Source organism: Zoogloea sp. (assembly GCF_044344315.1).
Taxonomy (GTDB): domain Bacteria; phylum Pseudomonadota; class Gammaproteobacteria; order Burkholderiales; family Rhodocyclaceae; genus Zoogloea.
This window is the reverse complement of record NZ_JBIJDC010000018.1, coordinates 1-57,189: the sequence shown is the minus strand read 5'-3', so window position 1 is coordinate 57,189 and position 57,189 is coordinate 1. Positions and strand designations below refer to the sequence as shown.

Genomic DNA, 57,189 nt, shown 5'->3' with positions numbered 1-57,189 from the left:
ATCTGTGGATCGGCCCGTTCCAGTACCGTACAGGCCAGGCACAGGAGCACGTAGCGGCGTCGGTCGTAGCCCGGGAGGCCACGGGTCGGATCGGACAGATCGGCGGGGCGCTTGAACAGGCGCGCTCCCTCACGATCCACGTGCAAGGGCCAGCCGGTTTCTCGCGCGAACCATTCGCGCAGGCGGTCGGCCTGGCGTCGCACGGCGGGAAAGTCGGCATGGTCCGGTGACATCAGCGGGCGCATCAGCAGGCCCCGTAGCGCGCGGCGGAATTCGTCCTGCTGCTGCGCCTTCTGCAAATCGCTGACATGCCGGGTTGTGCGTGCGCTGCTCATGCTTGCTCGTGTGCCGGCCGGATGGTCAGCAAGTGGTCGCGCCCGGAGAAGACGCCGGCCGGTGTGCGGATCCGGGCATGGCTGCCGGCGGCCAGTGGTTCCAGGCGGATGTGCAGCAGGCCATCGCCAGTCTGACGTTCGACCGTCTGCCCGGGGTCGGCTTGCTCGGCGAGCGCCTCGCCCAGCAGGCCCAGGAACAGGCCGAAGGCGTGTGTATCGAGCTCGTCGAGTTCGGACAGGCGGATCGGACGGCCGGTTGCCAGCCGCCGGCGTGCGGCTTCGACCTGCCGGGATTCTTCTGCGAGTTGCTGCGCCATCAGCCCACGCTCCCGGCTGCGATCACGCATGGGCGCCAGCGGGCCACGGGGTGCCGCTTCTCCGTACTCGCGCAGGCGCGGGTTGATCGTGAGGGGGGGCGCTTCCAGCCAGGAAGTGCTGGCCGGTATCTCGTCATCCGGTGCCTCGAGTGAGAAGTGCCGTGCCGGCTGCAGTGCGAAGGCTGCGCGCGCCAGGCGATGCGCGTCGTCGTCGCTGGCGCAGGCGGCAAACCATCGGGCCAGAACGCGGAAATCCGCCGAGCGGTCACTGCGCCCGCTGCGTCGTTCGTTCACCGCGGCGATGGCGCTCAGCAGTTGCGGTATCGCTGCCCGCGCCCGTGCGCGCAGCAGCTCGGCCTGAGGGGGCTCGTTGCCGGTGCTCAGGAACCAGCCACGCAGGCCTTTCCAGCGCTCACGCCACACATCCCAGCGTCGCCGGGTCTCGTCCGCCTGCTCGCTGGCGTCCCCGGGGGCGGCATCGCGGGCTTCGCGCTCGGCGACCTGGCGCAGGACGTCATCGATGGACAAGGACAAGCCATGCAAAATATTGGCGATGGCATCGGCACGGCGGATCAGATCACCCATGAAGCGCTCCAGGTATTCGATCAGCCGCCGCTTGTAGGCGACGATCGCGGTCGCATCGGCCTGCTGCAGTTCCAGGCTGCGTGCCACTCCGGCCATGAAGGCTTGCGCGTTCCCGGTCAGATCCTCGAACACGCGCACCAGGTCGCGCAGGATCTCGTGGGCCTTGGCAGCGTCCACGCCTGAGTCGGTCTCTTCTGCTTCATCAATCAGGCGCCGCAAGGCCTGGAGGCGGCTATCGATGTCCTCGAGTGCCACGGTCTGAAGTTCGGCACGGTGGCGCAGGCTTTGTGCGAACACCGTCAGGCCCGCTTCCACGGCTTCGCCACCGCGGGAGAGGCGGTAGAGGAAACGGGCGCGATAGTAGTCGTTGAGTGTGGACACTCGGGTCATGTCCGGCTGCGACTCGAGATTGCCCCAGGCCGCCAGCTGGACCAGCGCTGCAGCGACTTCCTCCTGGGCGGGCGGCACATTGCCGCGCCAATCCGCCTCGGCCAGCACCTCGTCGGGCCTCAACTGCAGACGGTATTGACGCTTGGCTGCGGCGAACACCTCCATGATGGTGCGGTAAAGCGCAGCCTTGTCGGCGGTAACGTGGCGGAACAGGTCAGCCGAAGCATCCGCCCATGGCAGATTGTGTGTCACCCCATTCATCTCCAACGCCAGCCCCTGTCCATGCTGTCCAGATTATCGCGTCCGTATAGTAGCTTTGAATGCTGCCTTGTGGATTCTCACGCCACGGCTTGACGGCGCCCTTCCCCGGGCTTTCTCCGCTGTTCCCGGTCCCTTCCTTCGGCGACAATTGAACCCTTCCAAGGAGGAATGCGCCATGGGCTGGGAACCGGATCGATACCTGCAGTTTTCCGATGAACGTCTGCGTCCGGCGGTGGATCTGCTCGGGCGGGTTCCCCTGCTCCGGCCGGGGCGCATTGTTGACCTGGGCTGTGGTGCGGGCAACGTGACGCGGCTGCTGGCGGAGCGCTGGCCGGGGGCCGACATCACCGGCCTGGACAGCTCCCCGGCCATGCTGGACCGGGCACGCAGTGTATTGCCCGGCGTCCACTTCGATCAGGCTGGCGTCGAGCACTGGGAGCCCGAGGAGCCCCTCGACCTGCTCTTCTCCAACGCGGCCCTGCACTGGGTGGGTGACCATGAAAGCCTGTTCCCCCGCCTGGTGGATGCGCTGTTTCCGGGCGGGGTGCTGGCCGTGCAGATGCCTGGCAATTTCGATGCACCGTCCCATCGGCTCATCCGGGAACTGGCGGCATCGCCGGAGTGGGTGGGGCGAGTGGGATCGGCGCGGATGGGGGCGGTGCTTGGCATGGCTGATTACCATCGTCTGCTGGCCCCCCTGTGTACCCGTCTGAGCCTGTGGGAGACGACCTATTGGCAGAGCATGAGCGGGCCGTCGCCGGTGCTCGACTGGCTGCGCGGTACTACCCTGCTTCCCTACCTGGCGTCTCTCGATGAGTCCGGGCAGGCGGCCTTCCTGAGCCAGCTTGATGCCCGCCTGGCGGCGGCCTATCCGCCAGGCCCCCACGGAACCACCCTGTTTCCCTTCCGGCGCATTTTCATCGTCGCGCAGCGATGACGCCAACAGCTCTGTTTGCCGAGGCGGCGTCGCTCATCGCCAACGCGGATGGTTTGATCGTCGCTGCGGGTGCTGGCATGGGCGTCGATTCGGGCCTGCCGGATTTTCGGGGTAACACAGGCTTTTGGCGGGCCTACCCGGCCCTGGCCGAAGCACGCATTGCCTTCGAGGATATCGCCTGCCCGGACGCCTTTCGCCGTCATCCCCGGCTGGCCTGGGGCTTCTATGGTCATCGCCTGAATCTGTACCGGCGTACCCGCCCTCACCCGGGGTTTGCGATCCTGCAAGATATCGGCGCCCGCCTGGCCCGGGGGAGCTTCGTGTTTACCTCGAATGTGGACGGGCAGTTCCAGCGTTCGGGTTTCTCTGAGGATGTGATCTGCGAGGTGCATGGCTCACTGCATCATCTTCAGTGCATGGAGGCCTGTGGGCAGCCCATCCTCTCCGCAGAGGCCTACGTTCCGGAGGTGGATGAGCGGGCCTGTCTGCTTACCAGCCCCCTGCCCCGCTGTACTCGCTGCGATGCCTTGCTCCGGCCCAATGTGCTGATGTTCGGCGACGGGGAGTGGCTAAGTCAGCGCACCGGGGCCCAACGTCGACGGCTTGAGCAGTGGCTGGCGACGGTGCATCGCCCGGTGGTCATCGAGATCGGCGCCGGCAACCATGTGCCCACCGTGCGCTGGTTCAGCGAGACGCTGGGCGAACCCCTTGTGCGTATCAATCCGACGGAGCCGGAGATTCCCGGGCGGGGTGTCAGTCTGCCTATGGGTGGGCTGGAGGCCTTGCGGGGAATTCGCGCAGCGCTGGATAGTCTGGGCTTTCCGGATTGAGCAAGGGGCGAGTTTGAGGTGTTTCACGTGAAACAATGCTGATGGATTCGACGTTCTTGCTGTTGGGCGCATTCTTTGCCGGCATGGTGGACGCAGTGGTTGGTGGCGGGGGGCTGATCCAGATTCCCTTGTTGTTCTCTGCCTTTCCCCAGGCCAGCCCCGCGACCCTTTTTGGCACCAACAAGCTCGCGAGTGTCTTTGGTACAGCCAGTGCCGCGCTTCAGTATGGCCGCCGGCTGTCCATTCCCTGGCAGGCGGCGGGCCCGGCCGCGGTCGCCGCCGCGCTCGGTTCGTGGTTGGGGGCCCGTGCGGTGGTGCTTTTTCCTCCGGCTGCCTTGCGCCCCCTGATTCTGGTGCTGTTGATCGTTGTCGCCCTGTACACCTTCTTGCGCAAGGACTTCGGCATTCATCACCAGCGACTGGCGAGCGCACGGCGAGAGTGCGGGCTGGCGATTCTGATCGGAGCGGGCATAGGTTTCTACGACGGGTTCTTCGGTCCCGGTACCGGCAGCTTCCTGAGCTTCCTGTTCATCCGGGTGCTGGGTATGGACTTTCTGCATGCCTCGGTATCGGCCAAGATCATCAACGTCAGCACCAACCTTGCGGCCATCACCGTGTTTGTCTCCCATGGCGCGGTATTCTGGCAGGTGGCGCTGGTGATGGCCTGCTGCAATTTCCTTGGCTCGCGCGTGGGTACGGGGCTGGCCCTGCGTCACGGTGCGGTGTTCATCCGCAAGGCCTTTCTTGTCGTCGTGCTGCTGTTGATCCTGCGCTTTGCCGCAGATACCTTTCTTTGACCGGAACGGAGTGTTTCACGTGAAACATGCCGATTTGCTTCGTCTGCCCCTGGGCCCCGATGCTGCCTTGGTGCTTCGCCAGCGTCGCCCTTCTCAAGGGGTTTCGAGCCGCTTTCAGTCGATTTCGGTGGAGGATACGTACGCCTTCGGCGCCCTATACAGCCTGGATGGTGATGCCATGGCCGCCGAGGTGGACGAGTTCATGATCCACGAAAGCCTGGTGCACATCCCCGCTCTCAGCCATCCAGACCCCCGCCGGGCCCTGGTGCTTGGAGGGGGTGATGGGGCCTCGGCGCGGGAGTTACTCAAGCATCCGGGGCTGGATCGGATCGTCGTGGCCGAACTTGATCCGGACGTGGTGGCCATGGTTTGCAAGCACCTGCCAGAGCTTCCCCAGGGCGCGTTCGACGCTGATCGGGTCAGCCTGCGCCTTGGTGATGCCGCCCACACGCTCGCTTCCGCCCATCAGCAGGGGGAGCGCTTCGACCTGATCCTCTTCGATCTGACCGAAGCCGACGACCCCGCCTGTGTCCATCTGCACCAGCCGGATTTCCTCCAACTCTGCGCAGCCAGCCTCTCTCCCCGTGGGATAATCCACGTCCAGCTCGGCTCCCCCTTTTACCAGCCGGGAAAGGTGGCAAGCCTGTATCGCCGATTGGGTGCCGTTTTTCCCGTGTTGAGGGTGAGCCTGATCCATGTTCCGCTTTACGGCGGCCCCTGGCTTCTGGCTGCTTGCACCGGGGCCGACCTGGCCGAGCCCGACGAGGCCGCCCTTGCCGGGCGCCTGGCCGCCAGGGGTATTCACGGCCTGCGCTATTACAATCCGGCGCTCCATCTTGCCAGCCGGGCCCTGCCCAATTACATCCGCGACCTGCTCGCCTGAGATCCATGCCCAGCCGCCCCCCCCGCCCCGCTCCCCCCGCTTCTGCGCCCACCCTGGCCGAAGACAGTCTTGCTTACACCTTTGTCACTACCGCCCGCCTTATCGCCGAGGTGGTGGCCGGCGGCACCCTTACCGAGGCCCTCTCGGCCCTGTGGAGTGCCCGGCCGGCGACGCCGCCCGGTGTCCGCGGTGCCATTCTCGATCTCGCCTATGGCAGCCTGCGTGACTACGGCCGGCAGGATTTCATCCTCGGCAAGCTGCTCCAGAAGCCCCTGCCCGAGCCGGTTCAGTCCCTGCTGAGAGTGGCCCTGCACCGCCTCGACAGCCGCGCCGACACCGCCCATACCATCGTGGACCAGGCCGTCACCGCGGCAGCGACGCTGCTGGGTGGCAAGTTCAAGGGGGTGGTGAATGGTGTGCTGCGCAATGCCCTGCGCCAGTCTGCCGATCTGAACCGGGCCGCCGACGCCGACATGGTGGCCGAGTTCCGTCACCCGCCCTGGTGGATCCGGCGCCTGCGCAGTCAGTATCCGGATCACTGGCGCGCCATTCTGGCCGCCGGCAACACCCATCCGCCCATGGCCCTGCGCATCAACCGCCGCCGGGCCAGTGCGCGTGAAGTGCTGGCAGCCTTTGCCGCCGCCGAGCTGCCCGTGCGTGAACTCAACAACGGTGCCCTGTTGCTCGACCGCCCGGTGCCAGTGGCACGGGTGCCGGGCTTTGCTGAAGGCCTGGTCAGCGTCCAGGATGCCGGCGCCCAGTACGCCGCCCGCTACCTTGATCTGGTCGATGGCCAGCGGGTGCTCGATGCCTGCGCCGCACCCGGTGGCAAGACCTCCCACATCCTCGAAACCGCCGATGTGGCACTCACCGCTCTCGATACCGACGCGTTCCGGGCCCGTCGGGTCAGTGAGAATCTGGAGCGCCTTGGCCTGACCGCCGAGGTGAAGACCGCCGACTGCCGAGTCCTGTCCCGCTGGTGGGACGGCCGGCCCTTTGATCGCATCCTCGCCGATGTGCCCTGCTCTGCGTCCGGGGTGGTGCGCCGCAACCCGGACATCAAGTGGCTGCGCCGCTCGGATGATGTGGCCCGCTTTGCTGCCCAGCAGGCAGAGATCCTTGATGCCCTGTGGCAGGTCCTCGCCCCGGGTGGCAAAATGCTTTATGTCACATGCTCGGTGTTTGCCGAAGAGAACCGGGAGCAGATCGCTGCCTTTGCGACCCGCCATTCCGATTGCTGCCGCCTGCCGATTGCAGGCCAGCCCGATTGCCAGTATCTGCCTAGCACCGAACATGACGGATTCTTCTACGCCCTGCTCGAGAAAGCTGCCTGAGCGCCGTCGCTTCCTGCGGGGGGCGACTGCCTTCATCGTGGCGGGTAGCCTGGCCATCGGGGCCGCGCCGTCGCAGGCGGCAGAGGCCGAGATCCGGGCTGCCTCCATCGATGCCAGCGAAGAGCTTTACGTGCTCAACGCCGACATTGCCGCCGAGCTCACGCCCCTGCTGACCGATGTGGTGAGTCGGGGGGTGGCCCTGTTCTTCGTGACCGAGTTCGAATTGAGCTCACCGCGCTGGTATTGGCTCGACGAGCAGATCGTCAACAAGACGGTGACCTACCGCCTGTCCTACCAGTCCCTGACCCGCCAGTACCGCCTCACCACGGGCACCCTGCACCAGAACTTCAGCACCGTCGAAGAGGCCATGCGCACCATGTTGCGCATCCGTAACTGGACTGTGGCCGACCGCAGTGCCCTGCGCGTCGGGCGCAGCTACAACGCCGCCCTGCGCTTCCGCCTGGATGTGGCGGAGCTGCCCAAGCCCCTGCAGGTGAGCGCCTTCGGCCGAAAGGACTGGAACCTCGGCACCGACTGGTATCGCTGGACTTTCATCGCCGCCCGCGAAGCCAAATGAGACCGACCGCCCTCGTTGTCGTTGCGGCCATCGCCGGCATCCTGCTCTTCCTGTTGGCCACAGCCAGTGCCAACACCCCCCTCTTCGCCCGCAACTACACTCTGCTGCTGATCCTCAACGGCGTCATCGCCGTGGGCCTGGCCAGCCTGGTGTTCGTGCAACTGCGCGGCCTGTGGCGGGAGTACCGGGCGCGTCGCTTCGGGTCCCGCCTGAAGCTGCGCCTGATGGCCATCTTTGCCGCGATGGCAGTGGTGCCCGGGGTGCTGGTGTATGCGGTGTCCCTCCAGTTTGCCGTCAAGAGCATCGACTCCTGGTTCAACGTGCGGGTCGATGCGGCGCTCGAGAGCGGCCTGCAGCTTGGCCGCAGCTCCCTCGATATGCTGCTCGGCCAGCTGGCCGACAAGGCCGAGCGCATGGTCGAAGAGCTGGAGCTGGCCCCCCAGGTGCGCTCCACCCTGCTCAACAACCTGCGCGAACGGGTCAATGTGGAGTCGGCCACGGTCTTCTCCTCCAGCGGCAAGATCGTCGCCACCTCCGATACCGAGATCGACAGCCTGGTGCCGGAGCGGCCCAGCGTGGCCCAGTTGCGCCAGGCCCGCCAGACCCAGGGCTACCGGGCGGTGGAGGGCCAGGCGCCGGACGGACTGATCCTGCGGGTCATCGTACCCATCCCCTCACGCCGTCTGGCCGAGCCCCAGCTGCTGCAGCTCACCCAGTCGGTGCCCAGCGCCTTTGCCGCCCATGCGGAGAGCGTCGAGACCGTGCACCGGGACTACCAGGAGCTGTCCCTGGCCCGCAACGGCCTCAAGCGCATCTACACCCTCACTCTCACTCTCACCCTGCTGCTGGCCTTGTTTGCCGCCGTGGCCGTGGCCTTTGTGCTCACCCGCCGCCTGGCTGCGCCGCTCTTCATCCTCGCCGAGGGCACCCAGGCCGTGGCCGCGGGCGATTTCAGCCCCCGTCAGGCCCTGCCCGCCCGGGACGAGCTGGGCGTGCTGACCCAGTCCTTCAACCAGATGACCCGCCAGCTCGAGGATGCCCGCGCCCAGGCCGAGAACAACCGGGCCGCCGTCGAGCGCAATCGGGCCTACCTGGAGGGGGTGCTGGCCAATCTCTCCGCCGGGGTGCTGGCCTTCTCGCCGGATGGCCACCTGCGTGCCGCCAACCACGGCGCCATGACCATTCTCAACGACCCGCTGGACGGCTACGAGCGGGTGCGCCTGGAGGAGTGGACGGCCCACGGAGATTTTCGCGATGCCCTGCTGGAAGGCTTGCGTGGCCCCGAGCCCAACTGGAACCGGCAGATCGAGTTTCCCAACCCGGACGGCAGCACCCAGACCCTGCTCCTCCACGGCACGCGCTTGCCTGATGACACGGGTGGCGGCTGGGTGGTGGTCTTTGATGACATCACCCACCTCATCGCCGCCCAGCGCACAGCTGCCTGGGCTGAGGTGGCCCGGCGCCTGGCCCATGAGATCAAGAACCCTCTCACGCCCATCCAGCTTTCCGCCGAGCGTCTGCAGTTCAAACTCGCCGACCGTCTCGATACCGAGGGCCGGGAGATGCTCAAGCGCTCCACCACCACCATCGTCAACCAGGTGGAGGCCATGAAGAATCTGGTCAATGCCTTCCGTGACTATGCCCGCCTGCCAACGCCGGTGATGGCGCCGGTGGATCTCAACGCCCTGGTGCGCGAGGTGCTGGTGTTGTACGAGGGCTCGCGGGTGATGATCCAGGCCGAGCTTGCCGCCGACCTGCCCCAGGTGATGGGTGATGCTACCCAGATCCGTCAGGTCATCCACAACCTGCTGCAGAATGCTGAAGACGCCCTCAGCGACGAGGATGCCCCCGAGATACGGCTGTTGACCCGATCCGATGCCCGGCGGGTAGACTTGATCCTGCGCGACAACGGTCAGGGTTTCCCGCCGGAGATCCTGTCCCGGGCTTTCGAGCCCTATGTCACCACCAAGGCGCGCGGCACCGGCCTCGGTCTGGCCATCGTCAAGAAGATCATTGACGAACATGAAGGCGAGATCCGTCTCGCCAATCGCGAAGCGGGTGGAGCGGAGATCCGTATCCGCCTGTGCACCGCCCCTCACTCAGAGTCCAGTATCCATGGCCAAGATTCTCATCGTTGACGACGAAGTCGGCATCCGCGAACTCCTCTCCGAGATCCTGCGCGACGAGGGCCACGACATCATCCTCGCCGAGAACGCCGGCGCGGCCCGGGCGGCGCGCAATGCAGCGCGGCCGGACCTCGTGCTGCTCGACATCTGGATGCCCGACACCGACGGTGTCAGCCTGCTCAAGGAGTGGTCAGCCAATGGTCAGCTGACCATGCCCGTGGTGATGATGTCCGGCCACGGCACCATCGACACGGCGGTCGAGGCCACGCGCATTGGGGCCATGGAGTTTCTCGAGAAGCCCATTGCCCTGCAGAAGCTGCTGGCGGCGGTGAAGCGCGGGCTGTCGCGCATCAAGCCGACCCACTCCCCCAGCCCTCTGGGCCTGGCCGCGTTCTCCCGCTCGGCGCCCCTGCGTGACCTGCGCAAGCGGCTCGAGCAGATGGCTGACAAATCGCGCATCATCCTGCTGCGGGTCGGGCCGGGCAGCCTGGCCGAGCTGTGCGCGCGCAGCCTGCAGCGCGTCGGTACGCCCTGGCTGGACCTGTCCCTGTCCTCCCTGCCCATCGAACTGAATGTGCTTGAAGGTGCCCGCAACGGTGTGCTCTACGTCCCCGAGCTGATCTACCTGTCGCGGCCCCAGCAGAAGAACCTGGTGTTTGCCATGGACCGCCTGGAGCGGCACGGGCAGACCCTGGTGGTGGCCACCGAGCACCGCCCCGAAGAGCTCGTCGAGCACGGCTGGGAGGAGCGCGCCCTGGCCCGCCTGTTTGAGGTCTCCCTGGCGCCGCCGGCCCTGGGCGAGATCCGCGACGAGATCCCCGAGATCGCCAGCCAGATCCTGCTGCACTTCGTCGAAGCCGGGGAGGTACCCGCCCGACGTCTCTCCTCCGCCGCCCTCAACGCCCTGCGCAACCAGGCCTGGCCGGGGGGCTACGGCGAGCTCAAGGCCGCCATCAAGTCACTGGCCCTGGGCACCCTGGAAGAAGAGATCGGCATGGACGAGGTGGCCCACCTGCTGGTCAAGACGCCCCCCGCGGCCCTCGGTCTGCCTCTCGATCTGCCCCTCCGCGAAGCCCGGGAGATATTCGAGCGCCTGTACTTCGAGCACCATCTGCAGATCGATGGGGGCAACATGACCCGCCTGGCCGAAAAGACCGGCCTGGAGCGCACTCACCTGTACCGCAAACTCAAGCAGCTCGGCATCAGCGTCGGCCGCCGGCACGAGGAGAGCGGCTCCTGAGCGTGGCTCCGGAGTCGCCTGGAGACAGCCTGCGGCACTCGCCGGGGCAAGGAAGGAAAACATGAAGATCATCATCCTCGGTGCCGGTCAGGTGGGCACCTCGGTGGCCGAGAGCCTCGTTTCCGAAGCCAATGACATCACCGTGGTGGACAACGATGTGGAGCATCTCAACACCCTCCAGGAGCGGCTCGACCTGCGCGTGGTGACCGGCAACGCGGCGGCTCCGTCGGTGCTGGACGCTGCTGGCGCCCAGGACGCCGACCTGCTGATCGCCGTCACCCAGTCTGATCAGACCAACCTGTGTGCCTGCCGGGTAGCCAAGACGCTGTTCAACATTCCGACGCGCATTGCCCGCCTGCGCTCGGCCGACTATGCCGAACATCCGGAGCTGCTCGACGATAACAATTTTGCTGTCGATCACTCCATCTGTCCCGAGCAGATCGTCACCGACTACATCCGCAAGCTGATCGAGTTTCCCGAGGCGCTCCAGGTGCTGGAGTTTGCCGAAGGCATGGTCACCATGATCGCCGTGAAGGCCTTCGAGGGTGGGCTGCTGGTGGGCAAGCCCCTGAAGACCATTCCGCTGCGCCTGCCCAACATCGACGCCCGGGTGGCGGCCATTTTCCGGCGCGACCAGTCCATCATCCCGTCCGGGGACACCGTCATCGAAAGCGGTGACGAGGTCTTCATCATTGCGGCCACTTCGCACATCCGCAAGGTCATGACCGAGCTGCGGCGCATGGACAAGCCGATCAAGCGGGTCATCATCGCCGGCGGGGGCAACATCGGCTTTCGCCTTGCCCGCGCCATCGAGAAGAATTTCAACGTCAAGCTCATCGAGCGTGACCGGCGTCGTGCCGAGATGCTCGCTGGCCAGCTGTCCCGGGCCCTCGTGTTGCGTGGCGACGGCACCGACGAAGCGCTGCTCGACTCGGAGAGCATCGAGGAGACCGACATGTTCCTCGCCCTCACCAATGACGAGGAAGACAACATCATGTCGGCCTCCCTGGCCAAGCAGATGGGGGCCCGTCGCACCCTGGCCCTGATCAACCGCAAGTCCTATGTGGATCTGGTCCAGGGGGGGCGCATCGACATCGCCATCTCGCCGGCCCAGACCTCCATCGGCCAACTGCTGGCCCGGGTGCGCCGGGGTGACGTGGCTGCCGTGCACAGCCTGCGGCGCGGGGCTGCCGAGGCCCTTGAGGTCATCGCCCACGGCGATGCCAAGCACTGCAAGGTGATCGGCCGCCGCATCGAGGAGATCGACCTGCCCGAAGGCGCCACCATTGCCGCCATCGTGCGCAACACCGGGCAGAGCCGTACCGAGTACAAGGAGCTGGTGGCCTACGAGGTGCCGATCCACGAAGTCATCATGGCCCACCACGACACGGTGATCCGCGCCGAGGACCACGTGATCGTCTTCTGCACCAGCAAGAAGCTGGTCAGCCAGGTGGAGAAGCTCTTCCAGGTGGGCTGGGGGTTCTTCTGATGGACGCCCTGCTCCCCGTCGCCAACGTCCTGGGCCGCCTGCTGTCGATCTTCAGCCTGGCGTACCTGATGCCCATCGCCGCAGCAATTTTCTATAACGACGGCACCGCCGCCGATTTCGTTGCCGCCATGGTCATCTCCCTGGGCAGCGGCCTCATGCTCTATGGGGTGACCCGCTCCCACTACCGGGAGCTCAAGCCCCGTGACGGCTTCCTGCTGGTATCCACCGTGTGGGCGCTGATGGCGGCGATTGCCACCATCCCCCTGCTCCTGGTGTACGACACCATGAGCTTCACCGATGCCTTCTTCGAGACCATGTCCGGCCTCACCACCACGGGCTCGACGATCATGACCGATCTGGATCATGCTCCGCCCGCCATCAACCTGTGGCGCCACGAACTCAACTGGCTCGGCGGTATGGGTATCATCGTTCTCGCGGTGGCCGTGCTACCCCTGCTGGGTGTGGGTGGCATGCAACTCTACAAGGCCGAGACGCCCGGCCCCATGAAAGATTCCAAGCTTACTGCGCGCATCGCCGATACGGCAAAGGCTCTGTGGCTGGTGTACTTTCTCATCACCGTGGCTTGCATACTGCTGCTCAACCAAGCCGGTCTCTCGTGGCTCGATGCCATTTGTCATGCCTTTGCCGCCTTGGGGCTAGGTGGATTTTCTACCCGGGATGCCAGTGTCGGTGCCTTCGATAACCCAATGGTCGAGTTCGTGCTGATTGTCTTCATGGTCATCGCGGCAATGAACTTCGCCACCCACTTTGTCGCCATGCGGGAACGCGATCTGCGCACTTACTGGCGGGATGTGGAAGCGCGTGGAGTCGTTGGCTTGATCGTTGCCTCGTGCTTTGGCGTGGCCCTGTATGTGTGGCTGGAAGGCACCTATGAGGACTATCCCACTGCATTGCGCCACGTCAGTTTCAACCTCGTTTCCATGGCCACCGACTGCGGTTTTGCCAGTCAGGATTTCGACAAGTGGCCGGTTTTTGCGCCCCTGTGGATGCTCTTCCTGTCTTGCATCACCGCCAGTTCCGGCTCCACAGGGGGGGGCATCAAGATGATCCGCACCCTCATCCTGGCCAAGCAGGCCAACCGCGAACTCACCCGCCTCATCCATCCCGCGGTCGTCAATCCGGTCAAGGTCGGCGGCAGCGCCATTCCCAATAATGTGGTGATCGCCGTTCTCGGCTTCATCTTCCTGTACTTCATGAGTGTGGTCATGCTGACCTTCGTGATGATCCTGTCGGGGCTGGACTTCATGACCTCACTTGGCGCTGTGGTGGCCAGCATCAACAACGCGGGACCCGGCCTCAACAAGGTTGGTCCGGCCACCAACTATGCTGTCCTGACCGATTTCCAGACCTGGGTATGTACCTTCACCATGCTCCTCGGGCGTCTGGAGGTACTGTCCCTGGCGGTGGTGTTCACCCCCCAGTTCTGGCGCAAGTAGGCGCTTCTTGATCTGCTCCATCCACGCCCCGGCGGCAAATGGCGGATAATCCCGCCTTTGCCGCCCCGCGCGGTCCTGTCTGCCGAGGATTCCAAGTGAGCCGTCCGAAGAACGATACCTTCCTGCGCGCCCTGTTGCGTCAGCCCACCGACTACACCCCGCTGTGGCTGATGCGCCAGGCCGGGCGCTACCTGCCCGAGTACCGGGAGACGCGCAAGCGCGCCGGCAGCTTCCTCGACCTGTGCAAGAACCCCGGCCTGGCCTGTGAGGTCACCCTGCAGCCCCTGGCCCGCTACAAGCTCGATGCCGCCATCCTGTTCTCCGACATCCTCACCGTGCCGGACGCCATGGGCCTGGGCCTGTATTTCGCCGAGGGCGAAGGCCCCAAGTTCGAGCGCCCGCTCAAGGAAGAGTGGGAGATCCGCAACCTGGCCGTGCCCGATCCCAACATCGAGCTGGGCTACGTGATGGATGCGGTCGCCGAGATCCGCCGCGCCCTGGACAACTCCGTGCCCCTGATCGGCTTCTCCGGCAGCCCCTGGACCCTCGCCTGCTACATGGTCGAAGGCGGCGGCTCTGACGACTATCGCAAGGTCAAGTCCCTGCTCTACAGCCGTCCGGACCTGATGCACCACATTCTCGCGGTGACTGCCCGTTCCGTCATTGCCTACCTCAACGCCCAGATCGAGGCTGGTGCCCAGGCCGTGATGATTTTCGATTCCTGGGGCGGCGTGCTGGCCCATGAGGCTTACAAGGAATTCTCGCTGGCCTACATCCGCCAGATCGTCGCCGGCCTGACCCGCGAGAAGGACGGCGAGAAGATTCCGTGCATCGTGTTCACCAAGGGCGGTGGCTTGTGGCTGGCCGATATCGCCGACAGCGGTGCCGACGCCGTGGGCCTCGACTGGACGGTGGACATTGGCGCTGCCCGGCGCCAGGTGGGCGACAAGGTTGCCCTGCAGGGCAACCTGGACCCGTCGGTGCTGTTCGGTACCCCGGAAGCCGTTGCCGCCGAAGCCAGGAAGGTGTTGGACGCCTACGGCCCCCACGCCGGCCACGTCTTCAACCTGGGCCATGGTATCTCCCAGTTCACCCCGCCGGACAATGTGACCGTGCTGGTCGATACCGTGCACGAGCACAGTCGGGCCCTGCGCGCTCAGGCCCGCTAAGGTATTGACTGAGCCAGTCCTGGGCCGGCTGATGCCGGCCCGATTTTTTTCCCGAAGCCTCCGGACAGGCCTCTTCCGGCAGAGTGTTTCCGCCGAAGGCCCTGAAACGCCCCCCGTCAAGCACTAAATTTGATGGAAGGGGCTTGACTTGTGCACAGCACCACGGATTTTGTCGGTTTTGTGACACGCTTTGGAAGCACAAATTTGCATATCTGCAGATCATTGTTTTTAAAGGGAATATTATTTGTTCAGGAATGAGGCAGTGTAGGAAAAACACTGACTGGCGGCGGGTTTCGCGGCACTTCACCCAGGTTTCCCACAAAGTTATCCACAGATTTTGTGGACAAGGGAAAATACCCGCGCCGCCCCAAGGGCTTCAGACTTGTTTCCCACGCAGAGCCTCATCAAAATCACGCAATTAACTGATTTATATCGATTTTTGTCACATAGCCCATTTTTTCGGCCATGAGCTTCGCCATCGTTCGTGTTGCCCTGCCCTTGCCTCTTCCGCAGGCCTTTGATTACACAGCAGAAAATATATCGGCCGGAGATCTGGGGCGCTGTGTTCGGGTGCCCTTCGGGCGGGGCGAAAAGACCGGGCTCATCGTGGCATTGCCGGATGCGGCCGATCTGCCGGTCGATCGTCTCAAACCCGTCATCGCCATCCAGCGTGACGCGCCGGCTCTCCCTGCCGACTGGCTGGCGATGGTCGAATTTGCGGCCCGCTACTATCAACACCCCCTCGGCGAAGTCGTCGCCATGGCTCTGCCGCCCCGCCTGCGTAAGGCCGATGCCGTGGCCGGGGCCGAGGCCGATCCCCTGCTTGACCTCACCGATGCCGGCCGCGATGCCCTGGCAGGCAGCAAGCGGGAGAGCCGCGCCCTGGCCCTGCTGCGCGAGCTCGCCGCCCAGGGGCCCCAGCGGCGCAGCCTGCTGAGGGCTGGCGAGGGTGCCGCCCCGGCCGTGGCCGATGCCCTCAAGCGTGGCTGGATCGCGCCGGGTGTCGCGGCCGACCCGGCCGCCATGGCGGGCGCCCCGACCCTCACCGCGGAGCAGGAGGCTGCCCTGGCGATCCTCTCCGAGGGGGCAGGCCGCTTCCAGCCCTTCCTGCTGGCCGGCGTCACCGGCAGCGGCAAGACCGAGGTGTATCTGCGCCTCGTGCAGCAGACCATCGCCCGGGGTGGGCAAGCCCTGATCCTGGTGCCCGAGATCGCCCTCACCCCGCAGCTGGAAGGGCGCGTGGCGGGGCGCTTCCCCGCCGCCCGGGTGGTCAGCCTGCACTCGGCCCTGGCCGAAGGGGCCCGCTCCCAGGGTTTCGTGCAGGCCATGGAGGGCCGCGCCGACATCGTCCTCGGCACCCGCCTGTCGGTGTTCACCCCCCTGCCCCGTCTCGGCCTGATCGTCGTGGATGAAGAGCACGACGCCAGCTACAAGCAGCACGAAGGGGTCCGCTACAACGCCAGGGATTTGGCCATCTGGCGGGCCCGACAACGCAGTGTGCCCATCGTCCTCGGCTCGGCCACCCCGTCCCTGGAAAGCTGGCATGCCGCCGATACCGGCCGCTATCGGCGTGTGGAACTGGCCAGCCGCGCCGTGGCGGCGACCCTGCCCAAGGTACGTCCGGTGGATATCCGCCGCGAGAAGCTGCAGAACGGGGTGTCGGAGCACCTCTTGAGGGCCATTGCGGCCCGTCTGGAGCGGGGCGAACAGAGTCTGGTCTTCCTCAACCGCCGGGGCTATGCGCCGGTGCTGTCCTGCCCGTCCTGCGGCTGGGTGAGCCGCTGCCCCCACTGTACCGCCAACATGGTGCTGCACCTGGCTGACAAGCGCCTGCGCTGTCATCACTGCAGCTACGAGGCAGGCATTCCCCTGGCCTGCCCCGATTGTGGTGACCAGGACATCCAGCCCTTTGGCCGTGGTACCCAGCGCCTGGAGGAAACCCTCGGCCAGCGCTTTCCCGATGCCCGCGTGCTGCGCGTGGATCGGGATGCCGCCCGCACCCGTAGTCAGTGGGACGCCCTCCTCGACCAGATCGGCCGTGGTGATGCCGACATCCTCGTCGGCACCCAGATGATGGCCAAGGGGCACGACTTCCCCCGGCTCACCTTCGTTGGCGTGCTCAACGCCGACTCATCCCTTTTTGCGGCCGATTTTCGTGCGCCCGAACGCCTGTTCCAGCAGCTCATGCAGGTGGGCGGCCGAGCCGGCCGGGGCGAGCTGCCCGGCGAAGTGATGATCCAGACCCAGTATCCGGATCACCCCCTCTACAAGTGCCTGGAGGCCCACGACTTCGCCCGCTATGCCGCCATGCAGCTGGAGGAGCGCAAGCAGGCCCGCTTTCCGCCTTATGCGGCCAATGCCCTGCTGTTTGCGACGGCGCCGGAAGTGGCCATCGCCATCGACTGGCTCAAGGAGGCCCGCGCCCTCGCCGCACCCCTGGCCCAGGCCTTTGGCGTGCAGGTGTTCGACCCGGTACCGATGCGCATGGTCCGCCTGGCCCGCCGTGAGCGCGCCCAGCTTCTCGTCGAGGCCCCTGCCCGCCCGGCGCTGCAGGCCTTCCTCACCGAATGGAGCCGGCACCTGTGGGGCCTGCGCCCCCCCCGGGAACTGCGCTGGCACCTGGACGTGGACCCGGCGGAGGTGTGAGCCGCGGGCGCCCTGCGGCCCTGTTACAAACGCACATACCCTTACATCTGCATTGCCAACGCCGCGCGGACAGGGTGCGTTGATCGCAGCAAGGGCTGGCAATCACGCCGGCCCGGTTGATAAACACACAGTTCAGGAGAGCACCATGCTGAAGAAGATCATCGCCCTTGCCATCGCCGCCGGTTTCGCTTCCGCTTCCTTCGCCCAGGCGCCGTCTGCCGGCCCTGCAGGGGCCCCGGCTGCCGCTGCTGTGGAGAAGAAGGTGGAAGCAGCCAAGGCTGCCGAGCCGGTGAAGGCTGAAGTGGCCAAGGTCGAGAAGGGCGCCGCCGCCAAGGCCGACAAGGCCAAGGCGCATGCCAAGGCACACGCGAAGCCCGCCGCCGTACCTGCCGCCGCTGCGCCTGCCGCTGCCGCACCGGTGGCTGCACCCGCCGCCAAGTAAGCGCTTTTCAGCTTCCCCGAGGGGGCGTGTTCCGGAAGTCCGGGGCACGCCCCCTCGGTCGTTTACCGCACTCTTCCATGATTCAGATCAAGATCCAGCAGGCGGGAAAGGCGTCAAATCGGTCCGCACTTTAGACTTATTCTAAAAAATATACCCCCAGAGATCCGGTTTCAGCGTTTTGACATCAGTTCTTTCTGGAGGATGAAAACATGAAGATCAGCCACCTTGCCCTTGCCACTGCCGTTGTTTGCGGCAGCTTCACCCCCCTTGCCTGGGCAGCCAAGCCCGCCAGTGAGCCGGTGGGCCCCATCCAGCCGGCCAAGGTCAGCAACCCCAAGCTGGTCGAGTTGGGCAAGAAGCTCTACTTCGATCCGCGCCTGTCCAAGTCGGGTTTCATCTCCTGCAACTCGTGCCACAACCTGTCCATGGGCGGCACCGACAACCTCAAGACCTCCATCGGCCACAACTGGCAGAAGGGCCCCATCAACGCCCCGACGGTGCTCAACTCCAGCCTCGCCCTGGCCCAGTTCTGGGATGGACGGGCCAAGGATCTGAAGGCCCAGGCCGGTGGCCCCATCGCCAACCCGGGTGAGATGGCCTTCACCCACGAGCTCGCTGTGGATGTGCTCAAGTCCATTCCCCAGTACGTGGCCGAGTTCAAGGCGGTGTTCGGGTCGGAGACGGTGGACATCAGCAAGGTCACCGATGCCATCGCCGCCTTCGAGGAAACCCTGGTCACGCCCAATTCCCGCTTCGACAAGTGGCTGAAGGGTGACCGGAAGGCCCTCAACGAGAAGGAACTGGCCGGCTATGCCCTGTTCAAGAACAGTGGCTGCGTGGCCTGTCACAACGGCCCGGCCGTCGGTGGCACGTCCTTCCAGAAGATGGGCGTGGTGGAGCCGTACAAGGCCAGCAGCCCGGCCGAGGGCCGTTCGGCGGTGACCGGCAAGGACGCCGACCGCTTCAACTTCAAGGTCCCGACCCTGCGCAACGTCGAACTCACCTATCCGTACTTCCACGACGGCGAGGCAGCCACCCTGGAGCAGGCCGTGGACACCATGGGCCGTCTGCAGCTCGGCAAACAGTTCACCACCGAAGAGAACGCCAAGATCGTAGCCTTCCTGAAAACCCTGACCGGTGATCAGCCCAGCTTCCGGATGCCGATTCTGCCGCCTTCGACCAACGCCACGCCGCGTCCGAAGCCCTTCGAGTAAGCCCCGTCAGCGGGGCAGTCCGGCATGGACGGCCCCGCCTGCGTGGACGTACGGCGCCCTGACTCGATAAGATCCGGATCACCTCCTCCCGCCAGGGAGACAGAATTCGAACAGTACGGACGCCCCGACGGAGACCCCACCATGGAAAACATGAGCATCAGGCAGGCCACCGAGCTGCTGCGCGAGGCCGGCATTCCGGTCACCCTGCAGCGTGTCGAGATCGCCCGCAGCATGTTGTCCGCCCCGGTCCACCTGTCGGCCGATCAGGTCTTCAGCCGTGTCCGCGAGAGCGTTCCGGCGACTTCCCGGGCCACGGTGTACAACACCCTTAAACTGTTCAGAGAGAAGAACTTGGTACGAGAGCTCATCGTGGACCCGGAGCGGGTTGTGTATGACTCCAACACCGCACCCCACTACCACCTGTATGACGCCGCAAGCGGCCGGCTCGTCGATGTTTCCGCGGATGAGCTGAAGGTGGTCGGCATGCCCGCCCTTCCCCCCGGGATGGAGCTCGAGGAGGTGGATGTGATCATCCGCGTGCGCAGCCGCCCGTGAGCGGCGCGGCCTGCCCTGCGCAGACACCCGCCATTTACATTTTGAGAATTATTCTCGTTTACAAAATGGATTCATGGGATTAAATTGAGAACCGTTCTCATCAATCCCAATCGGGTGACTCCATGGATCCTGTCAACGGACTGCCTTCCGCCCTTGCCCCCGTCCCGGCCAGCCTGTGGGCCGGGGCACTCAGCGAACTCCTCAATCACGGTGAAACCGGTTGTCGCCAGTCGGCGCGCCGGGCCGTCGACCTCCTGACGCGCCTGGCCGACTGCCCGGCCGTCGATCGTGACGTTCGTGAGCTGTGTGAGCGGGCCTGCGAACGGCTCGTGCAACCCCTGCCGGAGCGCCGTCATGTGCCTGGCCTCTGATCCGAAAGGCGGAGATCTGCAGTCCCTGCTGCGTGCCGAGTATGCCAGCGCCCTGGTTGCCATCGACCTGCCCAAGCCCGGCACCATACCCATGCTCCGCCGCGCCCGGCTGTGGGATCTGGACGACAAGCTGCATTGCCCGATCATCGGAACCTGCGTTTCCATCGAGGAGCTGCAGCGTTTTGCGCGGCGCTTCCAGTTTGCCAGCCCGTCCGATGATGACTTCACGGTGCATGTGGAGGCCGTGGGTCTGGCGCGCAGTCGTAACCCGGTGTCCGAAGCCTTGCAGCGTCACCTGGAGAAGAAATTCCATCTGGCCGTGGAGCGCTTCGGCAAGCTCAAGAGCGATGCCGAAGTCCGCCAACAGTGGATCGAATGCTGTAATCGGGGCGAGGTGGCCGGCCCCCTATGGGCGGTGTGCACCCATCGGGCCGTGTCCGCCGAAACCCGTCAGCGCGCGTACACCGACATCCACATGCTGTCCCACCAGGTGGGAGCCGGGCAGGCCGCCGACGCCCGACGCCTGGCTCATCTTGCTGCCGAGAACACTGAGCTGAAACACAGCCACGCGCGGGAAGTGGCCGCGCTGCGTCGGCAGCTTGCCGAAGCGACAGCCGGGCTTGCCGAGCGGGATGGGGCCGTCGAGCAGGCGGCGCTGTACCAAAAGCGTCTGCAGCGCTTCGAGTCCGGTCAGGCCTACGTCGAGATGGGCCAGCGTCTGCTGGCCCTGCAGGCATCCCACGAGGCTCTGCTAGGCAGCGCCCGGCAGGTGCAGGAGCTGGAGCGGCAGCTCAAGGAGAGCCGTGAGGAATCACGCCGGCTGGTGGCGGCGCGGGATACGGCGGTGGCCGAACGGGAAGCCCTTGAGCACTTGCTGCAGGCCCTGGATTCACCTGCCTGCGACAAGGCCGGCAGCGATGATTGCGCTGGCTGCAGCGAAGCCCTGACGGCGCGTTGTGTGCTCTACGTGGGCGGGCGTTCGTCCCTTCTGGCCCAGTACCGCCAGCTTGCCGACCGTCTGGGCATCACCCTGATCCACCACGACGGCGGACAGGAGGAGTCCCTGTCGCGCCTGCCCGAGCTGATCCGCGGTGCCGACGCGGTGGTATGCCCCACCGATCGCATCAGCCATAACGCCTATTACCACGTGAAAGCCCACTGCAAGCGGGTCGGCAAGCCCTGCCTGTTCTACCGCGGAGGCGGCGTTTCCGGCTTTGCCGTGGCCATGGCCCGGGTCAGCCGGGGGGAGTTCAGCGTGGCCGGAACCGAGGCGGGCTGAGCGTTGCTCAGTGGGGCTGGAAGCGGCCGGCCCGGGCCAGCGGTACGAAGCTCAGTATCTGCGCACCGAGCAGGATCAGGAAGGCTACCCGCAGGGCGTCCACGCCCCCCATGCCCCCTGCCCGCAAGCCGTCCAGCAGTCCGCCCAACCCCCACTGAACAACAAAGGCGCCGATGAAGGCCATCAGATTGATGCTGGTGGTCACCCGGCCGGTGAGGTGCAGGGGAAACAGGCCAGCCACCACCCCGTACATCTGGGCGCCGGTTGCCGACACGATGCCGAGCAGACACCACAGAATCAGCGTCGACCCTGCTTCGGCAATGATCAGGCCTTCCACCACCATGGTCAGGAACAGCCCCACCTGCATCAGGCGCAGGGGCGTGATGCCCCGCGCCGCCAGCCGGGTCGCCCAGGCACCGATGGAGAGCTGACCGGCGAGCATGCCGATGTTGAGCCAGAACAGGTGGTCGGCGGCCACGCTGCGGCTGTAGCCATTGACCTCCATCAGCCAGGGCACAGCCCACAAGCCCTGCAGGGCCATGAAGCCCCCGGTGAAGAAGGCCGACTGGCCCGAGAAACTCCAGAAACGCCCCGCCGATAACACCTCGGTGACGCCGCGCAGGGCGCTCTGCAGGTCCACGTTATGGGTGCCCTCGTCCTTTTCCGGCATGGCAAAGTAGATCAGGGCGGCAATGCCCGCGGCCAGTGCGGCCACCACCCAGAAAGCCCCACGCCAGCCCAGGAAGGGCAGCGCGGCTTCGAGGGGCGCCGATGCAGTGACGGCACCGAGAGCGCCGCAAGACATGATGTAACCGGTCATCGAGGCCAGCTTTTCCCGCGGGAACCACAAGGTGAAGCCCTTCAGCCCGGCCATCAGGCAGGCCGCCACGCCCAACCCGATCAGGCCGCGGGCGCTGGCCAGGGTGGGCAGGCTGTCACCGGTGGCAAAGAGCACCCCGCCGAGGGCCGTGATCAGCAGCAGGGCCGCCTCCACTCGACGCGGGCCGTAACGGTCCAGGGCGATGCCCACCGGGATCTGGGCCAGACCGAAGGCGAAAAAATAGGTGCTGGTGAGCAGGCCCAGGTCAGCGGCGGTCAGGCCCAACTCCTGGGTCAGATCCGGTGAGATCACGGCGTTGACCGTACGCAGCAGGTAAGACAGGTAGTAGCCCAGGGCGAAGGGCAGGAAGATCCGGCTGACCAGAAAGAGCGAGGAGGGAGCGGGGCGGGCGGGCATGGGAAGAGCGGAACGATTGGGCGAGCCCGGAGCTTACCGGGCCCGATGGGCTTCGTGTCGGAAGATCAGGGAAAGCCCCAAGGCGTTCTTGATGACTGCCCTCAGCACCCTGGAGCGCCTTGACAGGGCTTGCTCCAAGCGTGAGGAACGCGTCCGGCGCAGCGGCGTCCTTCATCGATTTGCTGTGCATAATTTAACTAAAGTTTGCACAGTGGTCGTCGTTACCAGCCTACGACATCATCGGAATGTAGCCATGTCCCTGCCCGCCACGATCCTGCTTGTTGATGACAGCCGTGCTTCGCGAATGTTGTGCGCTTCGGTCATGCGCAGCATGCGCCCCGATCTGCAGCTGATTGAAGCCGGTGACGGTGCCGCCGCTCTCGCCCTGCTGGAGGGAGTCCGTCCTGACCTGGCCGTGCTTGACATGAACATGCCCGGCATCTCCGGTCTCGAACTGGCCGAGAAGCTCCGTGGCAGCCATCCGGACATGAAGCTGGCGCTACTCACCGCCAACGCCCAGGACGCCATCCAGCGTCGGGCTGCCGACCTGGGCGTGCGCTTCTTCCGCAAGCCCATAGGTGAGGCTGTGATCGCCGACATCCTCGCGCTACTGGGGTAGAGCATGCGTACATTCTCGGAACTCGAGATGGACGCTCTGACCGAGGCCTTCAACCTGTCCCTGGGTGAGGCCGCGAACACCTTTTCGGCTATTGTCAGGGAAGAGATCGAGCTGTCGGTGCCCACCATCGAAATCGTCTCCCGGGAGGAACTGACCCTCCGCCTGGAGAGCACCCAGCCCGGCGGCGCCTCTGAGCGGCTATGCCGCATCAATCAGCACTTCGATGCCACAAGCGGCTTCCAGACCGACGCCCTGCTGCTCTTTCCTGAACATGGCAGCCTCGAGATCGTGCGCCGCATGCTTGGTGACGACACCTCCATCGAACACATCACCGAGCTCGAGCAGGACGCCCTGGCCGAGATCGGCAACATCATCATCAACAGTTGCATGAGCAGCCTTGCCAACCTGTTCGGCACCGAGATGAGTGGCTCCCTGCCCCGGGTCCAGTCGCGTACCGCCCGCACCCTGCTCGATGACAAGGCCGCCACCGACGTGATCCTGGTGGCGCGCATTGGCATGACCATGGCGGCCCACAACCTGTCCGGTTTCGTGCTGTTCATCATGGATGTGCCCTCCATCGAGCACTTCATGGACCAGGTGAGCCGCCTTTTCCGTCTTCCCCACCACGGCGAAAGTCAGCCTTCCTGATGGATTGCTGCCAACTCCTCCCCGACAGCGTCGACATGGGGCTCATCCTGGTCAACGGGGAGGGCCGCATAATGCTGTGGAATCGCTGGATCGAAGAACGGGCCGGGCTGGCGGCCAGCCAGGTGACTGGCGTCACCCTGGCGGAAGCCTTCGGCCCCCACGTGGATCCGCGGGTTGCGCTGGTTGTGCGGGAAGCCCTTGATTTTGGCTGGTCGGCGCGTCTGTCCCATGCCCTGCACCCCATGCCTCTGCCCCTCTACCCGCCCGGCGGGGGCCGCAGCGAACGCATGAAGCAGTCCATCGACGTCACCCCGGTGGTCAGCGAAGGCCGCTATCACTGCCTGCTGCAGGTGCGCGACGTGACCGAGACGGTGCGCCGTGAAGCGCTGCTCAAGCAGCAGTCCCGCCAGCTGCGCCTCGACCTGCAACGCCTGTCCCGTGCCCAGGTGGAGCTCCAGCGCAGCGAGATGCGCTTCCGCGAGCTGGCCCGTCAGGCGCCGGCGGGGCTCTTCGAGGCCGACGCCCAGGCCTGCTGCACCTTCCTCAACGAACGTTGCGAGCAGATCCTCGGACATGATCTGGAGCAAGTGGCCGGTACGCCATGGATCAACCTCCTGCCCGTGGGCGAGCAGGCCCGGGTGCGGGCCATCTGGTGTCTGGCGGCCGAATCGGCCACCCGCTTTGCGGAGGAGTTCCGCTACATCCGCCCTGACGGGGAAAGCCGCTGGATGCGCGCCGAGGCCGGCCCCCAACGCGACGAGCATGGGCGCATCAGCGGTTTCATCGGCACCATGCTGGATGTCACCGAGTTTCACGAGCGGGCCATCCGCAACGAGTTCCGGGCCAACCACGATGGCCTCACCTCGCTGCTCAACCGGGACCGCTTCGAACGTCACTTGCGCGCGGCTATCTCTGGTGCCCGCGAGGTTGCCGACCGGCTGGCCCTGCTGTTCATTGATCTGGACGACTTCAAGGGCATCAACGACACCCATGGCCACCATGCCGGTGACACCGTGCTCAAGACCATCGCCGCCCGGGTGCGCCGGGTGTTGCGCAGCGAAGACATGGTGGCCCGCTACGGTGGTGATGAGTTTGCCGTGCTGCTCACCGGCACCGACGACAGTGCCACCCTGGAGGCCATTATTTTCAAGATTCACCAGGCCGTCGGCCTGCCCATCAACCTGGGTCATTGCCACGTGCGGGTCGGATGTTCCATCGGGGTCTCCGTCTATCCCGATCATGGCAGTGACCCGCTGAGCCTCCTGACCCACGCCGACAAGGCCATGTATGCGGCCAAGCGGGCTCGCTCCGGTCACGGCACGACCCCGGCTTGAAGCACCTGCCGCCTGCGGCAGGTGCTGTTCCTTCACCCTCAGGCGTCCGTCAGACTCAGGCCACTGCCGGGCTTGGGGGCAGGGCGCAGGCCGCCCTGTACTCGGTGGCGAGACGCTCGCACAGCTCGCGTACGGGCGGGACATCGTGAATGGTGGCCACCCCGTGGCCGGCGCTCCACACATCACGCCATGCCTTGGCTTCGTCGGCCAGGGCCTTGAGCTTGCCCTTCCCGACCCCCTGCACCAACTCCTCGCGCTGATGGCCGAGCTTCTCCAGGCTCGGCCACAGGAAGTTGGCATTGGTGCCCGACACCGCGTCGGTATAGACGATATCCGCCGCCCCGGAATCCACCAGCATCTGCTTGTAGGCATCCTGGGCGTTCGATTCGCGGGTGGCGATGAAGCGCGTGCCCATGTAGGCCAGATCGGCGCCGAGCACTTCGGCGGCGCGCACCGCGTAGCCATCGGAGATCGCCCCGCCGAGGATCAGGGCGCCGTCCCAGAATTCGCGGATCTCACGAATCAGGCTGAAGGCACTCTGGGTGCCTGCGTGGCCGCCGGCGCCACCGGCCACGGCGATGATCCCGTCCACCCCGGCTGCTGCGGCCTTGCGGGCGTGGTAAGCGTGGATGACATCCGAAAACACCAGTCCGCCGTAGGCATGGACGGCTTTCACCACATCGCCCGGATGGCCCAGGCTGGTGATCACGAAGGGTACTCGGTGGCGGCAGATCAGTTCCAGGTCCGGCCCCACACGGGCGTTGGAGGCGTGCAGGATCAGATTGATGCCGTAAGGCGCTATGGGCGGGGCGGGGGCCGCAGCCTTTGCCTCGGCCAGCCCTGCGTTGATGCTGCCCAGCCAGGCATCAAGCTGGGCCGGGGTGCGTGCGTTGAGGGCCGGAAAGGTGCCGGCGACGCCGGCCTTGCAGGTTTCGGTGACCAGCTCGGGGCCGGACACCAGGAACATCGGCGCGGCGATGGCGGGAAGGCGCATCGCGCCGCGGAAGGCGTGCGGAAGGGTCATGCTGCTGTCTCCTGGATTGTTTTTTTGTGGGTGCTGCGGACTTGAATCTAGCACGTCACAGGGGAGACAGCAGTGGGGGTCTTACTCCGGAGCGGCCTCTTCCACGGCCTTTTCGGCAGTCGGTGCAGCCTTCTTCGCCGTCTTGGTCACGGCTTGGGTGGTGCGCTTGGGAATGGCCTTGGGCGGGTTGCGTGCGCTGGCCTGACCGGCGCTGAGCAAGGAGGAGGGCAGACTGGCGCCTGGTTCCAGGTGCCAGTCGGGCCCGCTCAGGGTTCCCTTGACGCGAACCGGCAGGGTCACGCCGCGCAGGCTGGCCAAGGGGCCGCTGTCCGGCCCCACCGGTACGACCACGAGGGTCACGCGGGAGAGGTAGTCGATGTGCTTCCGCGACAGATCGATCTCGCCGGCCCCGCCAACGTGCAGCATGCCGCTCTTGGCTTGCAGGTCGGTGTTGCGGGCAATGCCGCCAGCAATCTGGAAGCTGGCCGTGAGTTCGCCCACCGGGGTCGATTCCCGCTCCCGGTGGGGGCGCTTGGCGCCCTGCCGGGTGCTCAGCAGACCGCGCCATTCCTTCATGGCCTGACCCATGTCGATACCCGGCACACTGCCGTTGCGAACCCGCAGGCGGGCCAGGCCCTGCAGCTCGCTCAGCAGCGTACTGCGGCTTGCGGCATTGCTGCTGACGTCGACAAAAAAGTTGATGGTCCCGCCGAGCTTCTGTTTGGCGCCCAGATCCTTGAGCAGGGGGCTTAGTTCGGCACTCTGCAGGTAGCCCCGATAACTCGCCCGGCCATCGTTGGCGGCCACATTGAGGCTACCTTCCAGGCTCCCACCGTAAAGGGAGAGCGTATGGCCGGTCGACTGCAGCCGGCCACCGTGCAGGCTGATCGGCAGCTTGACCTGTTCCAGCTTGAGGCCCGCCACCCGTAGCTGGCCGAAGCGGATCACGCCATCCAGATCCAGTCCGTTGAGGGCCGACAGATCAAAGCGATCATCGGCAGCCTTGTCCGGGCCTGAAGTGCGCGTGGATTTGCCAGCCAGATAGCTGTCCATGTCCAGGCGATTCACATCGACATCGAAGCCGAGGGCCGGGGCGTCGAGCCTGGGCAGGGTCCAACTGCCCTTGAACTGGCTTTCCTCGGAGCGCAGCGTGAAGTGGCCCGAAGCGTTGCCGCGCGTGACGTCGATGCGGGCATCGGTCTCGGTGGCGAACTTGAGGGCGTTCAGGCCAGCCCTGGCTGGGGTAAAGGTGAGCTCGCCGGTGAGGGCGGCCAGGTCGAGCTGGCGGGTGGTGCCTTGCCAACGGCCCGGGCCGGTCAGGTTGCCGGTGAGGCGGCCGCTGGCGATACGCAGGTCGAGCTCGGTATTCAGCTTGCTGGCCTGGAGGCCTTTGTCGCTCATCTGCAGATCGGCCAGGCGCACGCGCACGCTGCCGCCGCGCTGCTTGCCATCCAGGCGCAGGCTGGTGTCGACGCTGTCGGCTTCCGGGCCCCGCGAGCCGAGCTTGAGGCGTGGTGCGCTGGCCTTGAATTCGAAGGGCTCGCCAGCAGCCTTGCCACGCACTTGCAGGCTGCCACCCTGGAGAACGGAAGGGCTGCCGTCAGCCCATTCCATTTCGGCTAAGGACAGTTCAGCGTCGAGGCCCTGCCAGCCGGAGAAATCGCCTTGGGCGGTCAGGCGCAGCTGGCGCAGGCGCGGCAGGCTGTCGCTCGTATCCATGCGGTAGGCGCTCTCCAGCTCGATGCGCACATCGGTGGCGGGTTCGGCTCGGGTGAGCCGGGTCGTGGCCTGCAGCCGGCCGTCGGCGTTCCGACCAATGCGTCCGGTCTCGATGTCGAGCCCGGAGAGCGCAAGTTGGCGGCCACTTTGTTCGTCGGTCCAGGTGAGGGCTCCGCGGCGAACCGTCAAGCCACCCATGTCCAGTTCGAAGGGCGTACTGCCATTGGCAGGAGGGGCGTCGTTGCCTGGATCGAGGAGATCGTCGGCGTTGAGCTTGCCGGCCTTGTCACGCAGCAGGGCCATGCGCAGTCCATCAACCTCAAGCCGCTCGACCACTACACGGCGGGTCAGCAGGGGCAGCAGGCTGACGCTGATGGTGGCCTGCTCGATGCCGATGAACTCACTGCCGCCGCTGCGTCCGGACAGTGTGGTGGCCGGCAGGTGCAACCGCAGTCTGGGAAACATGCTCAGTTCCACCGGCCCGTCGATACGCAGGATGCGTTGGTAGCGCTGTTTGGTGAAGTGGGTTAGCTCGGCGGCCAGACGCACGCCGTCGAAGGTGGCATACAGGTAGAGGGCGCCGGCAGCGACGACCGTACTCAGCCCACCCAGGGCGAAGGCCAGGTACTTGAGGTATTTGAAGCGCATGTCAGGCAAATTCATGACCGATGCCCCGATCTTACCCCAGGGCGCTCAGGCACCGGCCGGTAGCGCCGCCTGGCTGCGCAGGGGCAGGCGCAGTTCGAAGGTGCTGCCTTCGCCTACCTTGCTTTCCACGGTCACGCTGCCGCCGTGACGTTCGGCCACTGTCTTGACAATCACCAGGCCAAGCCCGACGCCCGAAGGCTTGTCGCGCCCTTCGTCGATGATGCGGCTGAAGCGCCTGAAGAGGCGTGGCAGGGCCTCTGCGGGGATACCTGCGCCCTGGTCACTGACCCGGATGATCCAGTCGGTGCCCTGGGCTTGCAGGCTTACCGCCACCCGGCTGTCAGCGTCACCGTACTTGATGGCGTTGGTGAGCAGGTTGATCACGGCCCGCCGGAGCAGGGAGAAGTCGCCACGCACGACGGCTTCTTCCTTCTCCGCATCGCGGGTGTCCACCTCGATGCGAATGCCCCGGGCGTGGGCTTGGGGCCACACTTCGTCGGCGGCGGAGTCCACCAGGCCTGCCAGGTCGAGCTCAACAAAGTCCTTGGGATCGGAGCCTTCGGCCCGCACCAGCCTGAACAAGCCGTCAGCCAGATCGAGGGCCGAACGCGCATAGCGGCCGATACGCGGGATCTGCCGTGCTTGCAGGAGGGGGTCGTCCTTGTAGCCGTCGATGAGGGTCAGGATGGAAGCGAGCGGCGCGCGCAGGTCGTGGGACAGGAAATGCATGGTGTCCTCGCGGCTACGCTGGGCCTCGTGCATGGCGGTGACGTCGGCGAGGCCGATGACGCGTCCGGGCCGGCTGCTGGATTCGGAGAACAGGTCGGCCACCGACACCAGCAGGTAGCGCTTTTTGTCCGGGGTGAGTTCGAACTGGCGGGTGCCGGAATAGCCGCTCAGGTCGGGCAGACCGTCGCGCATGGGCAGGTAGCTTGGCCAAGGCAGGGCGCGCAGTGCATTCAGCAGGGCGTCGCTGCGGAAGGCGCGGAGGAGGTGACGGGCGCGCTCGTTGTGGAGGATGACCCGGTCCATCTGGTCGATCACCACCACGCCGATGGGCAGGTGCTCAAGGGTGTCGGCAATGAAGCGGCGTACATCGCGCTGGTGCTGGGCAGCCTGGCGCACGATGCGGATGCGCTGTTCGAGGGGGTCGGCGGCACCCCGTCCGGCGTCACCGCTGGGGAGGCCCAGCGGTGTACCTTCACGTTCCAGGGCGATCAGCTCGGCGTCGAGGTAGCGCTGGGCGGACTCCAGGCGGCGCCAGCTCCACAGGGGGTAGGCCAGCAGGCAGCCGAGGACGGCCGGTGCCGGGCCGAACCACCAACCACCCAGATGCAGGCCCAGGCCAGCCAGCAGTACGGCAGAGGCGCCGAGGAGGAAGGAGGCCATCAGCCCCGTACGGGCTTCGGCGTATAGCAGGATCAGCATCAGAACGACGACCATCACCGTCGCCACGGCCGCGGAGACCCATGGTGACAGGGGCATGACGGCCGAGCCCCGGCGCAGGGCGTCGAACACATTGGCCTGTACCTCGACCCCGGACATGGGCCGGGACAAACCCGAGGTGGGTGTGGGCACTGCGTCACCCATTCCGGCGGCCGTCGCCCCCACCAGCAGGATCTTGCCGCGCAGGGTCTCGGCCGGCACCTCGCCGCTCAACACGTCCTTGTAGGAATAGTGAGTGTAGGTGCCGGGCGGGCCGGAGAAGGGCATGCGCAACCAGTCGGCGCGCTGCCATTGCTGATGGTCCCGTCCTTCACCGATGGGAGGGGGCGGAAAACGGCCTGCGGCATCCTGATCGATCAGGCGCAGCAAGGCCAGCGCCAGCTGTGGATGGCGGGCGGCGCCGAAGCCTTCCCACAGGTACACGCTGCGGGCGATGCCGTCCGGATCGAACTCCACCTGGCTGTGGCCGATTGCGGCGGCGGCGTCGGCGAAAGCGCCAAGAGGTTGAACCTCGCCGGATAGGATGGCGCCAGTGGTGGCCTGGGCGAGGGGTAGGACGACGCGTCCGTGATCCCGGATGGCTCGGGCCAGCGCCGCATCGGCGCCGGGGTCGTCCGCGCTGGAGGTTTCCAGCAGCAGGTCGAGAACGACGGCCCGGGCCCCGGCTTCACGCGCCACGTCGATGAGGGCCGCGTGTACCCGCCGTGACCAGGGCCAGCGTCCGATGCTGGAGAGGCTCGCATCGTCGATGGAAATGATCACCACATCATCGCTGGCCGGGCGCGTCCAGGTGGACAGCACGCCATCGTAGAGGGTTTGGTCGATTCTCCACAGCCAGCCCTCAACCGCAGCCACCAGAGTCAGCAGCACGCACATGAGCGTAACGGCGAACCACTCGAGGGTGGGTCGGCGCAGGGTTGCTGCGGAGTGGCTCACGGACTCTTTGCTGCAGGGGCGGAGAGGGACCACGCGGGCAGCAGGAACAGGGACTGGAGGTGCTGGGTGCCAGACCAGGGCGTGCTGCCGCCGTCCGGATCGGTGGCGCGGATGCGCAGCCGGTAGCGTCCCGGAGCGGGCGCTGTGATGGTCAGGGCCGTTTCGCCGATGCGCTGATCGACGAGCAGATCCTGGAAGGCCTCATCCCGGGCCAGCTGGACGTCGTAGATCTGACCCGGCTGGCCGGCCCAGGCGAAACGCAGCCGATCGTTGTAGCGGGCCACGGTGGCCGGGCCGGGGGCAGGGCGGATGTCCAGCGTACCGGTATCGCTCCATGGGCCGCGCTTGCCGCTGGCATGCAGGCTGGCGATCCGCCAGGCGTACCGCCCGGAGGCCAGGGCCGGCTCACTGCGCAGCCCGTCGATGTCCTGCTCGACAAGGAGCCGGGCAAAGCTGGCATCCTGGCCGATCTGCAGCCGGAAGCGGGCCGCCTCGGGGTTCGGCGTCCAGGCGAGCACGCCTGGCGGGGCTTCGACCGCCCGGGGAGGCTCCGGCCGGGCGCGCAATTCAATGGCACGGGTGGCGTCATAGCCTTCCAGGCCTTCAGCATCGATGGCGCGAACGCGCAGCCGGTAGCTGCCGTCGGGCAGGGTGCTGAAGCGAGCCTTCGGCGTGCTGAAGATTTCGCTGGCGACCACATCATTGAACTGTTCGTCCCGGGCGATCTGGGCCCGGTAGGACGCGGCCTTGTCCACCGGCGGGAAGGAAATGTGCATGTCGACCCGCTCGAACACGGCCGGTACGCCGTCGAGGGACGGAGCGGCCAGTAGCGCCCGGGGGGCGGGAATGGGCTGGTCCGCCCTGGCGACCACGCCGAAGCCCGCGGGCAGGGCGGTGGCCTGCGGGGCAGAGGCCCTGTTCATGCCAACTTCTCCGGCGGTGACCTCGGCCTGAGCGGCGCCGGAGGCCGTGTCCGAGCCCACCCTGAAAGCGGTCCCGCGCACACTGAGGGCCGCGGTCGGTGTGCGGATCTGGTAACGGGCCGCGGGGCCGCGCTGGGGAGAAACGGTGGTCTCGACACGCCCCTGTTCAAGGAAAATCCGGGTGCTCTGGCCGGGTAGCCCATGGAAGCCCTGGATTTTTTCGAGGCGGGCTTGGCTGCCCGGCTGTACCGTGAGGCGCGATTCGTCGGGCATCGACAAGGTGATGAAGCCTCCGGCCCCGGTGCGCAGAATGGAGCCTGCCGGCACCTTGGCATCCAGGGTGAGGGGTTGCCCATCCATGGTGACGTCGCCACTGACGGCCACAACCCGGGCTGTACGCGGCTCTACCCGCAGCCAATTCTCGGGGATGCGCAGGGGTGTGCCCACGGGGATGCGCATCGGGTTGCCGATGCGGTTGAGGGCCTTCACGCCCTTCCAGCCGAAAGGTGCTGCCAAGTATTGCCGCTCCAGCCCGATCAGTGTGTCGCCGGCACGGGTGGTGTAGATGACTTCCAGATCGGCAGACAATACTGTGGAACAGGCCGCCAAGCCTAAGGCAGCAGCCAGGAGACGAACGGATTGACGGGCCACGGAAGAGATCTTTCAGTCGAATTTGGAGGACTATAGTAGTTCCCGGCCTCACTCAGGGTGCAAAACTTCGCAAAATGGGCTTGAAGTAGTTCCGAGCATGCCAATTACGCCCTGATGAGGGGCTGTCGGGGCCCTATCATTGCTTCCAGGGCGCCTCGACCCTTCCCAGTCCGGCGTGTTGTCACATCACTTCTCTCTCTTTTACTACTCTCTCAAAGGAAAACCCATGAGCTTTGTTCAGGAATTCAAGGAATTTGCCATGAAGGGCAATGTCGTCGACCTGGCGGTCGGCGTCATCATCGGCGGTGCCTTCCAGAAAATCGTCGACTCCCTCGTTAAGGACATGTTGATGCCCATCATCGGCAAACTCCTGGGCGGTGTCGATTTCAAGCACCTCTACCTCAATCTCGGGGACAAGACCTTCGAGACCATGGAAGCCGCTGAAAAGGCTGGCGCCCCTTTGTTCAAGTACGGTGTCTTCGTCAACTCGATCATTGACTTTACCATCGTCGCGCTGGCCATCTTCGTGGCCATCAAGGCCATGAACAAGCTCAAGCGTGACGAGCCGGCACCGGCGCCCGAAGCGCCCCCGGCAGAACCGGAAGATGTGAAGCTGCTGCGGGAAATCCGCGACGCGCTGAAAAAGTAAGCGCGCAGGGCAGGGGGCCCGGCCCGGGACCCCTGATGACATCAGGCCGGCGACATGGCGGCCTCGCCGAGGGTCGGCGATTCGGACGGGTCGATCTTCTCCAGCCGGTAGCCGAAGTTGTAGGTCGGCGTCAGCCGGAACCCATTTTCAGGCCGCAGGTTGAGCTTGCTGCGCACGCGGCTGATGTGGGTATCCACGGTGCGCGTGGCCAGATCGGGGTTGCGCCCCCAGACCGCTTCCAGCAGATGCCCCCGGGACAGCAGGCGACCCAGGTTGCGGAACAGGAAGGCAGCGAGCTCGAACTCCTTGTCGGTCATCTCCACTGCCACGCCGTCGACGGTCAGGGCCTTCTTGACCAGATCGAAGTGGTAAGGCGCCACCGTGAGGGTCTGGTTGGTGTTGCGCGGCTGGGCCCGACGCAGCACAGCCTCGATGCGCGACAGCAGCTCGATGCGCCGGGGCGGTTTGATCAGGTAGTCGTCAGCGCCGGCGCTGAAGGCATTGGCGATGTCCTCTTCCGCGTCGCGGGAGGTGATGAAGATCGCCGGGGTGTCGTTGCCCCGTTCCACCCTCAACCACCGCAGAACCTGCTCACCGGTCAGATCGGGCAGCACCCAGTCCACCAGGAACAGGTCGAAACTTTCGCGGCTGGCAACCCGCATCAATTCGCGGGCCAGTCCAAAGCCATGCACATCGTGCCCGGCTTCCCGCAGCCAGCCCGTCAGGACTTCCATCTGGGCCGGATCGTCTTCGAGAATAGCGAATCGCACGCTGGTTTACCTTTATCGAGAAATTGAAGCACACCACTTAAGACTACGCGCCGGCCGCGCCGGCAGAAATGCCCCTGGGCCTCTCTACGCGTAATCACCCACATACGGATTGCTTTCCCGCTCATCGCCGAAAGTCGACATCGGCCCATGACCGGGAATGAAACTCACATCCTTGCCCAGCGGCCACAGCTTCTGCCGGATCGAATTGATCAGGTCCTTGTGGTTGCCCCGCGGGAAGTCCGTGCGGCCGATGGAACCGGCAAAAAGCACGTCACCGACCACCGCCAGCCGTGCAGCTTCGCTGAAGAACACCACATGACCGGGGGTGTGCCCGGGGCAATGAATGACTGACAGGGTTTCTTCCCCAACGTGGACGGTATCGCCGTCCACCAGCCAACGCCCGGGTGTGAACGCCTCCACGTGGGGAAAGCCGAACATCTTGCTCTGCTTGGGCAGATCGTTGATCCAGAACGCGTCTTCCTTCTCAGGCCCCTCGATGGGAACATCCAGCTGACGGGCAAGCCCGGCCGTGCCGCCGGCATGGTCGATGTGACCATGGGTCAGCAGGATGAGCTCGATGCTGACGCCAAGGGTTTCGGCTGCCTTGAGGATGCGTTCGGGGTTGCCCCCCGGGTCCACGACGGCGGCCTTGCGGCTCTGGTCGCACCACAGTATTGAGCAGTTCTGCTCAAAAGGCGTGACGGGAACGATCTGGTATCTGAGCATGGTTCGTACATGCCTGCCAAAGGGCAGGGTCGTTAAGAAGACTAATTACGCCTGGGCCGCACAATTTTCAAGACCGGCCTAACAGGTCTCGGCATGGGCCAAAGTTTATCACGCTCAAATTGGGGGCCCCTAAACCCTATCGCCCCCCCGGCCTTTGTAAGCCCTGCCGACACGCTTGTTTTCACAGTGGATTCGTCGGGATTTATCCAAACGTCAAAAAGCAATGCCAGGAAGGAGCGCGGGCATCCGGAATGTGTCGCGGAGATTCTTGTCCCTGTTGGTCTTGGGGGTATTGCTGCCGGTAAAGGAAACGTCGCCCGACGAATATTTCCGATACCGCCTGGTGGCGGTTGCCGCACCCGACTTCAGCGCGGGAAGGGGCGGGGTTCGGTGAGGGCGATGTAGCGGCTGCGATCCTGCTCGTAACGGCTGCGGATGGCTTCGATGTCCCGCCGCTTGGCTTCGATGATCGAGCTCTGGGCCGCCAGCTCGCTGTCGGACTCACGCAGGGCGGCCGCCAGGTTGGGGGGCATGGGGCGCTTCTGGAAGAACTCTGCCTCGCGCAGAAGACCTGAACGCTTCTTCATGAGCTGGGCCTGGCGTGCCTCTGCCTGCCTCAGTTCCAACTCGACGGACTCGACAGCCCTATCGCGGCGGGTGTCGATGTCAGCCACGCTGGAATAGGTTTCGAGCAGCGACTGATTACGCCGCATCTCCGCTCGCTGGCGGGCTACCTCGGCCCTGCGGGCGCGCTCCTCGGCTTCGCGTTTGGCGAGTTGCTCGGGGCTCAAGGGCGCCTCGACGGTGCGTCGCACCGTACCCTGGGGGCTCATTTCCCTGTAGCTCTTGCCGAAGCATTGGGGCGGCAACACGTCGCCACACACCTGGTGTCCGTTGTCCGTGCAGCAATAGACAGTGCCCCTCGGCACCGTCTGGGCGTGGGTGGGGGGCAGAGCCACCAGCATTGAGACAAGGACCAGGCGCCGCATGGGTTTATGCGTCTCCGCTCACACCGTAGGTATCCCGGTAGCGCTGGACGGCATCGAGGTTGGCATTCAGGGCCGGGCTGTCGGCCAGATAGCCGATCAGATCCTTGAGGCTGGCTACCGCCAGTACGGGAATGCCGTAGGCCTCACGCACTTCCTGAACGGCAGACAGGCTGCCGGTGCCGCGCTCCATGCGGTCGAGGGCAATGACCACGGCCGACGGCGTGGCACCGTGGGCACGGATGATCTCGACCGATTCACGTACCGACGTACCGGCGGAAATCACATCATCCAGAATGGCCACGCGGCCCTGCAGCGGCGCACCGACCAGGGTGCCACCCTCGCCGTGATCCTTGGCTTCCTTGCGGTTGAAGCAGAAGGGCAGGTTGTGGCCGTGCTCGGCCAGGCGCATGGCCGTGCCAGCCACCAGGGGGATGCCCTTGTAGGCCGGCCCGAAGAGCATGTCGCAAGGGAGGCTGGCGGAAAGCAGGGTGCGGGCATAGAAATCACAGAGCCTGCCGAAGGAGGCTCCGTCATTGAAAAGGCCTGCATTGAAGAAGTAGGGGGAAAGGCGACCGGCCTTGGTCACAAACTCCCCGAACCTCAAAACGCCCTTGTCGCACGAGAGTGCGATGAAATCACGGCTAAAATCCACGATGCTCCCAGCTAAAAAATCAGACCATGTCTCTAAAAATGTTACGCGTCGTTTCCGCCAACCTCAACGGCATCCGCTCGGCAAACGTGAAGGGTTTCCTCAACTGGCTCCATAAACAGGACGCCGACGTGGTGTGCGTCCAGGAGCTGAAGGCCCAGGTTGCCGACCTTTCGCCGGAGATGCGCGAAACCGGCATATATACCGGATACTTCCACTGCGCGGTGAAGAAGGGTTACAGCGGGGTTGCAATCTACACCCGCCGGGCCCCCGATTGTGTCATCGAAGGCCTGGGCAACGAGGAGTTCGATGCCGAGGGCCGCTACCTCCAGCTCGACTTCGGTGCCCTCTCCGTCGTGTCCCTTTATCTGCCGTCCGGCTCAAGCTCGGAGGAACGCCAGGCGGCAAAGTTCCGTTTCATGGATCTGTTCCTGCCCCATATGGCTGCCCTGCGCGCCAGCGGACGCGAGGTGATCGTGTGCGGCGACTGGAACATCGCCCACCAGGCCATCGACCTCAAGAACTGGCGCTCCAACCAGAAGAACTCCGGTTTCCTGCCCGAAGAGCGTGCCTGGTTCGGCCGCCTGCTGGCCGAGCAGGGCTGGGTGGATACCTACCGCAGCCTGCATCCCGACGCCACCGATGCCTGCTACACGTGGTGGTCGAACCGCGGCCAGGCCTGGGCCAAAAACGTGGGCTGGCGTCTGGACTACCAGCTCGCCACCCCCGGTATCGGTGCGCTGGCCCGCAGCGCCTCGGTGTACAAGGACGAACGCTTCAGCGATCACGCCCCCCTCACCGTCGACTACGAGCATCCCTTTGACGCCTGATCTGCGCCGCCGCCGTGCGGCACGTTGTCGCGCCTGTTCCCCATGCCCAGCCAGCCGGATGCCCACCGGAAAGAGCCTTACCCGCAGAGCTCTCAGGTGCATGGCTGGTGCGGCAGGGACGATCATGCTGGGCATGGGTCCGGTGCTGGCCGACAGCCCGTCGTCTCTCGACGGCCAGCTTCGGCTGGGCATCGAATACGAGTACGAAAAAGCCGCGGACGGCCGGGAGCGTGCGGACGCCCTTACCCTGATCCCCGGCATCAAATGGCGCTCGGGTTGGCTGACCATGACCGAGTTGCTCATCGAAACCGAACAGGAGCGGGAGGCCGGCCGTGTCACCGACCGGGCAGGCAAGCTGGGTATCCGCCTGCGCAAGGACTTCGCTTTGAACGAGCGTACCCGCCTCGTCCTGCGTGGCCTGCTCGGCCGCGCCCTCAACGGCAACGAGAGCTACACCTACGCTTACCTTGAACCCAGCCTCAAGTACGCCTTCAATGACCTGGAAATGATGATGGGCTTTCGTGCCGTGCGCGCGGTGGACGGCACGCCGGGCCATGACTTCAACAAGTTCCGCGTCGGCCCCAGTTTCGATCTCGGCAAGGCGTCGGAAATCGAGTTCCGCTTTGTGCGCAACTGGGAGGCCAGCACCGGCCGCCATGCCAGTGATGCCTACATCGTGGAGTTCGTGCAGAAGCTCTGATGTGCCCCTCCCTTGATGGCCGGGGCGCGCGTATCAGGGCTCGGCAACAAACCGGTAGCCGATACCGGGTTCGGTCACGATATGGTCCGGGTTGGCCGGGTCGGCTTCGAGCTTCTTGCGCAGGTGTCCCATGTAGACGCGAACATAGTGACTGTCCTCTGCATGGGAAGGTCCCCATACGGCCTTGAGCAGTTGTCGATGCGTCAGAACGCAATCGGGATTGGCCACCAGGTAGGCCAGCAGACGAAACTCGATCGGGGTCAGGTGGAGTGATTGCCCGTTTTTCTCGACCAGCCGCCGGCCCAGGTCAACCTGGATCGAGCCGAATGTCAGCAGGCTGGGCCCGTCGGCGCCCGCGCGCTGGCGTCGCCGCAGATGGGCCCGTATGCGTGCCAGCAGCTCCGCTGATCCGAACGGTTTGGTGAGGTAGTCGTCGGCACCCGCATCGAGCGCGGCAACCTTCTCGGCTTCGGCGGTGCGCGCGGACAGGACAATGATCGGAATCTCCGACCAGGTGCGCAGCTCCCGGATCAGGTCGATTCCGTCACCATCCGGCAGCCCGAGATCAAGCACCAGGAGGTCGGGTTTCCGCGTTCCCGTCTCGATGAGGCCACGCTTGACCGAGTCCGCTTCGAAGACCTCGCAGCCTTCGGCTTCCAGCGCCAGGCGCACGAAGCGGCGCAGGTTGGCTTCGTCCTCGACGACAATGACCGTCGGCATTGAGTGAGACATGGATGTTTCCTCCCAGACCTTCATGGTGCCGTGTCGGCTTCGTCGGTCTCAAGTGTCGGCGGGGAGCCCAGGGGCAGGGTGAAGATGAAGCAGGCTCCGCCACCGGGGCGTTGTCGTGCATGGATGGCTCCGCCATGCGCTTCAACGATGGCACGACAGATCGCCAGCCCCAGACCGACTCCAGGCGTACTGCCCTCCGGCATCCCCCGCTCGAATTTCTTGAATATCGCTTCCTCGCGACCCGGTGGCAGGCCCGGGCCGTCGTCCTCGAGGCGTACCTCCATCGTGCTATCCGTCGTGATGGCCCGGATCCAGATATGGCTGCCCGACGGCGTGTATTTCAGCGCATTTTCAAGCAGATTGCAGAACACCCGCTGCATCAGAACCGAATCCACTTCGATCAGGGGCAGGTCCTCGTCGAGCTCCACCCTGACCTGATGGGCGCCAAGAACGGGCCGCAGGCTCTTGAGCGCACTGCCGACCACTTCCTCGATGGGCTGCCATTGACGGTTCAGTTGAATCCGGCCCGCTTGCAGGCGCGCCATGTCGAGCAGGTTGTCCACCTGGGCGTTGATCCGTAAAGCCTGTTCCCGCAGCTTCCGGGAGATGGCGGCCTGTGCGTCGGTGGGCGGCGGTTGGGTCAGGAACATGGAGTCCGCCAGCCCGATCATCACGCTCAGGGGTGTGCGCAGATCATGGGAAATGGCGGAAAGCAGCGAGTTGCGCAGGCGCTCCGACTCCATCTGGACGGTGCTCTCCTGGGCCACGACGACGTAATGCACCCGTTCCAGGGCAATGGCGATCAGCGACGCGAAGGTCTCCAGCAGACGTCGCTGCTCGGGAATGAGAAGACGTGCCGGATTGCGCATCTCAAGGGCCAGCACGCCACGCAGGCGCATGGGCGCCTTGAGGGGCAGGTAAAGGACAGGGCTGGCGGGCAGTGTATCTGTCCCCTGGCCGGCGGGCTCGGCGTGGTCGAAGGCCCACTGGGCAATGCCGGGATCGATCTCGGGCAGCCCCGCAGAGGCAAAGATGGGGGCTTGCAGGTGGTCGGCCTCGTCGGTGAGCAGGAAGGCCGAGCGGGCGCCCATCTCTGCCACCAGAAAGCGCTCGCCAATCTCGGCAATCTGCTCCGGCAGCAAGGCTGCGGACAGGTCTCGCGACATTTCGTAGAGCGCCCGGACACGGCTCTCCCGGCTACCTGCGACATAGGCCTGATATTTGTACCCGGCGGTAAGCTGACCCACCACCAGGCCCACGACCAGCATCACGGCGAAGGTCATCAGGTACTGAACGTCGCTGACCGCGAAGGACATCCGTGGCGGTACGAAGAAGAAGTCGAAGATGGCCACGCATAAAAAGGATGCCATCACGGCAGGGCCTCGGCCGAAGCGCACCGCCACGAACACGACCCCGAGCAGGAAGACCATGACAATGTTGGCCAGATCAAACAGCGGATGCAGCGGGGTGGCAAGCAGCCCGGCCAGGCCACAGACCACGACGGTCAAGGCGTAGGCGCGCCAGTCGGCCGCGAGCTGGCCTGCGTGCCGTTGTGAAAGGTCTTCAGTGGCGGGAGCATGCCCCTCTGCGCGCGCCACCTGGATGACATCCAGATCCGGAGCGAGCTGTCCGATCCGGTCGGCCACCGAGCGCGTCCAGGCACGCCAGGGCGAGGGCTCGTCCCGCCCGACCATGATCCGGGAGAGGTTATGGGTGCGGGCGTAGTGCACCGCCTCTTCTTCGACCTTCGTGCCGGCGACGGTCGCGGTGGTCGCGCCAAGCTCCTCGGCCAGCTTGAGTGTCTTCAGGATGCGGTCCCGGCTGCCGGCCGACAGGCGCTGGCGATCCGGAGTCTCCACATGGATCGCGTGCCAGGGCGCTTCGAGGCGCCCGGCAATGCGCGCAGCGGTACGCACGATCTTCTCGCTCCCTGCGCCGGGGCCGATGCAGGCCAGCAGTGAGTCCTGGGTCTGCCAGACAGGAGACACCAGCCGATCGCGCCGGTACTGCTGCACATCATCATCCACCCGGTCGGCAGTACGGCGCAGGGCCAGTTCGCGCAGCGCCAGCAGGTTGCCCTTGCGGAAGAAGTTGCGGATCGCCCGTTCCGCCTGATTGGGCAGATAGACCTTGCCGTCCCGAAGGCGCTCCAGCAGCTCATCCGGCGGCAGGTCCACCAGAACGACCTCGTCGGCATCATCGAAGACCTTGTCCGGCACGGTCTCCCAGACGCGAATACCGGTGATGCCGCTGACCACGTCGTTGAGGCTCTCCAGGTGCTGGACATTGACGGTGGAATACACGTCGATGCCGGCCGCAAGCAGCTCGTCTACGTCGTGCCAGCGTTTGGGGTGGCGTGAGCCCGCGACATTGGAATGGGCCAACTCGTCCATCAGGATGAGGGCCGGTTTGCGCACCAGGGCCCGATCCAGATCGAACTCGGCCAGCATGCGCCCCCGGTAGGGCACCTCGACCATCGCAAGGCGCTCGATACCGTCGGCCATCGCCTCGGTTTCCATGCGCCCATGGGTTTCGACCACGCCGATGACCACATCAACGCCCTGGATGAGTTGCTGGCGCGCCGCCGCGAGCATGGCGCATGTTTTGCCGACGCCGGCGGAGGCGCCGAAGAAGATCTTCAAACGCCCGCGGCCGGCGCGCGCCTCATCCTGCTGCACCCGCGCGAGCAGTTCGTCGGGGTCGGGACGGCCCTTGCCGGGGGTTTCACCGAGGGCCATTCCTATTCCTCCGGTTTCCTGAACACACGGGCCAGGGAGGTCCACTTGGCCCGGAGATCGAGACGCTCGTCGGACATGGCTTCCAGGAAATCCGAGAGTCGCTTGGAGCGGGCAACAGCAAACAGCACAAGGCCCAGGGTGGCGCCCGTCACCAGGCTGAACTGCAGGAGCTTGCGTGACTCCGGCACCTCCGGGAAGCTGAACAGGTTCATCCCGAAATAGCCGGTCACCACCGTGGCAATCAGGCCGAAGATGGTCACCACGGTGAGTCGCAGCACGGTAGCCGACTGGCGCCGCTGGCTGTCGCTATCCAGGTAGGCGCTCATCTCGCGGACCTGCTCCTTCACGTCGGAAAACAGCTCGTCATTGCGCAGCAGGCGCGTGGTGCGCTGAAAGAGTGCCTGCACCAGACCCTGCTCGGAAACCTCGTGAAACCAGTAACGATGGGTGAAGCGCAGGAAGGTCTCGAAGGACTGACGGATGCGCCGCTTGAAGCGGCGTACCGACTCGCTGTCGCGAATATCAAGATCATTGACCGCACTGGCCAGCCCGTCGGAAAAGGAGAGGAGGGCGGCGCGATGGAAGTGGGCGATCAGGAAAACGAGGAAGTACTGGTGCCGGAAGCGGGCCAGAAAGCCGTGATCCGCATCACGGAAGTAGTCCGATCCGGCTTCGCCCACCAGCATCAGCGCGTTACCCGTGCAGATGAAGCGGGTGTTGGGCCCGCCATCCGACTCGGTCCAGTAGCGATCCTCGCAGTGCAGTCGTTCGAAGCGGACTACCGCCGGATCGCGCAGCGGCACGGGATCGCGGGACGGCAGGTTGGCGGCGAAGCCGATGCGGATGAAGTCCTCCCGGCTCAGGTGGCGGGGGTCATCGATGGCCAGGTAGGCCATCATGGGCATCCGGTAGTACTCGATCAGCCGGAAACGCAGTTCGCTGATCTCCTCCTCCTGATCGAGTACCAGCGGCCGCAGTAGCCAGGCCCACAGGGCACCGACACAGGGCGCCCGGTTTCTGCACACGAAATGCAGATAACGCTCCCGGTTTTCGGAGTCAGAGGTGGCGAGCACCCGCCCCTGCCGGTCCAGCAACTCGGAGCGATACACGTTGTGCACGCCCTGTCCGCCGGTATCCCAGCCCGTCGGGTAGGCCCGCCCGAAGCGGTAGAGCAGTTCCAGCGCGGTGGCGAGGGGCAGATCGTCGGCAGCCACCTCCACATTGAGAAGGGCCACATCCATGTCGAGGAACAGATACAGATCCACGTGCGCCACGCGCAGGTGGATCGGCGTATCGCCGGCTTGAGGGGTAACGTTCAGGCCGGCCACGTCGGTGCGCCGGAATACGGCCATCGGTGCCGCCTGGTGCGCTTGCCCGTCAAAACAGCCTGAACGGCTGTCGCCATAAAGAAAGCGCTGCACGTAGGGCAGAAAGGCCACGAACTCCTTGTAGTGGCGCTCCTGAAAGTCCGCCGGATCGGTGGTGAACTCATCGTCAATCGGTGCCCACTGGCCGTCGGCGGTCATCAGGTGATGAATGCGGGCGACGTTTTCACCCGAGAAGCCAGGCCGGATCTGAACCGGCCATACCAGCACATCCCGGAAATGGCGAACGACCTGGTCTGGTTGTGAAAGCATGCGTCTCCTCTTCTCTAGGGCGCGGGATGCGCGAAATTCCGTTGCACGGCATCGTGCCCGGACATCATGCGCTAGTCTTCCCCCGTGGCTCTTTTCCTGCGGCGGAGGGCTGCGGATTCAGCCATTGCGGCAAGTGTGCGCTGGCGGGCGAGCGCCGCCAGTGCCACCTTGCATTTTGGTGAGCATGTCAGCGCGCACCCGCAGGCAAGAAGGTGGAGCACCACCGAGACCTCATGCCGGGCACCACATACGGGGCACGCATGGATGGGCATGCGTTACACGGCCCGCGAGGCATAACGCGCCAGGGCGACCGGATGGTCCGCCACGCCACGGGCCACGATATAGATATTGCACCTCTCGGCGGGGCCCACGGCGAAGGCCAGACCCATCGCAGCATCGCCGGAAACCGCGAGGCGCAAGGGGCGGCTCTGGCCGGCCAGGAAGACCCGCAAGGCCGCGCGTCCCAACTGAGACACCGGAAAGCCGACGTGCTCGGGTGTGCCCGAAGCATCAAGGGTGGCCACCTCGCAGGTGTTCTTGCATGCAACGATTCCAATGCACAGATCAGCAGGACTCACGTTCATCTCCTCTTTCATCGGGTGACAGACATAGCGCACTCCTGGCGACCACTCCCGCAATTCCGTCTGGTAGAACCTGGGTGCACCGGCTTTCGCAGCTCAGTACTTCAAGCAACAGCCCATCGGGACGCCGCACGCGAACGAGACTCACGCTGCGGCCACCAACCAGGACCGGAACAGCGCCTGGATGGCGTAGGGGTCATCGCAGGCGTGCAGCGCATCGCGAAAGCGCGGGTCGGTGAAGAGGCTGGATACACTGGCGAGAATCCCCAGGTGTGTGTCCGTGGCACGCTCGGGAAGAAGGAGCACGATGAAGTCCGACACGGGCTTGCCATCGGGCGACTGGAAGGGCATGGGACGTCGGGGCCTCACGTAAGCTGCGTGGGTCTGGTTCAGCCCCTTGATTCGACCGTGGGGAATCGCCACCCCCAGGCCGAGCGCCGTGGAACCAAAGGCCTCCCGTTGCGCCAGTGCCTCGGCAACCACCACACGGGGCAGCCCATGCCAGCGCTGCATCGTCTGGCCCACCTCATCGAAAAGCGCGGCGGCGCTGCTGACGTCCAGATCAAGCAGAATGTCCTCCGGAAGCAGGATGTCGGCAATCGAGATCATGTTCATTTCCTCCAGGCCCGCTCAGAAGCTTCGACTGATCGAGAGGACGATCACCGCCCGGCCCGCATCGCGGCTGCGCGAACCGCTCCCGCTTCCATCACTGCGCAGGCTGCTGCTGAAACAATAGAACTCGCCATTGGCACAGCGTCCCTGAGCGTCGCTGCCCACGTAGCTGGCGCCCACCATCCAGCCGGATATGTCCTTGGTGACGCCGACGCGCCAATCCGAGTAACGGCCGTCGTAGGTCGATCCGTCGGCATTGCGATAGGAGAAGTCGCGCAGCAGCAGGTGCCCGACATGTGCGCCGAGCACATAACCATTGCCCAGGTCGTGGGCGGCCGAGAGATCCACGTAGCCGCTTCCCCGGGTGCCCGGCATCGAGAAATAGTCCGTGACGGCGTGCGAGTACTTCAGGGTCAGGAACCGCCATGTCCCCGCGAGATAGAGCTCGCCGTTATTGACGCCACCGCCGGCTGTCTGGCCCGGGTGGCGCCGATTGACGCCAGCAAAGGCGTTCTCCAGGCGCGTCCCGGGGTAGTGGTAATACAGCGCACCCATATCCAGGCCGACATCGCCTACGAGGGTCTTGTAGCCGGCATAGAAGTCCATCTCCAGGCTGCCCTCCGGATAGCCCGCGCCGCTGCTCACATTGGAGTTCCAGTTGCCGGCGTACAGCCCGGATGCGTGGGTGTAATCGAATCCACCCTGCACGGCCGGCTTGCCAAAGGTCTGATCAAGCCCGCGGAAGCGGTAGCTGCTGAAGAGCCCCGCATTGGCCGTCAGCGAGGACGGGGAGGGGGCCCCTTCCGCGTCCTGCTGCGCGTGGGCGGGTGAATGGAAGGCGGTGGCCGCCAGGGCCAGCACGGCAAAGCGTTGGATCGTATTCGACATGTTTCTGCGTGACTCCCGATTCAGTTCTTCAGCGCATCCAGCGCCAGATTGAGCTTCAGTACATTGACCCGCGCTTCGCCGAGCAGCCCCCATTGGCGACCCTCCGTATGGGCATCGACCAGGGCCTTGATCTGCGCTTCCGGCAGGCCACGCGCTTTCGCCACCCGCCCGGTTTGCCACAGGGCCGCGGCCGGGCTGATGTGCGGGTCGAGACCACTGGCGGATGCACTCACCAGGTCCGTGGGTATCGGGGCCGTATTGCCGGGGTCGGCGGCGCGCAGCGCCTCGACACGGCCCTTCACCGCGTCCACCAGGGCCGGGTTGAGGGGGCCCTGATTGGAGCCGGACGACGCCGCTGCGTTGTAGGGCTGGGGGGCGGTGGCGGAAGGGCGCCCCCAGAAGTGCTTCGGGTCGCTGAAGTTCTGGCCGATCAGGCTCGACCCGACGGGCTTGCCATCCTGGAGGATCAGGCTGCCGGCGGCCTGTTCCGGGAAAACTGCCCCGGCAATGCCGGTGACGGCCAGTGGATAGGCAAGACCGGTGATGGCGCTCAGCAGCACGAACAGGCTGAGGGCGGGACGCAAGAGGGTTTTCATGGTCATGTCTCCAGGTTCAGGCCATGCCGGTGGCGGCCAGGATGAGGTCAATCAGCTTGATCCCGACGAAGGGCACCAGGATTCCGCCGAGGCCATAGATGGCCAGATTGCGACGCAGCAGCGTGGCGGCCCCGACAGGGCGGTAGGGCACGCCCTTGAGTGCCAGGGGGATCAGGAACACGATGATCAGCGCGTTGAAGATCACCGCCGAGAGGATCGCCGACCCCGGGCTGCTGAGCCCCATCACGTTGAGGGCCGCAAGCTGGGGATAGGTGCCGACGAAGGCGGCCGGGATGATGGCGAAATACTTGGCGATGTCGTTGGCAATGCTGAAGGTGGTCAGCGAGCCGCGCGTCATCAGCATCTGCTTGCCGGTCTCCACTACCTCGATGAGCTTGGTGGGGTTCGAGTCCAGGTCCACCATGTTGCCGGCCTCCTTGGCGGCCTGGGTGCCGGTGTTCATGGCGACCGCCACATCGGCCTGGGCCAGCGCCGGGGCATCGTTGGTGCCGTCGCCGGTCATTGCCACCAGGCGGCCTTCGGCCTGGTACTGGCGGATCAATGCCAGCTTGGCCTCCGGTGTGGCTTCCGACAGAAAGTCGTCCACCCCGGCTTCGGCGGCGATGGCGGCGGCCGTGACGCGGTTGTCGCCCGTCACCATCACGGTCTTGATGCCCATCCGGCGCAGTTCGGCAAAGCGCTCCTTGATGCCGCCCTTGACGATATCCTTGAGCTCGATCACCCCGAGAACACGCTTCCCCTCGGACACCACCAGCGGCGTACTGCCGCGGCGCGCCACCTCGTCGACCCGGGCACTGACCGAGGCCGGGAAGCTCCCGCCGAGGCGCTCCACATGGCGGTGGATCGCGTCTGCGGCACCCTTGCGGATCTGCTTGTCACCCAGGTCGACTCCGCTCATGCGCGTCTGGGCAGAGAAATGCACGAAATGGGCATCCAGGGCCTGGATGTCGCGCTCGCGCAGCTTGTACTTCTGCTTGGCGAGCACAACGACGCTGCGCCCTTCGGGTGTTTCATCGGCGAGGGAGGCGAGCTGGGCCGCATCGGCCAGCTCCGCATCGCTGACGCCGTCCGCCGGCAGAAAGGCCGAGGCCTGGCGGTTGCCGAGGGTGATCGTGCCGGTCTTGTCCATCAGCAGCACATCCACGTCGCCCGCCGCCTCCACGGCCCTGCCCGAAGTGGCGATCACGTTGGCCTGCATCATGCGGCTCATGCCGGCCACGCCGATCGCCGACAGCAGGCCGGCGATGGTGGTGGGGATCAGGCACACCAGCAGGGCCACCAGCACCGTGATGCCGACCGGCTTGCCGGCACCGGATACGTCCACGCTGAACAGGGAGAAAGGCAGCAGCGTCACGGTGACGCCCAGGAAAACGATGGTCAGTGCCACCAGCAGAATGGTCAGGGCGATCTCGTTGGGTGTCTTCTGGCGCTTGGCGTTCTCCACCATGGCGATCATGCGGTCCACGAAAGTCTCGCCGGGGTTGGCGGTGACACGCACGACGATCCAGTCCGACAGCACGCGGGTGCCACCGGTCACCGCCGAGAAGTCGCCGCCCGACTCCCGGATCACCGGGGCGGATTCGCCGGTGATGGCCGATTCGTCCACCGAGGCCACGCCTTCTATGACTTCGCCGTCGGCGGGGATCACCGACTGACCGATGTCGCCGGCCTCGACCACGACAAGGTCGCCCTTGCGCAGATCGCCGCCCTGCACCAGCTGCCATGGGGCACCGTAGTGGGGAGCCTGCAGTTTCTTGGCCCAGGTCTCCTTCTTGAGCCCGCGCAGCGACGCCGCCTGGGCCTTGCTGCGGCCCTCGGCCAGCGCTTCCGCAAAATTGGCAAAGAGCACCGTGAACCACAGCCACACGGTGATGGCGACAATAAAGCCGGTCGGCGCTTCACCTTCGCCCCCCAGCGCCTGGATGGCCAGCAGGGTGGTCAGGATGCTGCCCACGTACACCACGAACATCACCGGGTTGCGCCACTGCACTGCCGGGCTGAGTTTGCGGAAGGCTTCGCGCAGCGCCGGTACGACCAGGGCGGGATCAAACAGAGTAAAGGTCTTGTTGTTCATGTCATTCTCCTCAGGCCGCCATCCACAGCATCAGGTGCTCGATCACCGGCCCCAGGGCCAGTGCAGGCACATAGTTGAGCAAGCCCACCAGCAGCACCGTGCCGATCAGCAGGGTGACAAAGAGCGGGCCGTGGGTTGGCATCGTTCCGGCTCCCGCCGGAATCCGCTTCTTGGCGGCAAGGGAACCCGCCATGGCGAGCACCGGCACGATCACGCCAAATCGCCCGAACCACATGGCGATACCCAGTAGTACGTTGTAGAAAGGGGTGTTGGCCGACAGCCCGGCAAAGGCACTGCCGTTGTTGTTGGCCGCCGACGTGAGGGCGTAGAGGATCTCGGAGAAACCATGGGCACCCGGATTGGCGATGCCCGCACGGCCTGCCTCGCTCATCACCGCGATGGCCGTGCCCAGCAGCACCAGCAGCGGGGTGACGAGAATGGCGATGGCGCTCATCTTCATCTCGAAGACCTCGATCTTCTTACCCAGGTATTCCGGGGTGCGGCCGATCATCAGGCCGGCAATGAAGACCGCCAGGATGGCAAACACCAGCATGCCGTAGAGGCCCGTGCCGACGCCGCCAAACACCACTTCGCCAAGCTGCATGTTGGCCAGGGGCACCAGGCCACCGAGGGGCGTGAATGAGTCATGCATGGAATTGACCGCGCCGCAGGAGGCCGCCGTGGTGACCGTCGCGAAGAGCGCCGAGCTGGCGATGCCGAAGCGGGTCTCCTTGCCCTCCATGTTGCCGCCCGACTGCAGCGTGCTGACGCTCTGATCCACGCCCAGCGCAGCCACAAGCGGATTGCCCTGCTGCTCAAAGTGCATTGCAGCCCAGGCCATGAACACGAACATCAGGGTCATGGCGGTGAGCACGGCCCAGCCCTGGCGTTCATCGCCCACCATCCGCCCGAAGGACACGCACAGGGCGGCCGGTATCAGGAAGATCGCCAGCATCTGGATGAAATTGGTGAGCGGCGTGGGGTTTTCGAAGGGGTGGGCCGAATTGGCATTGAAGAAGCCGCCACCGTTGGTGCCGAGCATCTTGATGGCTTCCTGGGACGCCACCGGCCCCATGGCGAGGGTCTGGGTGCGGGTTTCCGCGGCCGTGGTGAGGGGCGCGCCCGCGTCGTCCTTCAGGGCTTGCCCGTCCGCGTCGAGGCGTGGCGCGTCGTAGCGGGTGACTTCCACCGTCGTCACGTCACGGTAGGCGTCGAAGTTCTGGATCACCCCCTGGCCGACCAGCAAAACGGCAATCAGAAAGGAGATCGGCAACAGCAGGTAGAGCGTGGCCCGGGTCAGATCCACCCAGGCGTTCCCGAGCGTGGCGGCGCTGTGACGGGCGATGCCGCGGATCAGCGCAATCACCACGACGATGCCCGTTGCCGCGGAGAGGAAGTTCTGCACGGTCAGGCCGAGCATCTGGACCAGGTAGCCCATGGTCGACTCGCCCGCGTAGCCTTGCCAGTTCGTATTGGTTACGAAGCTGATGGCCGTATTGAACGCCGAATCCGGCGTGACGGCGCCCATCTGCTGCGGATTGAAGGGCAGCACCGCCTGGAAACGCTGCAGGGCGTAGACCGCCACCACACCCAGGGCATTGAACAGAAGAAGGGCCAGCGCATAGCGCAAGCCGCTCATCTCCTCGTCGGCCTTCACGCCGGCCAGGCGATACAGGATGTTCTCAACCCGTTGCCCACGGTGGAAGCGCCCCTCCATGACGTAGGCAATGTAGTGACCCAGGGGTTTGGCCGACAACAGTAATACGGCCAGGAAAATCCCCAATTGAAGCCAGGCATGGGAGGTCATGAAAAGTCCTCCGGTTTGAGAAGCGCCACCAGCAGATAGACGAGCAGCGCGGCGGCCGAGATGGCGCCTACGATATAAGGCCAGCTCATTTTTGGTCTCCCAGACGGTCGCATCCAAGCGCGAGACCGATCACCAGTGCCAGAAAAGCAGCGGTGATGGCGAGATAAACGAGATCCATGAATTCCCCTTTCGGATCGAACTAATCGGCCCCTTCATGCTAGGGAAGGGGCCATCAAAAAATTCGAAAAAGGGGAGGAGGGCAGATAAAGGACTTATAAAAATGGGCGCCGCCGCGAGAAAATACGGCGGCAGCCGGGCACCACGCCGGTGCACCAGCCCGCGCTTCAGCTATGACATCGCACCCCATGATCCCCTCCGCCACCACCCAGCTGCTGCTGTGCCTCTCGCCCGACTGGGATGCCTCGTCCGGGCACTTGCAGCGTTTTGAACGGGCTGCCTTCGACGCCTGGCAGCCCGTTGGCGATGAAATACCCGTTGCCCTGGGGCGCAGTGGCATGGCCTGGGGGCGCGGCCTGCATCCCCCCACCGGCGGGCTTGAAAAATGCGAGGGCGATGGCCGGGCGCCGGCGGGCGTGTTCGCCATCACCGCCCTGTTTGGCTACGCCGACGCAAGCGCGCTGCCGACGTTGCCGCGCCTGCCCTACCACCGCGCCCGGCCGGATCTGAAGTGTGTGGACGACCCGGCCTCGGCCCACTACAACGGCCTCGTCGATGTGTCGGCGCAGCCCCGCGACTGGGCCTCCTGTGAAGACATGCTGCGCCAGGACGGGCGCTACGAGCTGGGCGCCGTCGTCGCCCATAACGTTACGCCACCAGTGCCGGGGGCCGGCTCGTGCATCTTCCTGCATGTGTGGGAATCGCCCGTCACGCCCACCGCCGGCTGCACCGCCATGGCCCTTGAGCCCATGCGTGACATCGCCCTGTGGCTCGACGGCGCCCGGGCGCCGCTGCTGGTGCAGTTGCCCGAGGCCGAGTTCGCCCGCCACCAGGCCGGGTGGGGCCTGCCCCGGCGGTGACACCCGCCGGCCGCGCCGATAGACTTCCAGCCTTTCCATCCTTCCCCGGTCGGGCCCCTCATGGCGGCTGACCCACCCTCATCGTGCTCAACCGGATCTGGGTCGCTCTTGTTCTCGTCGGCTTCTCCGCCGCCCTTGTCCAGACTCTCCAGGGCGACCTGCAGATCTTCTCGCGCCTGCTCACCGGCCTCTTCGACACCGCCAAGACCGGCTTCGACATTGCCATCGGCCTGGTCGGGGTGATGAGCCTGTGGCTGGGCATCATGAAGATCGGCGAGCGGGGCGGGCTGATCCAGCTCTTCGGGCGGCTGGTGGCGCCCTTCTTCCGGCGTGTCTTCCCCGACATTCCCCCCGGCCATCCCGCCAGCGGCAGCATCGTCATGAACGTCAGCGCCAACATGCTCGGGCTGGACAACGCCGCCACCCCGCTGGGCCTCAAGGCCATGCGCGAACTGCAGGAGATCAACCCCACCAAGGACACCGCCAGCAACCCGATGATCATGTTCCTGGTGCTCAACACCGCGGGCATCACCCTGATCCCCACCTCGGTCATCGCCATCCGCCAGAGCATGGCCCTCCAGCAGGGGCTCACCGGCTTCAACGCCGCCGACATCTTTCTGCCCACCCTGCTGAGCACCTTCATCTCCTTCTGCGCCGGGCTCATCGCCGTGGCCACCTGGCAGCGCATCAACCTGCTGTCTGCCCCCGTGCTAGGCTTTATGGGCGGCTTCGGCCTGCTCATGGGCGGGCTGTACGCCTGGCTCGCCCCGCTGCCGCCGGCCGACATGGCGCAGATGATCGGCCTGGTCGGCAGCGGCATCATCGTCTCGCTGATCGCCCTCTTTGTCGGCGTCGCCGCCTGGCGCGGCGTGGATGTGTACGAGAGCTTCGTGGACGGCGCCAAGGAAGGCTTCGGTGTTGCCGTGCAGATCATCCCCTACCTGATCGCCATGCTCGCCGCCATCTCCCTCTTCCGCAGCAGCGGCTGCATGGACTACCTGGTGGGTGGCATCGGCAGCCTTGTCGTGGCCCTGGGCATGAACGCCGACTTCGTCCCGGCCCTGCCCGTAGGGCTGATGAAGACCCTCAGTGGCAGCGGCGCCCGCGGCCTGATGGTGGACGTGATGAGCACCTACGGCGTCGACTCCTTCCAGGGCCGCCTCGCCGCCATCATCCAGGGCTCCACCGAAACCACCTTCTACGTGCTGGCGGTGTACTTCGGCAGCGTCAACATCACCAAAACGCGCTACGCCGTAGCCTGCGGCCTGATCGCCGACGCGGTGGGGCTGGTGGGGGCGATAGGGGTGGGTTACTTGTTCTATTACCGGGGCTGAGAGGGCGTCGGACAGCCCTGCGCGGGCTGCTCTACGAATTTGGCGTGACCCTGCCCCAAGGTCGGCACTCAGGCCTGCGGCAACTGGCCAGCAACGCGCCCGAGATCAACGACGCCGTGCCGGCGGTCATGGTGCGGCTGGTGGACGATCAACTGCTCGCCCTTGCGGACATCGAAGGGCACGTCCAAGCGATGGAAGGGGGGATCAGCCTGATGCTCAAGAGCCAGGAAAGCGCCCGTCGTCTGCGTGACACCCCGGGGATTGGCCTGCTCAGGGGGATGGGACTTTCGGTGGTGTGGTTGGTGAATGTGCGGCGAGCGTGCCTAAACGCGCCAAGGCAATGCCCAGCGCCCGGTCGTCAAACAAGCGGTTCTTGCGCTCGGCTGCATTGGGGCCACCGCGCCAGCGGTGTAAGCCCTCGCGCAGGGCGGGCACCGTGGGGGGTACGCCTTCGCGGGCCAATAGCCAATCGACGGTGGCCAACAGTTCCATACCGAAGGGTGACTCAAAGCCGTCTATCAGCGCGGTGGTGAACTCAAGGGCCTCCGCGTATGCCTTGCCCTCACTCTTCAGATAAGCCTGTACGAAGGCCTTGCGCGCATCATCGAACCAGATCACGTCCATCGGGTCGGCGTCGCTGATGCGCTTGTCGCAATGCAGGTAGCTGCCATCGAGATTGTTCAACAGGTGATCCAGGCGGTTTGCATAGGGCCCGTACTTGTGGGCCACGAACTGCAAGTCCAGCGGGTTGTCGCCAGGATTGAAGTGCTCGATGGCGCGCTCAAGAAACCACGCCAGCTTCTGGATCTCCAGCAGGCTGCACTCCATGCCCAGCACCCAGTAACGGCGCACCAGTTCCGCGATCAGCGCGCGCGCAGGGGTCAGCGCCTCCACGCCGGCATGCTTGGCCACGTTTTGATACTGGGTGCTTGGTTCGAACACCAGGATATCGGTGTTCAGATCGCCCAGCGCCCGCTCGATCTCCTTGCGCACGTTGGTCCATTCGAGGCCGCCATTACCCGCACCCAACGGCGGGATAGCAACCGACGCGACCTGATGCTCAATCAGAAATCGCCGCAAGCTCTGCAAACCCTCGACCACCCACTCCATGCGCGAAGGCGCGCGCCAGTGCTGCTTGGTGGGAAAGTTGACGATCCATCGCGGCCCATCGAGCTCATGCACCGACGTGACGAACATCCTCCCGGTCTGCACTTCCTTTGCCTTGCAGGCGGCGGCATACAGGCGGAAGTTGTCGGCAAAGCGTTCCTTGAACATCAGCGCAATGCCCTTGCCCATCACCCCGACGGTGTTGACAGTATTGACCAGCGCTTCGGCACGGGCCTCGAGCAGATTGCCTTGTGTGAATGTGATCATGAGAAATACCACTCTGTACGTGCATGAACCGGTAGTGTCAGATGGCGGGCTGCAATCTCCCTTTCAATTCCATGTTTCACTGCTTCGGTGTAGCACACCAGGCCCAGAAGGCCTTGCACCGGCACATGCTGGTGAATCAGCGCCTCGGCCTGATAGCGCTCGAACTTGGCCAGATCTTCCGGGTCGCGCTTGAAGTCCCGATGCTGCAACAGCGGCCAGTCGATCTTGTCGAGATCTGCCAGCGCTGAATAGAAGCGTGCCCACTGGTAGTAGGCGTGGCTGTCGGTGAACAAAAACGGCAAGCCAAGTGCGGCGATATGAGGCAAGCTGGAAACAAGGATCACGATCTCCTCGTTCGACCGTTTCTGAATCCCACCCCACGCGGTGTGGATGTTGCGCAGCATCGGCGAGAAAGGGGTGAAGTAGAACGGCACATAGTCGTTCAGCCAGCCCCCCGGAGGTAGCGGCACCGGATGCCTGGCGCGTTTGTCGATCAATTCCGGATTACCGATGCTGATCCAATCCTGAGCCTTCACCACGCTGTTGCCGCAGTACAGGCCGTTGTCGAGAATCCAGGGCAGGTTGTCACGATGGACGATACGCCAGATCAGCGCCTTTTCCGGATTGAGCTTGGTGTAGAGCATCAGATGAACATCCTGTCGTTATCGCCAACCTCCTGATCAAGGACTGATCTTCGATCAGGCTTCTGATGTATTCACCCCATCCAGATCGCGCGGAGTATAACTTGAAGGGCTGGCCTGCTGCTTCCGGGCGCAGGCAGTAAGCACCCCCCAAGCCTTGATCGCCACCGTAGCCGCATCGCGCCACTCAGCCACGCGGTGTCACCATCACCGCCCCAGCTTCGCATAGCACCCCTCGCGAAACGCCTGCGCATCGGACTGCCGATCACACTCCGCCCGGCTCGCCGCGCCGGACTCCAGCGCCCAGTTCTCCCCGGCCACCCGGTCGCCGTTGAGTGCCCCGCCGGGCGCCAACATCTCGTCGCGATGCCCCAGGAACAGATGCGCGGCCCACGCCACAAGCACAAGGGCCAGGGCCCCGTAACGCACCGCAGCGTGCCGCAGCATGCAGAGCAGTGTCGCCGCCGCCGCCACCATGTTGAGCCCCGCCGCAACCGGCGCCAGACCGAACAAGCCCAGCATCGCCCCCAGCGCCCCATAGGCAGTCGACTCACCGTGGGGCCCGGCCATCGCCTGGAATAGCTGGTAACAGACGACATCCGCCACCACCGCCAGAGGCACGAAGATCAGCATGTCCGACACCCCGAAGCTGCGCCCCCGAAAACGGAAATACGCCGCCACCGCGCTGATCACGCTGATCAGCAGGAGGATGATTTCGATGACTTCTTGGAGGGCGTCCATGGACGTGGGGCGTGACGCGCTTGCTTGAACTGTAAGGGGTGAGCTGCGAGCCAGATCGTCCGGCTGGCGGCACAATTCTACTGCCACTCCGTCCCGCCGCTGGCGCGTGGCAACATCAGGCATGACAAGCTGTCCGGCCATTTGAGGAGCTGCCGCATACAAGGCCCGATTCCGCTTCGGGTCTACCGCTCAACGGGCAGCCGCAGCTCCATCCGTGTGCCCTGGTGTCCATCCCGGGTGATGGACACACTGCCGCCCAGTTGCCGGGCCCGGTGCTTCATGTTCTTCAAGCCCCGCCCGAGTCTGTCTGGCCGTGGGGTAAAGCCAATGCCGTTATCGGCGACGCGGACAATCACGGATCGGCTCCCTTCATCCGTCTGGGCCGAGATGGCTACCTCGTTGGCGCGTGCGTGCTTGAGTACGTTGGCCAGGGTCTCCTGAACAATCCGCAGCACGTGCAGGGCCATGGGTGGGTCGAGCCAGGGAAGCTCCGGGAGCTCACCCATGCTCCAGCGGACGTGGATGCCTGCTGCTTCCAGCCGTGGCCCCAGCCGCTGTCTGAGCGTTGCGAGCAGAGTTGAGATATCCCGGTCGATGGGTTCGAGGGAGTCGATGACCAGCCGCAGGTCATCGATGCACTCCTTGAGGACGAAAGTAAGCCCTTCCGCCGGAAACTGGCCACGCTCGGCCATCGAGAGCGAGGTCAGGAGCTTTGCACCAATCCCGTCATGCATGTCCTGCATCAGCCGCTCCCGCTCGAGGAATAGCGCTCGCTGCTGCTCCACTTCGCCCAGGCGTCGATAGTTTTCCTTGAGTTCCGCCTCCCGGGCGTCGAGGCGCTGCGTGAGTGACTGGTTGAGCTGCTCGAAGGATGTCAGCGCATGCACGTAGCGTCGCTGCATGGCAAACAGGTGGGCAAGAAAGACGATGAACGCGCCGTAGGTGGCCAGATTGACCCCGTCGGGATCCCGCTGCCCGGCCACGTAGATCAGATCATGGATGCCGATCACGATCAGCCCCCATGAGGCGATCGCAAGGGCGCGCGTCTCGGTTCGGCCGCTCAGGACCCCAAAGTAGGTGATCCGGCAGGCGACCCCGACCAGGATTGCCACGTCGCAGTAGTGCTGGAGCAAGAAGGCATTCACCTGCCAGTTCCAGACGGGCATGGTGATCAAGCTGACAAAGGCGGCATAGCCGATCAGCAGCCGCTCTGCCATCACCTCCCTGCGCTCTTCAATGCGCAACACAAAGATGTACAAGCCAGCAAACGCCCAGCCCAGGGCCGAGTCCACCGCCGTGGCCAGCCACTTGGCCGCCGTGGTGTCGGCCGAAATGTCGTACACATACTGGATGTCGAAAATGAACCATGCCAGTGCCGACACCGCAAACACCAGGTAAGAGGTCTCCGACCGGCGTGTGAACCAGACGTGCAGGGACAGGAGGCCGATCACCAGCACCACAACCAGACCCGCCTGGGGCAGAACGACCTGGATCAGGTTGCGTCGTTCGTAGATGGGCTTCAACTGGCTATCCGGCCCCACAAACAGGGTGCCTACGCCGTAGCCCTCCACCTCCCGGTACGGCACCGCTATGACGATTTCCAGGCTCTCCCCTCCCTTGGCGGCTTGAAGAGGGAGCTGCACGTACAAAGGGAAATTCCACTGCATTCGCCAGTCGTCCAGGTTGGCCGAAACCAGCTTGCCGTTTAGCCAGACCGAGTACGCCCCACCCCAGATACGACCCACGTAAATCGAGATGGGCTTATCCCCCCGATGCTCCGCTGGCACCACATACCGGGTCCGATACCACGCCATCGCCACCGGGCTGCCCTCCGGCACCACACTTACAACGGGTAGGCCGCTCGCATGGGGCAGCCTGGCTGGTGCCCAGGGGGCAGCCTCCAGATCAGGCTCACGCCGAGCCAGGGTGGCAAAGCTGCCTTGGCCCCAGGGTATCCCGCCCAGCTTCTCGGTCCAGAGCTCGACGGGGGGCGGGCTGAGGTCTGGCGTCACCAATGCCCGCGGATACATGAGCACCAGCAGCAGGAACACCACCACGGCACCAAGGGTGGTCGCGATCCAGGGCAGGCACCAGGAACGAAAGCGAGGCTCGCGTGGTGGCACGCTCAGTCCTCCAGCAGCCCCATGCGGCGGGCCTCATAAACGGCTTCGGTTTTGGAATGGACCTGCAGCTTGCGGTAGATCCGTTTCACGTAGGTCATCACCGTGTGGCGCGACACCCCCATCAGCTCTGCCACCTCGTCATAGGTGTAGCCCTTGGCGGCCAGGGTGAGCACGCGGGATTCCTGTGATGTCAGCGCCACGCCGCCCGCATCCACCTGGTTGCAGGCCGGCTCGCTGGGTCGGGAGAGAATCTTGAGCAGCCGCCGGGCGATCACCGGGCTGATCGGGCTCCCCCCTGCACGCAGGCTCCGGACCTGCTCGGCCAGCTCCCGCGCCCCCGCATCCTTGAGCAGATAACCCGTTGCCCCCGCAGCGATGGCCGACATCACATGGGCTGTCACCGACCGGCACATTGGAGCCAGTTGATGATCGGCACAATGGAGCCACCTTGTGACCGGCACATTGGAGCCACTCCGTGATCGGCGTAATGGAGCCACCCACGGATCGGCACATAGGCGCCA

Annotated in this window: 51 protein-coding genes (1 of these 51 only partly in view); 25 read left to right on the top strand and 26 right to left on the bottom strand. The window is 65.1% G+C overall.

The annotated features are described in order from the left end of the window. Both ACIQ09_RS06110 and ACIQ09_RS06105 read right to left on the bottom strand, forming a co-directional pair. Window positions 1-335, bottom strand: the 5' portion of a protein-coding gene (locus tag ACIQ09_RS06110) for a TIGR02678 family protein (RefSeq protein WP_398307255.1). The gene continues 925 nt to the left of window position 1, outside the view; the window shows 335 of its 1,260 coding nt (coding positions 1-335); its start codon is at window positions 333-335; its stop codon lies beyond the left edge, outside the window. After that, window positions 332-1,879, bottom strand: a complete 1,548-nt coding sequence (locus ACIQ09_RS06105) for a TIGR02677 family protein (RefSeq protein ID WP_398307253.1) — start codon at window positions 1,877-1,879, stop codon at window positions 332-334. The genes ACIQ09_RS06110 and ACIQ09_RS06105 overlap by 4 nt, the downstream gene beginning before the upstream one ends. Before the next feature lie 184 nt (window positions 1,880-2,063). On the opposite strand from ACIQ09_RS06105, the gene ACIQ09_RS06100 reads away from it, so the two are divergent. The 17 genes from ACIQ09_RS06100 to ACIQ09_RS06020 all read left to right on the top strand — a co-directional run bounded on the left by ACIQ09_RS06100 (window position 2,064) and on the right by ACIQ09_RS06020 (window position 21,234). Continuing rightward, window positions 2,064-2,825: a methyltransferase domain-containing protein gene (locus ACIQ09_RS06100; protein ID WP_398307251.1), complete on the top strand. Its 762-nt coding sequence runs from the start codon at window positions 2,064-2,066 to the stop codon at window positions 2,823-2,825. Further along, complete coding sequence (locus ACIQ09_RS06095) at window positions 2,822-3,655, top strand: SIR2 family NAD-dependent protein deacylase (RefSeq protein WP_398307249.1); 834 nt, start codon at window positions 2,822-2,824, stop codon at window positions 3,653-3,655. The genes ACIQ09_RS06100 and ACIQ09_RS06095 overlap by 4 nt, the downstream gene beginning before the upstream one ends. A 35-nt stretch (window positions 3,656-3,690) precedes the next feature. Next, on the top strand, window positions 3,691-4,452 hold the full coding sequence (locus tag ACIQ09_RS06090; RefSeq protein WP_398307247.1) for a TSUP family transporter: 762 nt from the start codon (window positions 3,691-3,693) through the stop codon (window positions 4,450-4,452). A gap of 19 nt (window positions 4,453-4,471) precedes the next feature. Beyond that, entirely contained in the window at window positions 4,472-5,335 is an 864-nt protein-coding gene (locus ACIQ09_RS06085; RefSeq protein ID WP_398307245.1) for a fused MFS/spermidine synthase, read from the top strand. 5 nt (window positions 5,336-5,340) lie between these two features. Then, window positions 5,341-6,669 (top strand): 16S rRNA (cytosine(967)-C(5))-methyltransferase RsmB, encoded by a 1,329-nt coding sequence (gene rsmB / locus ACIQ09_RS06080; protein WP_398307243.1) that lies wholly within the window; start codon window positions 5,341-5,343, stop codon window positions 6,667-6,669. Then, the gene (locus ACIQ09_RS06075) at window positions 6,629-7,246 is read left to right on the top strand and encodes a DUF4390 domain-containing protein (RefSeq protein WP_398307241.1); all 618 of its coding nucleotides are present in this window, start codon (window positions 6,629-6,631) and stop codon (window positions 7,244-7,246) included. The genes rsmB and ACIQ09_RS06075 overlap by 41 nt, the downstream gene beginning before the upstream one ends. After that, window positions 7,243-9,384 (top strand): ATP-binding protein, encoded by a 2,142-nt coding sequence (locus tag ACIQ09_RS06070; protein ID WP_398307239.1) that lies wholly within the window; start codon window positions 7,243-7,245, stop codon window positions 9,382-9,384. Before ACIQ09_RS06075 ends, ACIQ09_RS06070 begins: the two co-directional genes overlap by 4 nt. Next, window positions 9,362-10,612: a sigma-54-dependent transcriptional regulator gene (locus tag ACIQ09_RS06065; RefSeq protein ID WP_398307237.1), complete on the top strand. Its 1,251-nt coding sequence runs from the start codon at window positions 9,362-9,364 to the stop codon at window positions 10,610-10,612. Before ACIQ09_RS06070 ends, ACIQ09_RS06065 begins: the two co-directional genes overlap by 23 nt. A 61-nt stretch (window positions 10,613-10,673) precedes the next feature. Further along, entirely contained in the window at window positions 10,674-12,101 is a 1,428-nt protein-coding gene (gene trkA / locus ACIQ09_RS06060) for a Trk system potassium transporter TrkA (protein WP_398307235.1), read from the top strand. Continuing rightward, a complete protein-coding gene (locus ACIQ09_RS06055) occupies window positions 12,101-13,558 on the top strand; it encodes a TrkH family potassium uptake protein (protein WP_398307233.1) in 1,458 nt (485 codons plus the stop codon). Before trkA ends, ACIQ09_RS06055 begins: the two co-directional genes overlap by 1 nt. 95 nt (window positions 13,559-13,653) lie before the next feature. Continuing rightward, on the top strand, window positions 13,654-14,727 hold the full coding sequence (hemE, locus tag ACIQ09_RS06050; protein ID WP_398307231.1) for a uroporphyrinogen decarboxylase: 1,074 nt from the start codon (window positions 13,654-13,656) through the stop codon (window positions 14,725-14,727). A gap of 465 nt (window positions 14,728-15,192) precedes the next feature. Continuing rightward, on the top strand, window positions 15,193-17,373 hold the full coding sequence (locus tag ACIQ09_RS06045) for a primosomal protein N' (RefSeq protein ID WP_398307229.1): 2,181 nt from the start codon (window positions 15,193-15,195) through the stop codon (window positions 17,371-17,373). Between the two features lie 145 nt (window positions 17,374-17,518). Next, entirely contained in the window at window positions 17,519-17,815 is a 297-nt protein-coding gene (locus ACIQ09_RS06040; protein WP_398307227.1) for an amine oxidase, read from the top strand. Between the two features lie 209 nt (window positions 17,816-18,024). Continuing rightward, window positions 18,025-19,029, top strand: coding sequence for a cytochrome-c peroxidase (locus ACIQ09_RS06035; RefSeq protein ID WP_398307225.1), 1,005 nt, complete (start codon window positions 18,025-18,027; stop codon window positions 19,027-19,029). A gap of 141 nt (window positions 19,030-19,170) precedes the next feature. After that, on the top strand, window positions 19,171-19,584 hold the full coding sequence (locus ACIQ09_RS06030) for a Fur family transcriptional regulator (protein ID WP_398307223.1): 414 nt from the start codon (window positions 19,171-19,173) through the stop codon (window positions 19,582-19,584). Between the two features lie 122 nt (window positions 19,585-19,706). Further along, the gene (locus tag ACIQ09_RS06025; RefSeq protein ID WP_398307221.1) at window positions 19,707-19,955 is read left to right on the top strand and encodes a hypothetical protein; all 249 of its coding nucleotides are present in this window, start codon (window positions 19,707-19,709) and stop codon (window positions 19,953-19,955) included. Continuing rightward, window positions 19,939-21,234 carry a DUF2325 domain-containing protein gene (locus ACIQ09_RS06020; RefSeq protein WP_398307219.1) on the top strand — a complete coding sequence of 432 codons (1,296 nt, stop codon included), beginning with the start codon at window positions 19,939-19,941 and terminating at the stop codon, window positions 21,232-21,234. The genes ACIQ09_RS06025 and ACIQ09_RS06020 overlap by 17 nt, the downstream gene beginning before the upstream one ends. Before the next feature lie 7 nt (window positions 21,235-21,241). Here ACIQ09_RS06020 and ACIQ09_RS06015 read toward each other — a convergent pair whose 3' ends face one another. Beyond that, a complete protein-coding gene (locus tag ACIQ09_RS06015; protein ID WP_398307217.1) occupies window positions 21,242-22,471 on the bottom strand; it encodes an MFS transporter in 1,230 nt (409 codons plus the stop codon). Between the two features lie 253 nt (window positions 22,472-22,724). On the opposite strand from ACIQ09_RS06015, the gene ACIQ09_RS06010 reads away from it, so the two are divergent. Genes ACIQ09_RS06010 through ACIQ09_RS06000 form a run of 3 tightly spaced genes read left to right on the top strand, consistent with a single transcriptional unit; the run spans window position 22,725 to window position 25,072 of the window. Continuing rightward, a complete protein-coding gene (locus ACIQ09_RS06010; RefSeq protein WP_398307215.1) occupies window positions 22,725-23,090 on the top strand; it encodes a response regulator in 366 nt (121 codons plus the stop codon). A gap of 3 nt (window positions 23,091-23,093) precedes the next feature. Further along, window positions 23,094-23,738, top strand: coding sequence for a chemotaxis protein CheC (locus ACIQ09_RS06005; RefSeq protein ID WP_398307213.1), 645 nt, complete (start codon window positions 23,094-23,096; stop codon window positions 23,736-23,738). Then, window positions 23,738-25,072, top strand: coding sequence for a diguanylate cyclase domain-containing protein (locus ACIQ09_RS06000; protein WP_398307211.1), 1,335 nt, complete (start codon window positions 23,738-23,740; stop codon window positions 25,070-25,072). The genes ACIQ09_RS06005 and ACIQ09_RS06000 overlap by 1 nt, the downstream gene beginning before the upstream one ends. A 55-nt stretch (window positions 25,073-25,127) precedes the next feature. Here the strand turns inward: ACIQ09_RS06000 and ACIQ09_RS05995 are convergent, their stop codons facing one another. The 4 genes from ACIQ09_RS05995 to ACIQ09_RS05980 all read right to left on the bottom strand — a co-directional run bounded on the left by ACIQ09_RS05995 (window position 25,128) and on the right by ACIQ09_RS05980 (window position 32,356). Continuing rightward, on the bottom strand, window positions 25,128-26,096 hold the full coding sequence (locus ACIQ09_RS05995) for an NAD(P)H-dependent flavin oxidoreductase (protein ID WP_398307209.1): 969 nt from the start codon (window positions 26,094-26,096) through the stop codon (window positions 25,128-25,130). Between the two features lie 81 nt (window positions 26,097-26,177). Beyond that, window positions 26,178-28,478, bottom strand: coding sequence for an AsmA family protein (locus tag ACIQ09_RS05990; RefSeq protein ID WP_398307207.1), 2,301 nt, complete (start codon window positions 28,476-28,478; stop codon window positions 26,178-26,180). 30 nt (window positions 28,479-28,508) lie between these two features. After that, entirely contained in the window at window positions 28,509-30,845 is a 2,337-nt protein-coding gene (locus ACIQ09_RS05985; RefSeq protein WP_398307205.1) for a CHASE2 domain-containing protein, read from the bottom strand. Next, complete coding sequence (locus ACIQ09_RS05980; protein WP_398307203.1) at window positions 30,842-32,356, bottom strand: FecR domain-containing protein; 1,515 nt, start codon at window positions 32,354-32,356, stop codon at window positions 30,842-30,844. Before ACIQ09_RS05980 ends, ACIQ09_RS05985 begins: the two co-directional genes overlap by 4 nt. 289 nt (window positions 32,357-32,645) lie before the next feature. On the opposite strand from ACIQ09_RS05980, the gene mscL reads away from it, so the two are divergent. Beyond that, entirely contained in the window at window positions 32,646-33,068 is a 423-nt protein-coding gene (gene mscL / locus ACIQ09_RS05975) for a large conductance mechanosensitive channel protein MscL (protein WP_398307201.1), read from the top strand. A 41-nt stretch (window positions 33,069-33,109) separates the two neighbouring features. Here the strand turns inward: mscL and ACIQ09_RS05970 are convergent, their stop codons facing one another. From ACIQ09_RS05970 to pyrE, 4 genes are all read right to left on the bottom strand, one after another. After that, window positions 33,110-33,838 (bottom strand): response regulator transcription factor, encoded by a 729-nt coding sequence (locus ACIQ09_RS05970; RefSeq protein WP_398307200.1) that lies wholly within the window; start codon window positions 33,836-33,838, stop codon window positions 33,110-33,112. A gap of 84 nt (window positions 33,839-33,922) precedes the next feature. After that, window positions 33,923-34,564 (bottom strand): MBL fold metallo-hydrolase, encoded by a 642-nt coding sequence (locus ACIQ09_RS05965; RefSeq protein WP_398307198.1) that lies wholly within the window; start codon window positions 34,562-34,564, stop codon window positions 33,923-33,925. 365 nt (window positions 34,565-34,929) lie between these two features. After that, window positions 34,930-35,553: a hypothetical protein gene (locus tag ACIQ09_RS05960; RefSeq protein ID WP_398307196.1), complete on the bottom strand. Its 624-nt coding sequence runs from the start codon at window positions 35,551-35,553 to the stop codon at window positions 34,930-34,932. A gap of 4 nt (window positions 35,554-35,557) precedes the next feature. Further along, a complete protein-coding gene (pyrE, locus tag ACIQ09_RS05955; RefSeq protein WP_398307257.1) occupies window positions 35,558-36,208 on the bottom strand; it encodes an orotate phosphoribosyltransferase in 651 nt (216 codons plus the stop codon). A gap of 35 nt (window positions 36,209-36,243) precedes the next feature. Here pyrE and ACIQ09_RS05950 point away from each other — a divergent pair, with 35 nt between their 5' ends. Together ACIQ09_RS05950 and ACIQ09_RS05945 are read left to right on the top strand one after the other, a co-directional pair. Further along, window positions 36,244-37,032: an exodeoxyribonuclease III gene (locus ACIQ09_RS05950; RefSeq protein WP_398307194.1), complete on the top strand. Its 789-nt coding sequence runs from the start codon at window positions 36,244-36,246 to the stop codon at window positions 37,030-37,032. A gap of 124 nt (window positions 37,033-37,156) precedes the next feature. After that, a complete protein-coding gene (locus tag ACIQ09_RS05945) occupies window positions 37,157-37,732 on the top strand; it encodes a hypothetical protein (RefSeq protein WP_398307192.1) in 576 nt (191 codons plus the stop codon). Between the two features lie 33 nt (window positions 37,733-37,765). Here ACIQ09_RS05945 and kdpE read toward each other — a convergent pair whose 3' ends face one another. The 10 genes from kdpE to kdpF all read right to left on the bottom strand — a co-directional run bounded on the left by kdpE (window position 37,766) and on the right by kdpF (window position 49,507). Continuing rightward, window positions 37,766-38,464 carry a two-component system response regulator KdpE gene (kdpE, locus tag ACIQ09_RS05940; protein WP_398307190.1) on the bottom strand — a complete coding sequence of 233 codons (699 nt, stop codon included), beginning with the start codon at window positions 38,462-38,464 and terminating at the stop codon, window positions 37,766-37,768. Between the two features lie 20 nt (window positions 38,465-38,484). After that, complete coding sequence (gene kdpD, locus ACIQ09_RS05935) at window positions 38,485-41,202, bottom strand: two-component system sensor histidine kinase KdpD (RefSeq protein ID WP_398307188.1); 2,718 nt, start codon at window positions 41,200-41,202, stop codon at window positions 38,485-38,487. Window positions 41,203-41,204: 2 nt separating this feature from the next. Further along, a complete protein-coding gene (locus tag ACIQ09_RS05930; RefSeq protein ID WP_398307185.1) occupies window positions 41,205-42,839 on the bottom strand; it encodes a CorA family divalent cation transporter in 1,635 nt (544 codons plus the stop codon). Between the two features lie 275 nt (window positions 42,840-43,114). Then, a complete protein-coding gene (locus ACIQ09_RS05925) occupies window positions 43,115-43,417 on the bottom strand; it encodes a hypothetical protein (RefSeq protein WP_398307183.1) in 303 nt (100 codons plus the stop codon). 147 nt (window positions 43,418-43,564) lie between these two features. Beyond that, window positions 43,565-44,029: a PTS sugar transporter subunit IIA gene (locus ACIQ09_RS05920; protein WP_398307181.1), complete on the bottom strand. Its 465-nt coding sequence runs from the start codon at window positions 44,027-44,029 to the stop codon at window positions 43,565-43,567. 21 nt (window positions 44,030-44,050) lie between these two features. Then, complete coding sequence (locus ACIQ09_RS05915) at window positions 44,051-44,920, bottom strand: TorF family putative porin (protein WP_398307179.1); 870 nt, start codon at window positions 44,918-44,920, stop codon at window positions 44,051-44,053. A gap of 20 nt (window positions 44,921-44,940) precedes the next feature. Continuing rightward, complete coding sequence (gene kdpC, locus ACIQ09_RS05910) at window positions 44,941-45,516, bottom strand: potassium-transporting ATPase subunit KdpC (protein ID WP_398307177.1); 576 nt, start codon at window positions 45,514-45,516, stop codon at window positions 44,941-44,943. A 16-nt stretch (window positions 45,517-45,532) separates the two neighbouring features. Continuing rightward, window positions 45,533-47,611 (bottom strand): potassium-transporting ATPase subunit KdpB, encoded by a 2,079-nt coding sequence (kdpB, locus tag ACIQ09_RS05905; RefSeq protein WP_398307175.1) that lies wholly within the window; start codon window positions 47,609-47,611, stop codon window positions 45,533-45,535. Between the two features lie 10 nt (window positions 47,612-47,621). Next, window positions 47,622-49,418 (bottom strand): potassium-transporting ATPase subunit KdpA, encoded by a 1,797-nt coding sequence (gene kdpA / locus ACIQ09_RS05900; RefSeq protein ID WP_398307173.1) that lies wholly within the window; start codon window positions 49,416-49,418, stop codon window positions 47,622-47,624. Continuing rightward, entirely contained in the window at window positions 49,415-49,507 is a 93-nt protein-coding gene (kdpF, locus tag ACIQ09_RS05895) for a K(+)-transporting ATPase subunit F (RefSeq protein ID WP_398307171.1), read from the bottom strand. Before kdpF ends, kdpA begins: the two co-directional genes overlap by 4 nt. 276 nt (window positions 49,508-49,783) lie before the next feature. On the opposite strand from kdpF, the gene ACIQ09_RS05890 reads away from it, so the two are divergent. Both ACIQ09_RS05890 and ACIQ09_RS05885 read left to right on the top strand, forming a co-directional pair. Next, a complete protein-coding gene (locus ACIQ09_RS05890) occupies window positions 49,784-50,455 on the top strand; it encodes a L,D-transpeptidase (RefSeq protein WP_398307169.1) in 672 nt (223 codons plus the stop codon). Between the two features lie 83 nt (window positions 50,456-50,538). Continuing rightward, window positions 50,539-51,789 carry a nucleoside recognition domain-containing protein gene (locus ACIQ09_RS05885; RefSeq protein WP_398307167.1) on the top strand — a complete coding sequence of 417 codons (1,251 nt, stop codon included), beginning with the start codon at window positions 50,539-50,541 and terminating at the stop codon, window positions 51,787-51,789. Between the two features lie 270 nt (window positions 51,790-52,059). On the opposite strand, the gene ACIQ09_RS05880 is transcribed toward ACIQ09_RS05885, so the two are convergent. The 5 genes from ACIQ09_RS05880 to ACIQ09_RS05860 form a co-directional block, all read right to left on the bottom strand. Beyond that, complete coding sequence (locus tag ACIQ09_RS05880) at window positions 52,060-53,163, bottom strand: macro domain-containing protein (protein ID WP_398307165.1); 1,104 nt, start codon at window positions 53,161-53,163, stop codon at window positions 52,060-52,062. Continuing rightward, window positions 53,160-53,807 (bottom strand): DUF4433 domain-containing protein, encoded by a 648-nt coding sequence (locus tag ACIQ09_RS05875; protein ID WP_398307163.1) that lies wholly within the window; start codon window positions 53,805-53,807, stop codon window positions 53,160-53,162. Before ACIQ09_RS05875 ends, ACIQ09_RS05880 begins: the two co-directional genes overlap by 4 nt. A gap of 204 nt (window positions 53,808-54,011) precedes the next feature. Next, on the bottom strand, window positions 54,012-54,545 hold the full coding sequence (locus ACIQ09_RS05870) for a hypothetical protein (RefSeq protein WP_398307162.1): 534 nt from the start codon (window positions 54,543-54,545) through the stop codon (window positions 54,012-54,014). A gap of 182 nt (window positions 54,546-54,727) precedes the next feature. After that, the gene (locus ACIQ09_RS05865) at window positions 54,728-56,668 is read right to left on the bottom strand and encodes an ATP-binding protein (protein ID WP_398307160.1); all 1,941 of its coding nucleotides are present in this window, start codon (window positions 56,666-56,668) and stop codon (window positions 54,728-54,730) included. Window positions 56,669-56,670: 2 nt separating this feature from the next. Then, complete coding sequence (locus tag ACIQ09_RS05860; RefSeq protein WP_398307158.1) at window positions 56,671-57,054, bottom strand: DNA-binding response regulator; 384 nt, start codon at window positions 57,052-57,054, stop codon at window positions 56,671-56,673. Window positions 57,055-57,189: the final 135 nt, after the last annotated feature.

Coding starts and splice junctions, on each gene's coding strand:
- ACIQ09_RS06100 (WP_398307251.1), top strand. CDS start 2,064: ATGGGCTGGGAACCGGATCGATACCTGCAGTTTTCCGATGAACGTCTG.
- ACIQ09_RS06095 (WP_398307249.1), top strand. CDS start 2,822: ATGACGCCAACAGCTCTGTTTGCCGAGGCGGCGTCGCTCATCGCCAAC.
- ACIQ09_RS06090 (WP_398307247.1), top strand. CDS start 3,691: ATGCTGATGGATTCGACGTTCTTGCTGTTGGGCGCATTCTTTGCCGGC.
- rsmB (WP_398307243.1), top strand. CDS start 5,341: ATGCCCAGCCGCCCCCCCCGCCCCGCTCCCCCCGCTTCTGCGCCCACC.
- ACIQ09_RS06075 (WP_398307241.1), top strand. CDS start 6,629: ATGACGGATTCTTCTACGCCCTGCTCGAGAAAGCTGCCTGAGCGCCGT.
- ACIQ09_RS06070 (WP_398307239.1), top strand. CDS start 7,243: ATGAGACCGACCGCCCTCGTTGTCGTTGCGGCCATCGCCGGCATCCTG.
- ACIQ09_RS06065 (WP_398307237.1), top strand. CDS start 9,362: ATGGCCAAGATTCTCATCGTTGACGACGAAGTCGGCATCCGCGAACTC.
- trkA (WP_398307235.1), top strand. CDS start 10,674: ATGAAGATCATCATCCTCGGTGCCGGTCAGGTGGGCACCTCGGTGGCC.
- ACIQ09_RS06055 (WP_398307233.1), top strand. CDS start 12,101: ATGGACGCCCTGCTCCCCGTCGCCAACGTCCTGGGCCGCCTGCTGTCG.
- ACIQ09_RS06045 (WP_398307229.1), top strand. CDS start 15,193: ATGAGCTTCGCCATCGTTCGTGTTGCCCTGCCCTTGCCTCTTCCGCAG.
- ACIQ09_RS06040 (WP_398307227.1), top strand. CDS start 17,519: ATGCTGAAGAAGATCATCGCCCTTGCCATCGCCGCCGGTTTCGCTTCC.
- ACIQ09_RS06035 (WP_398307225.1), top strand. CDS start 18,025: ATGAAGATCAGCCACCTTGCCCTTGCCACTGCCGTTGTTTGCGGCAGC.
- ACIQ09_RS06030 (WP_398307223.1), top strand. CDS start 19,171: ATGGAAAACATGAGCATCAGGCAGGCCACCGAGCTGCTGCGCGAGGCC.
- ACIQ09_RS06025 (WP_398307221.1), top strand. CDS start 19,707: ATGGATCCTGTCAACGGACTGCCTTCCGCCCTTGCCCCCGTCCCGGCC.
- ACIQ09_RS06020 (WP_398307219.1), top strand. CDS start 19,939: ATGTGCCTGGCCTCTGATCCGAAAGGCGGAGATCTGCAGTCCCTGCTG.
- ACIQ09_RS06015 (WP_398307217.1), bottom strand. CDS start 22,471: ATGCCCGCCCGCCCCGCTCCCTCCTCGCTCTTTCTGGTCAGCCGGATC.
- ACIQ09_RS06010 (WP_398307215.1), top strand. CDS start 22,725: ATGTCCCTGCCCGCCACGATCCTGCTTGTTGATGACAGCCGTGCTTCG.
- ACIQ09_RS06005 (WP_398307213.1), top strand. CDS start 23,094: ATGCGTACATTCTCGGAACTCGAGATGGACGCTCTGACCGAGGCCTTC.
- ACIQ09_RS06000 (WP_398307211.1), top strand. CDS start 23,738: ATGGATTGCTGCCAACTCCTCCCCGACAGCGTCGACATGGGGCTCATC.
- ACIQ09_RS05995 (WP_398307209.1), bottom strand. CDS start 26,096: ATGACCCTTCCGCACGCCTTCCGCGGCGCGATGCGCCTTCCCGCCATC.
- ACIQ09_RS05990 (WP_398307207.1), bottom strand. CDS start 28,478: ATGAATTTGCCTGACATGCGCTTCAAATACCTCAAGTACCTGGCCTTC.
- mscL (WP_398307201.1), top strand. CDS start 32,646: ATGAGCTTTGTTCAGGAATTCAAGGAATTTGCCATGAAGGGCAATGTC.
- ACIQ09_RS05965 (WP_398307198.1), bottom strand. CDS start 34,564: ATGCTCAGATACCAGATCGTTCCCGTCACGCCTTTTGAGCAGAACTGC.
- ACIQ09_RS05960 (WP_398307196.1), bottom strand. CDS start 35,553: ATGCGGCGCCTGGTCCTTGTCTCAATGCTGGTGGCTCTGCCCCCCACC.
- ACIQ09_RS05950 (WP_398307194.1), top strand. CDS start 36,244: ATGTTACGCGTCGTTTCCGCCAACCTCAACGGCATCCGCTCGGCAAAC.
- ACIQ09_RS05945 (WP_398307192.1), top strand. CDS start 37,157: ATGCTGGGCATGGGTCCGGTGCTGGCCGACAGCCCGTCGTCTCTCGAC.
- kdpE (WP_398307190.1), bottom strand. CDS start 38,464: ATGTCTCACTCAATGCCGACGGTCATTGTCGTCGAGGACGAAGCCAAC.
- kdpD (WP_398307188.1), bottom strand. CDS start 41,202: ATGGCCCTCGGTGAAACCCCCGGCAAGGGCCGTCCCGACCCCGACGAA.
- ACIQ09_RS05930 (WP_398307185.1), bottom strand. CDS start 42,839: ATGCTTTCACAACCAGACCAGGTCGTTCGCCATTTCCGGGATGTGCTG.
- ACIQ09_RS05920 (WP_398307181.1), bottom strand. CDS start 44,029: ATGATCTCGATTGCCGACATCCTGCTTCCGGAGGACATTCTGCTTGAT.
- ACIQ09_RS05915 (WP_398307179.1), bottom strand. CDS start 44,920: ATGTCGAATACGATCCAACGCTTTGCCGTGCTGGCCCTGGCGGCCACC.
- kdpC (WP_398307177.1), bottom strand. CDS start 45,516: ATGAAAACCCTCTTGCGTCCCGCCCTCAGCCTGTTCGTGCTGCTGAGC.
- kdpB (WP_398307175.1), bottom strand. CDS start 47,611: ATGAACAACAAGACCTTTACTCTGTTTGATCCCGCCCTGGTCGTACCG.
- kdpA (WP_398307173.1), bottom strand. CDS start 49,418: ATGACCTCCCATGCCTGGCTTCAATTGGGGATTTTCCTGGCCGTATTA.
- kdpF (WP_398307171.1), bottom strand. CDS start 49,507: ATGAGCTGGCCTTATATCGTAGGCGCCATCTCGGCCGCCGCGCTGCTC.
- ACIQ09_RS05890 (WP_398307169.1), top strand. CDS start 49,784: ATGATCCCCTCCGCCACCACCCAGCTGCTGCTGTGCCTCTCGCCCGAC.
- ACIQ09_RS05880 (WP_398307165.1), bottom strand. CDS start 53,163: ATGATCACATTCACACAAGGCAATCTGCTCGAGGCCCGTGCCGAAGCG.
- ACIQ09_RS05875 (WP_398307163.1), bottom strand. CDS start 53,807: ATGCTCTACACCAAGCTCAATCCGGAAAAGGCGCTGATCTGGCGTATC.
- ACIQ09_RS05870 (WP_398307162.1), bottom strand. CDS start 54,545: ATGGACGCCCTCCAAGAAGTCATCGAAATCATCCTCCTGCTGATCAGC.
- ACIQ09_RS05860 (WP_398307158.1), bottom strand. CDS start 57,054: ATGTCGGCCATCGCTGCGGGGGCAACGGGTTATCTGCTCAAGGATGCG.